Genomic DNA, 57,671 nt, shown 5'->3' with positions numbered 1-57,671 from the left:
GGGAGCTGCTGGTCTACCGTCCCGACGGGATGTTGCTGCAGCGTCGCGTGTTCCGCGGATGGAGCACGATGCCACCCCCTCTCCCCCCGTTCGCCGTGCTCGACCATCTTTTCCTGGTGATGCGCGCCATCGTCATGGCCAAGGGCGACTCCACGGTCGCGCTGATCGGCACCGCCTGCTCACCCGGTGCCGCCGTGGCGACCGCGCTGGCCAGGCGGTCCTGGCGGCCGGTGTCGGGACAGCTCCTCGTGATCGACCGGGCCACCGGCCAGACGCTCCCCTTCCACGTACCGCTCGACCTGCGCGGCAGCGCCCTGGAGTCGGCGAGGACCGGCGGCCTGTTCGGCCCGGAGACCGACCCCGGCACCTGGCGCCGGGCCGAGCCCACACCGGCCGGGGAATCCGTTCTGGTCCGCCCGGAACTACTCGGCCCGATCGTCCCCGTCACCGCCAGGCTCGCCCCGCCCACCCTGGTCAGGATCTGCCAGGAGGACGGTGACCGCTGCGAGCTGGCGCCCTGGGCCTTCCAGCCGCACGTCTGGCCGCCGAACACCTCGGACCTGGCCGACGCGCCCCGCTACCGGCTGCTCATGCCGGAGTTCGGCGGCGCGGAGGAGGCCGCGACACTCATCGACGACATGCTCCAGGAGACGCCATGCCCCGGCGGACCGCGTACGGCCCGGGAACACCTTGCTGGGTCGACCACATCACCGTCGACCTGACCGGCGCGAAACAGTTCTACGGCGGCCTGTTCGGCTGGGAGTTCACCAGGGAGAACGACCGCGGCTACCACCTGATCACGTTGCGAGGGGAGATCATCGGCGGCCTCGGCCCCAGCCCGATGGGCATGGCGCCCGGCTCGTCGTGGAACGTCTACCTGGCGTCCAAGGACCTCGACCACACCCGGACGGAGGTCGGACTCCTGGGCGGCCGTGTCGTGATGGGTCCCGTGCCGGCGGGCGAGACCGGCCGCCTCTGCCTGGCCGTTGACCCGTCGGGGGCGGCGGTCGGCTTCTGGGAGGGCGGCAGGGACGAGGGCGTGGTCCTGGTGGACGAGCCCGGCGCCCTGTGCGCCTGCGAGCTGCACACCGCCCGCCCCGACTCGGCGGAGGAGTTCTACCGGGGCCTGTACGGTGACGTGCCCGCGGTGATCCGCTCCTCGTCCAAGACCGGCTGGGTGCCGTTCTTCGGTATTCAGGACGCCGAGAACACCGAAAGCTCCGGAAGCGACGAGGGCAGCGCGGCGGAGGTGTCCACCGGGAACGCCGGAGGCGACGAAACCGGCCAGGGCACCGGAAACAGCGGAAGCACCACGACGGAGACGGCCCCAGGGAACACCGAAGGCTCCGGGGGCACGGGAATCACCGGGATCACCGTCGCGGCGGCGCTCGCCGCCGGGGCCCGTCGGCTGGATTCCGGCCTGTTCGCCGACCCCTTGGGCGGGGTCTTCGGCCTCACCGGCGGGAATTACTGACGACCAAAGCGCACGTCACACAAAGGCCACCCGTCGCCGCAGGTCAGGGGCGTGAGCACGTGTCAAGCCGAGCTTTCCGCGCCAACAGTCGGAAAATGCGTATCATGATGAGCATAAATACGTATTAACAAGTTTCCCTCACCCTTGCGATGATTCTGAAGTTGGTAATTCTCGCAGGGGAAAGGCATTTCATGGCGCCTGACGTGACGGTGATAGGCGGAGGCCCTGCTGGAGCGATCTCGTCGGCGCTGCTGGCTCGGGCGGGCGCCCGGGTCCGCCTGCTGGAACGGGATTTCTTCCCCAGGTATCACATCGGCGAGTCGATCTCCTCTTCCTGCCGGGCCATCATCGACCTCGTCGGCGCCAGGGAGAAGATCGAGGCCCGCGGCTACCAGGTCAAGGAAGGGCTGCTGCTCCGCTGGGGCGCGGAGCGCGACTGGGCGATCAACTGGCCGGACCTCTTCGGCGACCAGGTGCGCTCCTGGCAGGTGGACCGCGCCGACTTCGACGACGTCCTGCTCAGGCACGCCGCCGACGAGGGCGTCGAGGTGGTCCAGGGCGCCCAGGTGAAGAAGGTCCGCTTCGACGGAGACCGCGCGGTGGGCGTGGAGTGGACGCACGACGGGCGTCTCCTGGAGGCTCCCGCCGAGTTCGTGGTGGACGCCTCGGGCCGCGCCGGCGTGCTCTCCTCCCAGCACTTCCGCAACCGGCGGCCGCACGACGTCTTCCGCAACGTCGCCATCTGGGGCTACTACCGGGGCGGCACGCTGCTGCCCCGTACTCCCCGGGGCGGCATCAACGTGATCTCCTCCCCCAACGGCTGGTACTGGGTCATCCCGCTCAGCGGTGACGTCTACAGCGTGGGCTTCGTCACCCACCGGGACCAGTTCCTCGCCCGCAGGCCGGAGTTCCCCTCGCAGCACGCGATGTTCCTCGCCCTGGTCGCGGAGTCGCAGACGGTGGCGGAGCTGGTGGCGGACGGTCGTCTCGAAGGTGAGATCCGCGTCGAGCGGGACTTCTCCTACTCGGCCGACAGCTTCTGCGGGCCCGGCTACTTCCTCGCGGGTGACTCCGCCTGCTTCCTCGACCCGCTGCTCTCCACCGGCGTGCACCTGGCCATGTACAGCGGCATGCTCGCCGCCGCGAGCATCCTGTCCGCCCACGCGGGGGAGGTCACCGAACGCGAGGCGCTGGCGTTCCACGAGTCCCACTACCGCAACGCCTACGGCCGAATGTTCTCCATGGTCGCCGGGTTCTACGAGCAGTACCGGGGCAGGAACAGCTACTTCTGGCTGGCCCAGCGCCTGGCCAGGGGGCAGTACCCGGAGCTGATGAGAAAGCGCGGCGGCGACGCCCCGGCTCCCTCCGACGGCGCCTTCGCCTCGATCACCTCCGGCCTGACCGACCTGGACGACGCCACCCGCGTCGGCGGCGCGGCCCCGCTGGACGCGATGGTGCTCGCCGGCGAGCTGGTCGCGGGGAAGACCGGCGACCGGAGCGCGGACCTCGGCGGCCCCGGCGACGCGTCCGGGCTCTACCTGGTCACCGAGCCGAGACTGGGCATCGGCAGGGCCGTCGAACCGGTGGCGCCACGCTGACCGAAGGTCCACTGACCGGCGTACCCGCCGAACCGGAGGCATCGCGCTGACCGGAGGCCGACCGATCGGCGTACCAGCCGGACCGGAGGCCGACCGGGTGGCGGCCGTGCGCGAGGCGGCTCGGCGAATCGAAACGACGGAGCCCCAGCGGGAGCAGGTCAGAGGTCGAGGGCGGTGGCCAGCTGGTGCCGTCCTCGGATGCCCAGCTTGCGGTAGATGCGGCCCAGGTGGGTGTCGATGGTGCGCTTGCTCAGGCAGAGCCGCTCGGCGACCTCCATGCTGCTCATGCCCTGCCGTACCAGCTCGACGACCCGCTGCTCGGCGGGGGTGAGCACGATCCTGGCGTGCGAAGGGCGGGCCTCCGGCGTGTGGTCCCGGCTCCCCGGCTCGCCGGCGGCGATCGTACGGGCCGCGGAGTGCTCGCCCAGCGCGGTGTACGCCCGGGCGGCGTGCGCGCGCCAGGGCAGGCAGGCGGGGTTGGTGATGCCCCGGGCGGAGAGCCGGTGCCCGCAGTCGAGGAAGAGGCCGAGCGCGGTGGCGTGGTCGTCCGCCGCCGCCGCGATCAGCCCCTGCACTTCCAGGACCATGCTCTTGACCAGGGGGTGGGCGTCGGCGGGGATCGTCATCTCGCGTACCAGTGCCTCGGCGTCGTCCACCCGCTCCATCCGGATCAGGGCCCGCGCGCCGCAGGCGCGGGCCGCCGTGGCCAGCACCCGCGCGCCGATCAGTTCGGCTCCCTCCCGCGCGTCGAGCGCGTCCCGCAGGCTGTCGGCGGACTCGCCCCTGCGGTAGTCGACGTCCGAGCGCAGCAGCAGCCCGAGCGCGTGCAGGTCCGGCTGGTCCCAGGTGCGGGCGTCCCGCAGGATCCTGGTGCACACGTCCAGCGCGTCCTCCGGCCGGCCCGTCCAGCCGAACGCGAGCGCGGCACCCACCAGGCCGGTGCCGACCGGCCGGTCCCTGGGGGATCGGTCTCTGGTGGCTCGCGTCGCCAGCCGCCTGGCGGTGTCCGGGTATCGCCCGCCCGCCGCGACCATCGCCGCGAGCGCCCCGGAGAACTCCTTCGCCGCCGCGTCCGGCGTGCCCGCCGCGGCCATCCGCAGCGACCTGCGCAACCCCGCACGGTATCCCGACAGCACTCCCTGCGCGGTGAGCCGCAGCAGCGGCTCCCTGGGCGGGTCCGCCATCGTCGCCAGTTCGTGGGCCGCGGTGACGAACGGCCTGACACCCACCGTGCCGGCGGCGAGCGCGGGGCTGGCCAGGTTCAGCAGCGACCTGGCCCGCCGGGCGGGATCCGGCGCGGTGGTGGCCAGCGCCTCGGCATGCCGGACGCAGGCGTCCAGGTCGTGGCGCAGCTCGACCATGCCGAGTTGCAAGGTCAGCTCGTGGATGGTCGCGGAGTCGTCGGTGCAGGCCAGCGCGCGGCGCAGGTATCGGGTCGCGTCGTCGTACCGGCGGGCCGCGACCGCCTCGGTGGCCGCCCTGCGCAGCACCGGGATTCCCCAGTCGGAGTCGGTGAGCATCAGGTGCTCGGCGGTCTGTGCGGCCGGCGCGCCCAGCCTGTCGAGCAGCGTGGCCCCGCGTTCGTGCAGGCCGAGCCTGGTCTGGTTGTCGACGCGCGACAGTACGGCGGCGCGGACGAGGGGGTTGCGGAACCGTACGGGCGGCCCCTCCGAGATGAGTCCCGCCTGGACGAGGGCCCGGCGGGCCTGGCGGATCTGCGGCTCGCCCTGGCTCAGCAGGATCGCCGCCACGGTGGTGTCGGTGTCGGGTCCCATCACGGCGAGCTGAGTGAGCAGTTCGGAGACCACGGGGTCGTGCTCGTTCAGCCATTCGAGCACGGTGTCGGACAGTGCCGCCGTACCGATCTCCAGCACCTGGTCGATGTCGGGCTCGCCGGGACTCACCCTCGCCTGCCGCATCCGGCCGGTCAGCTCGCGCAGCACCAGCGGGTTCCCCTGCGACAGCGTGTGGCAGAGCGCGGCCAGCTCCACGTCGGGCGGCGCGCCCATCGCCTCCGCGACGAAGTCGGCCGTGCAGGTGGCGCAGAACGGTCTGAGCTGCACGGACCGTGCGTACGGCAGATTGCCCAGGTCCGCGCCGAGCGCGGCCGGGGTGCTGCCCGGCAGCGTGGCGACCATCATCACCGGCAGGTCGTCCAGGCGGCGCGCGATGTAGGAGAACCATCTCAGCGAGGGGGTGTCGGCGAAGGACAGGTCGTCGATCGCGATCACCACGGGGTGGTCGGCGACGAGTTCGCGGGTGATGTGGAACAGGTTGAGCAGCAGGTCGTGGGTGGCGGCGCCGTCGCCGTCGGAGGCCCGGTCGAACTGCTTGCGGGTCCGCTCCCCCGAGGAGAGCACCGGGTCGAAGAGCTGCCTCACCATGCCGTAGGCGAAATGACTCTCGCTGGGATGGCAGCGGGCCCGTAACACCCTGCTGCGCTGGGGAAGCATTTCGGTGACGGCGCCGAGCAGGGAGCTCTTGCCCATCCCGTTCTCCCCGAGGATCGACGCGACGACCGGCCTTCCTGACCGGAGCCCGTCAATGGCCTCCCGGAAGACAGTCAATTCTCTGTCCCGGTGAAGAAGTGATGCCATACCTCATGGTCCCATTCTCCCGATACAGATCTCAACGGGCGCCCCGCCCGTCTTTCCCGGCGACCCCATGTGCGCTCCCACCACCGCCGATACGGCGATACTGAGGCGTCCGCCTCCGAAACCTAAGTATCCGCCGCGCGATGCGTACATTTTTTTGCGCATTCACCATAGCGGTCATCTCGTGTTTGAATCCGCATTGAAGAGGGTTTCGAGAGCTTGATATAAAAAAGGCGGTTGGCAATGGAGAGTCCACGGCTGAAGGCTCATTTCCATGTCGAGGTCGTGGACGGATCCCGGGTCTTCCTGTACGCGGAGGGAAAGGACTTCCTCGTGCCGGGGCAGGCCGCCGCGGCGGTGCTGCCCTACCTCGACGGTCGCAGGACCGTGAGTGAGATCGTCCAGGAGCTGTCCGGGCGCGTTCCGTTCACCACGGTGCTGACCACGCTGCGCCGCTACGAGGCGGCCGGACACCTCGCCGAGGGCAGGCCGGACCTGCCGGAGAGGGTGCTCGCCTACTGGGACGCGCTGGGCATCGACCCGGCGGCCGTCACCAGGGGCACACCGGTCACCGTCTCGGCCGCCGAGAGGGTGGACGCCGCACCGGTGGTGAACGCCCTCACCGAGCTGGGGCTGAACGTGAGCACCGGCGCGATCGGCGAGGTGCCCGCCGAAGGGGTGTCGGTCGTGCTCGTCGACGACTACCTCGACCCGGCCCTGGAGCACCGCAACGCGCTGCAGCTCGCCTCCGGGCTGCCCTGGCTGCTCGCCAAGCCCGGTGGCGTCAGCCCGTGGCTCGGCCCCTACCTCGACCCCGACCACACCGGCTGCTGGTCGTGCCTGGCGCAGCGGCTCGGCGGCAACCGCCAGCTGGAGCGCTACCTCGCCGGCAAGCGGGGCGAGCGGACGCCGCTGCACCCGGTGCGCGCGCAGATCGCGGCCGGACCGCTCGCGCTGGCCGGGATGCTCGCGGCCGAGGTCGCCAGGATCGTGGCGACCGGTGAGCCGGGCGCGCTCTGCGGCCGGATGGTCACCCTCGACCTGGCGACCATGGAGACCGGCGGGCACATCCTGATCCGCCAGCCGCAGTGCCCCTCGTGCGGCACGCCACCCGACGGCGACCCCAAGATCGTGCTCACCCCGAGCCTGGCGAACCACGTCACCGACGGCGGCTACCGGGTCAACCAGCCGCAGGAGACGTTCGAGCGACTGGAGCGGCACATCAGCCCGCACCTCGGCGCGATCACCAAGCTGATCTCGATCGGCGCCGACTCCAGCGGCCTGACCTTCAGCTACGCCGCGGGACACAACTTCGCCATGGTCAACGACAGCATGGACCTGCTCCGCCGCAACCTGCGCGGCCAGAGCGGCGGCAAGGGACGCTCGGAGATCCAGGCGAAGGTGAGCGCGGTCTGCGAGGCGATCGAACGGTACTCGGGGGTCTGGCGGGGGGACGAGCCGGTCATCCGGGCCGCGTACGCCGACCTGGACCCGGCCACCGCCGTGCACCCGGACCGGATGCTGCTCTTCTCCGACGAGCAGCGGGCCGGTCGCAAGGAGTGGAACGCCGACCCGGCGCACCGGCTGCAGCAGGTGCCCGACCCGTTCGAGGAGAACGTGCCGTTCGACTGGTCGCGAGCCTGGTCGCTCACCAGGGACGAGGAACGGCTCGTCCCCGCCGCCTACGCCTGGTACGGCCACCCCGACCTCTACGGCCACTTCTTCTGCATCGCCGACTCCAACGGCAGCGCCGCGGGCAACACCCTGGAGGAGGCGATCCTGCAGGGCATCTGCGAGCTGGTCGAACGCGACTCGGTGGCGCTGTGGTGGTACAACCGGCTGCGCCGCCCCGGCTTCGACCTCGACTCGCTGAACGACCCCTACGTGGACGAGCTGCGGGACTTCTACGGAAACATGGACCGCGACCTGTGGATGCTCGACCTCACCACCGACGTGAACATACCGGTGTACGCGGCCGTCTCCCGGCGCCGCCACGAGGTCGAGGACATCATGGTCGGCTTCGGCAGCCACCCCGACCCGCGCATCGCGGCGTTCCGCGCGCTCACCGAGCTCAACCAGTTCCTGCCCAGCGTGGACCGGCGTGACGAGGAGGGCAACACGCTCTACCGGGTGGACGACCCGGAGATGCTGGCCTGGTGCAAGGGTGCGGTGATCGACCGCGAACCCTGGCTGCTGCCGGATCCGGACCGGCCGCTCACCACCGTCGGCCCGCCCGCCCCCACCGACCTGGCCGAGTGCGTACGCCGGTGCGTGGACTCGATCGAGGCGGCCGGCTCCGAGGTGATCGTCCTGGACCAGACCCGCCCCGACCTGGACCTGAACGTCGTCAAGGTGATGGCGCCCGGCCTGCGGCACTTCTGGCGCCGGCTGGCACCCGGCCGCCTCTACGACGCGCCGGTACGGCTCGGCTGGCTCGACCGCCCGACCCCCCAGGAGGAGATCAACTCCTGGAACGTGTTCTTCTGAGACGGACGGTGCCCATGAACCCCATCATCGTCTCCCGGCTCCGCCGGGACGCGTCGTTCTCCGGCGAGCACATCCGGTTCGCCGCCACGGTCCTCGAACTGAAGAACCTGACACAGGGACAGGGCACCGCGCTGAAACTGCTCGCCGAGGGCGACCACGACGACACCGCCCTCGCCGCCGCGGTGACCACCGCAGACGGCGAGGCGGGACTGCTGCGCTGGCACCTGCTGTTTCGCAGGCTCAACACCTCCGGACTGATCGAACACGCCGTACAGGTGGACGGCGACGTCACGGCGAGGCTCTATCCGGTCGGCCGTGGCTCGACGCTGCCGGCGGCGGCCCCCGCGGGACCGGTGCGGCTGTCGCGGTTCGCCGAGGCGCGGGTGGTGGACGGCACGCTCACCCTGCGGGCCCCCGGCCGTCACCTCGCCGTCGAGCTGATGCCCCAGGCCGCGGGACTGCTCGGCGAACTCGCGACCTGGAACACCGGGACACCCGCCCCGCTGCTGCGGCTGCTCGCCACCGCCGGCCTGCTCGCGCCCGGCGGCCCGGACGAGGACCTGGAGACGACCGAGCGTTCCTACGCGCAGTGGCACCCCGCCGACCTGGCCTTCCACTCCCGTACCCGCTTCCCCGCCACGGTCGGCGGGTACGGCGGGACCTACCCCCTCGGTGACCGCTTCCCGCCCGAACCGGTCTCCCCGCCGCCCTCCGGCCTGCGTGCGGTCGCGCTGCCGGTGCCCGACCTGGACCGGATAGCGGCGACGGAGCCGTCGTTCACCGAGATCCTCGAACGGCGCGGCTCGACCCGCGCCCACGACGAGGAGACGCCGATCACCCTCGCCCAGCTCGGCGAGCTGCTCTACCGGAGCCTGCGCAGGCGGGGCACGATGACGGGCAGCGACGGCCAGCGGCTCGCCAACCGGCCGTATCCGAGCGGCGGGGCCGTGCACGAGCTGGAGGTCTACCCGCTCGTCACCGCGTGTGAGGGCCTGCCCGCAGGACTGTGGCACTACGCGACCGACCGGCACGAGCTGGAACTCGTCGCCGAACCCGGCAAGGCCACCGACGTGCTGGTCAAGGAGTCGCGAAACGCCGCGATGATGGAGACGGACCCGCAGGTCGTGCTGCTGGTGACGGCGAGGTTCGGCCGGGTGATGTGGAAGTACGAGACCGTCGCCTACCCGCTGGTGCTCAAGCACGTGGGCGTGCTCTACCAGACCCTCTACCTGGTGGCCACCGCGATGGACCTCGCCGTGTGCGGCCTGGGCGGCGGGGACGCCGCGGCCTTCGCCACCGCCTCGGGACGCGACCCGCTCCTGGAGGGCACCGTCGGGGAACTCGTCCTCGGCTCCCGGCCACGGACGGAAGGGTAGGCCCCGATGAGTTCTCGCCACCGGCCCCGGACGAAGGGGCGGAGCGCGATGACGTTCCGCCACCGGCCCCGAACAGAGGGGTGGAACGCGATGGCATTCCGCCACCGGCCCCGGACGAAACGGGATTCCGCACCCGGCCCCGGCCCCGACCTCGGCCCCGGCCCCGGCCCCGGACGAAGGGGTGGAGCGCGATGAGATTCCGCTACCAGGCGCTGCAACGAATGCGCGAACCCGACGAGCTGGACTCCCCCACCCTGCTCGCCACCCCCCGGGGCTGGATCGCGGTCTTCGTCGTGATGATCGTGATGGCGGGCGGGCTGGTCTGGGCGTTCGCCGCCGAGCTGCGCATCTCGGTCGCCGCCCCGGGCGTCCTCACCCACCCGGGCGGTACGGCCCGCATCCAGAGTCACTACTCGGGCCTGGCCCGCCGCGTGCTGGTCAGGCCGGGCGACCGGGTGATCGTCGGCCAGTCCGTCGCGGAGCTGCAGGACGCCGACGGCAAGATCCAGCAGGTGGCGAGCCCGTTCACCGGCCAGGTGGTCGGCACCACGGTCAACGACGGCCAGGTCGTCGCCGTCGGCACCACGATCGCCACCGTCGAACGGACCGACCTGCCCGACGACCGCCTGGTCGCGATGGTGTTCGTACCCGCCGACCGGGCCGCGTGGATCGCCCCCGGCCGCCCGGTCGACCTGGAGGTGTCCACCGCACCCGCCGCGGCCTTCGGGCTGCTGCGCGGCCAGGTCACCTCGGTGAGCCGCTACCCCCTCACCGGCGAGGCACTGGCCGGACTGGTGGGCGGCGAGCTCGCCGCCAAGAGGTACGCGGCCGTCCAGGCACCCCTGATGATCATCGTGGACCTGATCCCCAAACCGGGCACGCACTCGGGATACACCTGGTCGACCGCGCAGGGGCCACCCGTGCAACTCGACTCCCAGGTGACCGTTTCGGCCTCCATCCACCTGGGCGAGCAGACGCCGTTCGACCTGGTGCTCGGGCGCTGAGCGGAGGAGGCACCGATGACGGACATGACGACGAGGCCCGCGAAAGCCGCCCCCGCGAAGCGGGGAAGGCGCCGATGACGAACACGACGACGAAGCCCGCCAAGCCCGCGGTCACGAAGCGGAGGAGGCACCGATGACGAACACCACACTCGACCCCGCGAAACCCGCCAAGCCCGCGCCGAAGAAACAGCCGCAGCCCCCGCGTCCCCGCAGGAAGAACCGCCACCGGGTGCCGACCGTGATCCAGATGGAGGCGGTCGAGTGCGGTGCGGCCGCGCTCGCGATGGTCCTGGGCCACTACGGCAAGCACGTCCCGCTGGAGGACCTGCGCGGTCGCTGCGGGGTGTCCAGGGACGGGTCCAAGGCCTCCTCGATGCTCGCGGCGGCCCGCTCCTACGGGATGATCGCGAAAGGCTTCCAGGTCGAGGCCGAACTGCTCCGCGACCAGACCGGTCCGGTGATCATTTTCTGGGCGTTCCAGCACTTCATCGTGGTCGAAGGGCTCGTGACCAGGTTCGGCCGCACCATGGTCGCGGTGAACGACCCTTCGTCGGGCCCGCGGCTGATGGAGTGGTCGGAGTTCGACTCCGGCTTCACCGGGATCATGCTCACCTTCGAGCCGGGTCCGGACTTCAAGCCGGGCGGCGAACGCGCCAAGCTCAGCAAGGCGCTGCTGCAGTGGCGGCTGCCGTCAGGACGCGCCCTGCCGCTGGTGCTGCTCGCCAGCGCGCTGCTGCTCCTGCCCGGCATCGCGGGCCCCGCCTACTACCGGGTGTTCATCGACCGGGTGCTGACCGGCAACTCCCCCGGCATCCTGCCGCCACTGCTGATCGTGATGGCGTTCACCGCGGTGGCGATCTTCGTGCTCACCTCGGTGCAGCAGTACTACCTGCTGCGACTGGAGATCAGGGTCGGGCTGGTCGGCTCGGCCCGCTTCTTCCGGCACCTGCTCCGGCTGCCCATCGAGTTCTTCCTGCAACGCCGCCCGGCCGAGGTCGCCAAGCGGATCTCCACCAACGACACCGTCGCCGAGATCCTTTCTCGCGACCTCGCGCTGACCGTGATCAACATGGTGCTGGTGGTGTTCTACGCCGCGCTGCTGGTCCGCTACGACCCACTGCTCGGCGTGATCGGCGTCGGCATGGCGGCGCTGAACATCCTGGTCCTGCGCTGGGTCGCGCGGGCGCGCAAGGACGCGGTCACCGCGCTGCGCACCGACCGGGGCAACCTCACCGGCACCACCTTCGCCACGCTCAGCATGATCGAGACGGTGAAGGCCACCGGTGCCGAACCCGACGCCTTCACCCGCTGGGCGGGCTTCCTCGCCAAGGTAGTCTCCGCGCAGCAGCGGCTCGGCGTGCCCACCGCGGTGCTCGTCGTCGTACCACCGCTGCTCGCCACGGTGAACACCGGTCTGATGCTGCTGATCGGCGGGCTGCGGGTGGTGGAGGGCGTGCTCAGCGTCGGCATCCTCATCTCCTTCCAGACCCTGCTCGCCGCGCTCAGCAGGCCGGTCACCCAGCTCACCAACCTCGGCGGCCGTCTGCAGGACCTCAGCGCCGACGCCAAGCGCATCCACGACGTGGAACGGCACCCGATCGCCCGCTGTTTCGAGCGCAGCGGCGACGCGGCGGAGATCGGCACCCGCCTGGAGGGCCGCCTCGAACTGCGGAACGTCACCTTCGGGTACGGCCCGCTGACCGACCCCATCATCACCGACCTCTCGCTGAGCATGACACCGGGCAGCCGGGTCGCGATCGTGGGCGGCTCCGGCAGCGGGAAGTCCACCCTGGGCCGCCTGCTGACCGGCCTGTACGAACCGCGCTCCGGGCAGATCCTGCTCGACGGCCACCCGCTGGACCAGATCCCGCGTACCGTGCTCGCCGGCTCGATGGCCTACGTCGACCAGGAGATCGTGCTGTTCGCCGGGACCGTCCGCGACAACCTCACCCTGTGGGACGAGGCCGTCCCCGACGAGGTGGTGCTCGCCGCGCTCCGCGACGCCGCCGTCTACGACGCCGTGCTCGCCCGCCCCGGCGGGATCAACTCGTTCGTCCGCGAGGACGGCCGCAACTTCAGCGGCGGCCAGCGGCAGCGGCTCGAACTCGCCCGCGCGCTCGCCTCGGAGCCGACCCTGCTCATCCTCGACGAGGCCACCAGCGCCCTGGACCCGGAGACGGAACACGTCATCATGGACAACCTGCGCCGCCGCGGCTGCGCCTGCCTGCTGATGGCCCACCGGCTGTCGACCATCCGCGACGCCGACGAGATCATCGTCCTGGACGGCGGCCGGGTCGCCGAGCGCGGCACCCACGAGGAGCTGCTCGCCGCCGACGGCATCTACACGCGGCTGTTCAACACCGGAGGAGGACTGTGAGCCCCCGCCAGGATCGTCCCGCTGCCCGGCACCGGAGGGGCACCGTGAGCCCCGCCAGGATCACCGTCCCGTTGCTCGACATCGGAGAAGCATCGTGAGCCCCGCCGCGCTCGCCGGGATCGCCATCCCACTGGACCTCGGCACCGACCGGTTCACGGTCCTCGACAACCCCGGGCGGATGCTGCTCGTCGAGTCGGGCCTGGTGGACCTGTTCGCGGTCAGGACCGTCGACGGCGAACTGAACGGACGCTGGAACTTCCTCGGCCGGGCCGAGGCGGGCATGGTGCTCGCCTGCGGAGCGCCTTCCGGTCCGCGCCACGTGATCGTGGCCCGCCCGGTGCCCGGCACCGTACTGGCCGACGTCCCGGTCGCGGTGCTGCACGACCTGCCCACCGAGGCCGCCGCCTGGCTGGTCAAGGGGCTCGGCCGAGGCATCGAACTGCTCGCCGAGGCGCTGCCCGCCACCCTGCCGCCCAGGCAGTTCGTCCCGCTGCCCGTCGAGGGGACCGCCGAACTGGAGGCGGGCCGCGCCCTGCGGTCGGTCGACGGCGTGCGCTGCGTGCGCGTCGAGGAGGGCGAGGTGGGCATCGGCAACAGCGACGGCCTGGTGTTCGGCGCGGACAGCGACATCTGCCTGACCGAGCGGGACTGGCTCCTCGCCCACACCAGGATCCGGCTGCGGACCCGCTCGCTGCACTCGGTCTTCGACGAGGGCGTACTGTGCGAGTTCCTCGCCGCCCACGCCATCCGGCTGCTCGACACCGTCGACGACCGCCTGGAGCGGCAGCGCGAGGAGGAACGCGCCGCGCTCGCCGAACTGCGCGAACGCGAGAGCACCGTGCTCACGCAGGCCGTACGCAGCTTCGACGCCGTACTGCGCGACACCGAGGTCCAGGTCAAGCTGGCCGACGTGGCCAACGACCCGCCCGCCCTCGCCGCGGCCCGGCTGGTCGCGGCGCACCAGGGGTTCGAGGTACGGCCGCCGGTACGACGCGGGGGCCAGGACCGGCCGATGGGCGACCTGCAGGCGATAGCGCTCGCCTCCGGCGTCCGTACCAGGATGGTCCGGCTGGACGGCCCGTGGTGGACCCAGGACCTGGGCCCCATGGTGGGCAGCACCTCCACCGGCCGTCCCGTGGCGCTGCTCACCATGGGCCATGGCTACGTCATGGTGGACGACGGCGTGCTCACCCCGGTCACCGCGACCGTCGCCCGCGGCCTGGAGAAGCGGGCCCACGTGCTGTACCGGCCGCTGCCCGCCTCGGTCAAGACCGTCGGCGCGCTGCTGCGCCTGGGGCTCCTCGACGGCGGCAACCATCGTGACCTGCTGCGGTTCGCCGCCATGGGGGTGCTCGTCTCCCTGCTCGGACTGCTCGTCCCGATCATGACGGGCAAGGTGCTCGGCGTGTTCACCGTACGGGCCGAGCTCGACCTCATCGTCCAGGGCTCCCTGCTGGTGATCGGCTCCGGATTCGTGATCGCCGCCCTGTCGGTGGTGCAGAACATCGCGGTGCTGCGGGTCGAGAGCCGCACCACCTCCGCCCTGCAGTCGGGCCTGTGGACCCGGCTGCTCTCCCTGCCCGCCGGCTTCTTCGCCCGCTACTCGACCGGCGAGCTGGGCACCACGGTGCTGGGTATCAGCTCGGCGCAGGAGATGCTCTCCGGGATGCTCACCACGGCCACGCTGGGGCTGCTCACCGGATCGGCGAACCTCGTCCTGGTCTACTTCTACGACGTGCGCCTCGCCCTGGTCGCCACCGCGCTCATGCTGTTCGGCCTCGGGTTCGCCTTCGTCGCGGGACGGATGCAGCTCCGCTGGCAGCGACAGGCCTACGAGCACGAGCGGACCATGTCGGCCAGGGTCTTCCAGATGCTCACCGCGATGCCGAAGCTGCGGGCCGCCGCCGCCGAGGAACGGGCGTTCGCCGAATGGACGCGTGAGGCCACCAAGGGCCGCTCGCTCACCGCCTCGGCCCGCCGCATCCAGAACGCGGTGACCACGTTCAACGCCGGGTTCCCGCTGGTCTGCACGGGGATCGTGTTCGCGGTGGTCGCCGGGCCGATGGCGGGCCAGGTCTCCGTCGCCACGTTCCTGCCGTTCTTCACCGCGCTCAGCCTGCTGCTCGCCTCCAGCCTCCAGTTCACCGCCGCCGCCGTCACCGCGATGGGCGTCGTGCCGATGCTGGAGAACATCAGGCCGATCCTGGAGGCCCGCCCGGAGACCGACGGCACCAAGGCCGACCCCGGCGACCTGTCGGGGCGGCTCGGGCTCAGCAAGGTGTCGTTCCGCTACGGCCAGGACGGCCCGCTCACCCTCGACGGGGTCGCCCTCTCCATCGAGCCCGGCGAGTTCGTGGCCCTCGTCGGTCCCTCGGGCAGCGGCAAGTCCACGGTGCTGCGGCTGCTGCTCGGCTTCGAGACCCCGCTCTCGGGCACCGTGCTCTACGACGGCCAGGACCTCGCGGAACTCGACGTCTCCGCGGTCCGCCGCCAGTGCGGGGTGGTGCTCCAGAACGGCGCGCTGCAGGCGGGCAGCATCCAGGCCAACATCGTCGGCAGCGGCGTCCACACCGTGGACGACGCCTGGGCGGCGGCCGAGATGGCCGGGCTCGCCGCCGACATCAGGGCGATGCCGATGGGCATGCACACGGTGCTCTCCGAGGGCACCAGCACACTGTCGGGCGGTCAGCGACAGCGCCTCATGATCGCTCGCGCACTGGTCGCCCGGCCCCGCATCGTGTTCTTCGACGAGGCGACCAGCGCGCTGGACAACCCCTCCCAGAGCCGGGTCGCCGAGAGCACCCGCCGCCTCAACGCCACCCGGGTGGTGATCGCCCACCGGCTCTCCACGGTGGTGGCCGCCGACCGCATCGTGGTGATGGACGAGGGGCGGATCGTCCAGCAGGGCACCTACGACGACCTCCTCGCCGACCGGGACGGGCTCTTCGCCCGCCTCGCCACCCGCCAGCTCTCCTGACCGGCTTGTCGGCTGCTCCCGGACCGGACACGACACCTCGCCGAACGGCGGCCCCGCCCGGAGGCGGGGCCGCCGTCGGCTCCTACCGGTTTCCACCGGGCTCTACCGGGGCGGCGTCCCGTTGGGGAGCGCGCTCGGCGCCGGAGCGTACCCGGTGGCCCGGGTGGTGAAGGTCCCCCGGCCCTGGGTCCGGCTCCGCAGTCTGGTCGCGTACCCGAACAGCTCGGCGAGCGGCACGGTCGCGGTGATCACCACCGTTCCCGCCCGCGCGGTCGAGCCGGAGACCCGGCCGCGTCGCGCCGACAGGTCGCCCAGCACCCCGCCCGCGGCGTCGTCGGGCACGGTGACCGCGACCTCGACCACCGGTTCCAGCAGCACCATCGCACTGGCCCGCAGTGCCTCCCGCAGCGCGAACCGGCCGGCCGCACGGAACGCCATCTCCGAGGAGTCCTTGGGGTGGGTGGCCCCGTCGGTCAGCGTGACCAGAAGACCGGTCACAGGATGACCTCCGAGAGGACCTTCGGCGAGCGCGTCCCGGCATCCGGCCTCCACCGCCCGGACGTACTCCCTCGGCACCCGCCCGCCGACGACGGTCGAGCGGAACACGAAGCCCGCCGTACCACCGTCACCGCTGCCGGTGCCGGTGTCCGCGAGGTCCTCCAGCGGCTCCACGTCGAGGACGACGTGGGCGAACTGCCCGGCGCCGCCGTCCTGCTTGACGTGCCGGTACAGCAACCCCGACACCCCGCGCCCGACCGTCTCCCGGTAGGCCACCTGCGGCCGGCCGACCCCCACGTCCAGCCCCTGGGTACGACGGATCTTCTCCACCGCGACCTCCAGATGCAGCTCGCCCATCCCGGAAAGCAGCGTCTGACCGGTCTCGGGGTCGGTCCGCACCACCAGCGAGGGATCCTCCTCGACCAGCCGTGCCAGTGCCGACGCCAACCGTCCGGTGTCGACGCCCCTGCGTGCCTCGACCGCGACGGAGACCACCGGATCGGCCGCCGTCGGCGGTTCGAGGACGATCGGCGCCTCGGGCGCGCACAGGGTGGCGCCGGTACAGGCCGACTTCAGCCCGACCACCGCGACGATGTCCCCGGCCACCGCCAGGTCCACCTCCGTGTTCCGGTCGGCCTGCACATGCAGGATCCGGCCGATCCGCTCGGTACGCCGCGCACCCGCGTCCAGCACCGTGTCCCCCTTCCGGATCGTCCCCGAGTAGACGCGCAGGTAGGACAATCGTCCGGTCGCCGTCGAGTTCACCTTGAACACCAGCGCGGCGAACGGCGCCGCCGGGTCTGCGGCCCGCTCCAGCACCGCACCGTCCCGGGAACCGTCCGAGAGACCGTTCCGGGCATCGTCCGGAGCACCGTTCCGCGAGCCGCCCAGGCTGCCGCCCCGGGTGCCGCGTACGGGCGGCACGTCCAGCGGCGAGGGCAGGTAGGCGACGACGGCGTCCAGCAGCGGCTCGATCCCCCGGTCGCGGTAGGCCGATCCGCACAGCACCACCACGCCCTCCCCGGTACGGGTCAGGTCGCGCAGTGCGGCGTCGAGAGTCGGCGCGGAGATCTCCGACTCGGCGCAGAACTCCTCGAACGCGACCGGATGCAGTTCGGCCACCGCCTCCTCAAGCAGGCGGCGGCGCCGACCCGCCTCCTCGCGCAGCACGTCCGGCACCGGCCCCTCCTCGAACGTGTCACGACCGCCGGCCCAGACCAGCGAACGCATGCGCACCAGGTCCACCACGCCGGTGAACCCGTCCTCCCGACCGATCGGCAACTGGACCACGAGCGGTACCACCCGCAACCGCTCGCGGATCGACGCGACCGCCGCGTCGAGGTCGGCACCCGCGCGGTCGAGCTTGTTGACGAAGGCGATCCGCGGCACCCCGTGCCGGTCGGCCTGCCGCCACACCGACTCGCTCTGCGGTTCGACGCCCGCGACGGCGTCGAACACCGCGATCGCGCCGTCGAGCACCCGCAGTGAGCGCTCCACCTCGTCGGAGAAGTCGACGTGGCCGGGGGTGTCGATGAGATGGATTCGATGGTCGTTCCAGACGCAGCTCACCGCCGCGGCGAAGATGGTTATTCCACGGTCGCGCTCCTGGGAGTCGAAGTCGGTGACGGTCGTCCCCTCGTGCACCTCGCCACGCTTGTAGGTGGCGCCGGTGACGTACAGGATCCGTTCGGTGACGGTGGTCTTGCCCGCGTCGACGTGGGCGAGGATGCCCAGGTTGCGGACGCCGGTCAGCGAGTCGGTGATACGACGGTGCGGGTTGGTGCGCACGGCCCATGGCCTTTCGGCAGGATTCCGGACAGGACTGCGCGATTCCCGGACGTTCTCGGACGGGACGACCTGGGTTCAGTTCGTCAGGTAGACCCCGGCACGGCGTGGCCGCACGGGGACATGTCCCGTGGGCCGACTCGGCGGTAGGCGGTCGAAGGTCAGAGGTTCGTCACGGGTGGTCGACGTCGGCCGCGCGGCCGGCGTCGGGCACCAACGAAGACACCAGGATCACGTCGAAGCGTGACGGGGGAACGACCACGGCGGTGCGATGACGCACGGCATGCTCCCCTCACTGGTCAGGACGCGCACACCACGGTGTCGCGGCGGCGCATGATCAGTGGCGAGTGTACTGAGACCGGCATGAGCCGGTAAAACGGTTTTCTCCCCGACGGAGACCCGGCGAAGAGGAGTCCGCCGGGAAGCGACCTCGGCCGTTGGAAAGCCGACAGGCGGGGGCGGGGCCGAATCCACACCGCCCGCCCGCCGGGAAGACCGTCGGCGTCGCGCCGTCGGCCCGATCATCTCTAGGACCGGCTGGTCTCCATGTTGCAGATCGGGTCGGTGTTGTTGTTGCGGTCGAAGGTGAACTTGAACTTGCCGTAGAGCTTCCAGCTCGACGGCACCGACACGGTCGAGCTGGGCGTGTGCGAACCGTAGCCGTTCTTCGCGCTCTCGGTGGACCACGTGTAGTGCGCGGTGTCGGTGCTCAGGCTGACATCGCGCATCAGGACGGCCTTGACGTTGTTCTTGGTCGATCCCGACTCGCCGTAGATCGTCCAGGTGAACCTGTCGAGCGTGGTCTTCCCGGAGACGGTGTTGGTGGTGTAGTGGATCGCCCCCTCACCGATCATGCCGGAGGCGCTGCAGCTCCCGGAGCGGGAGGCGGCGTTCGCCGCGCCCGCGGTGCCGACGACGGTGAGCATCGCCAGTCCGGCGACCATGAGAGCCCCGGTGGAAAACTTCTTCAACATCTCTGCTCCTGTTTTGAACACCCTGTAGTGAATGTGACCGCTGCGGTAGTCGAAGGGCGAAAACCCCTCGGGGGGACCACGAGCGGCACCGGGGGTGCGCCTGCTCGACATCTCTCTCCTCACCTGAGCTCGGGCCGTACAGGAAAATCAGCAGGGAAAAGGGAAACCGGATATCCGGCCGTGCACAGGCAGCCGTACAGCGACATCCGCGACGGGACGGAAAAGCACCGTCGTGGAGAATTCAGCAGCTATTGGGCCAGGTCGGCGGGCTCGGCCGGCATCCATTTCGCGTCCCCGTCCGAGGTGACGACGACAAGCAGCCCGTCCGTGACGAACCTCGCCGTGGCGACCCCGTCCGTACTCCGCGCCACCTCGCCCTCGGCGTCCAGCAGCGTGAAGGTCCTGCCGTCGGAGACCCCGATGTAAGGCCGGGTCGGGTGCGCCGTCACACCGGCCTCGGTGGCGAGCTCCCGTTTCCATGTCGAACGGCCGTCAGGTCCCAAACCATGCACGACCGTCCGGAACCCCCCTCGCATGTCCATCGAGCGCATCACCAGCGCCGCCGCACTCGTTCCGAGCGCGCACTCGGCGGCATGGGCGAGCGCGGGTTCCAGCGGGTGCCGTTCGGACATCCCCCGTACCAGAGCCGCCTGCGCCCCGGTCACCAGGGCCGTCTCCCCCTGACCGGCCAGGCAGACGTCGCTCACGGTGCCCCATTCGAGACCGGCGCCGTCCGGCTTCCAGCCGTCGGGGTCACGGGTGAACCGCAGCAGCCGTCCCTGCTTCGGATCCCGCTGCGTGGTGAAGGCGAGTGCCGCCTTCCCGTCCGGCGACATGACCCATCCGTAGTCGGAGTACGGCACCGCGACGCGTTCCGACCCGGCCGGGCGGACGATCCTCAGGTGGGTCCGGCCGTCGGGGTCGCGCTCCTCGACCACCGCGTCCTCGGGCGAGACGGCGGTCAGCACCCGTACCTCTCGCGAGCCGGAGAGCGGGAAGGAGGATCGTCCCCGCTCGGTGAACCGGTACGGAGCGCCATCCGGCTCATCCGGCACCGACGACGTTCCCTCCGCCTGCCCGGCCCCGCCCCCGGCGGCGGTCGAGATGACGGCCGCCGGGCACCTGTCCAGGCAGACGACACCGCTCACCGTCTCGGCGAGCTCCCGGTCCTGCCACACTCGTCCCCGCACCCGGTCGAACCCGGTGATGGTCATCGTCACGGGATCGAACACCACGGCCCCGCTCGCATCCGCCTGCATTATCCGCGGCGGACGCGTCACCGTGGACGACCCGGCACCGGCTTCCCCACTACAACCGGTAGCGACCAAAAAACACCCGGCGACCGACATGGCGATTCCCCGTAATCGCATTACTACCTCTCGCCCCGTTTTTATGCACGTCGAAATCCGCCCGGGAGGCCCCTATCCCGGCGAATAGTGCAGTCCAAAATATATAGACCGAAACCCCCAAGCGAAAGCCTCCGGATGACGCTCTCGGTCAACGTGCAGCGCAACGATCCGGCGGTCGGGCGCATGCTGCTCGCCGCCGTCGACGCGCTCAACCGCTACTTCTGCGGCGAGCCGTACAGACTGCCCGGCGGAGGGGCGAAGTCGCCGGCTTGAGCGCGGGCGGGTTCGAAGAGTTCAACGAGGTTGCCCGCGGGGTCGGTGAGCAGGATCTGCCGTCCGCCCGGGCCGGCGACCACGTTGCCGTGGAAGGACAGGCCGGCGTCGCGGAGCCGGTCGATCTCGGTGTCGAGGTCGTCGACGATGAGGTGAATGCGGTTGCGGCCCGCGGGGGTGCCCGGGGGTGTGGCGCGGGCACCGGAGCTGGCAGGCCCGGACAGCAGGAGCCGCAGCGGTCCGCGTACCACCTCGGCGAAAGCGGGCGCGGCGTCCAGTCCCAAGGTGAAGCCGAGGTGGGCGGTGTAGAAGTCAACGGCCGAGGTCACGTCGTCGACGAGGTAGCGGACGGCGGCGAGCTGGTCGGGTGCGGTCATGGCTGGGCCTTTCACGGTGTGAGGACCGGTAGCAGGTAACGGACACGGGTGTCGATCTCCGCCACGATGCGTACGAAGGCGGGGTATCCGGCCTGTTCGGCGGCGGGGTCGGGGATGCTCCAGTGGATGCGCCGGGAGCGGTCGCCGAAGTCGGGGCAGACCTCGCGGACCTTGTCGCACAGGCTGATGACGTGGTCGAAGTGGCGCCCGGCGAGGGTGTCCAGGTGCCGGGGGCGCCGGCCCTCAAGGTCGATGCCGTAGCCCTCGCGCAGCGCGCGGACGGCGTCGTGGTGCAGGTGCGGCCGGGGATGGCTGCCCGCGCTCACGACCTCCAGGTGGTCGCCGCCGTGGTGGCGCAGCAGGGCTTCGGCGATCGGCGAGCGGGCGCTGTTACCGGTGCAGGTGAACAGGATGGCGGGCGGGCGCGCGGGCGCCGTGGACGGCCGAGGTGGGACCGGGGCGAACTGGAGCGCGGGGTGCAGCGCGAGGCCGCTGGCGGCCAGAGCGTTGGCGCAGCGGTCCAGGGCGAGGTGGTAGTAGCTGTCGCGGGCGTCGGCGCTACTGCGTCGCGTGGTGACGAGACCGCCGTCGCGCAGCAGCCGCAGATGGTAGGAGACCAGGTTCTGCGGGTGATCCACCAGGTCCACCAGCTCGCGTACCCGGTAGTCGCTCGTGGCCAGCTCGCTCAGCAGCCGCCATCGCAGCGGATGAGAGGCCAGCCGCACAAAGGCCGGGACGGGTTGAACCGGGGTGACCATGTGGCGATAATACATCAAATCCATTTGATGTATCTGTCCACGAGCGTGCCCGAGCTGCTCACGGACGGTGCCGATGTCACCTACGCGACGTCGGGCCGGGTCATCAGCGGCGAGCGCAGGTGCACCGCCAGATCGGAGTTGGCCAGGGGCACGATGTTCCACGTCGCGACCGCTGTGCCCGCTTCGGCGTCGACCACCAGCCGGACCCGGTGCGGGTTGGTGATGACGTAAAGGTCGGCGACGAAGGTGTCGTCCTGCCAGGCGCCGGCCGCGACGACAGGTCGGCCGAGCGGTGCGCTCTCCCGCCAATCGCCGTGGCCGACCTCGATATTGAGGGACGGCCCCAGTCCCACGATCCACCCACCGTCCACGGGATCGACGGTCACCGTGGTTCCTTCGGGCAGCGCCGAACCCTCGGCACAGGCGTCGAGCCTCGCCTTGGCCGAACGCTTCGGCTCTGCCGAACCCGGCACCGGCGCGAGTGACAGCCGCCGCAGCCGATCGGCGAGGATCTCGTCGTCCCGGGTGCTTCCCTCCTGGTCCAGGCCGGGCAGCAGACACTCCCACAGCGGGTCGAGTATCGCCTCACCCTGCGTCACCGCGGCGGTCACCGCGACCACGAGATCGTGCGACGGAACGACCAGGCAAAACTGGCCGAAGGCGCCGTCGGCGCGGTAACCGTGACGCGACATCCAGAACTGGTAGCCGTACCCGCGAAGCGCGTCGAGGTTTTCCGACCAGCCCTCGATCTGCAGGGTCTCGATGTGCCGTCTGGTCGCGAGCTCCACCCATTCGCGCGGGATGAGCTGCCGGTCGCCCCACAGGCCGCCGCGCAGCAGCAGCTCGCCGAAGGCGGCGACCGCCTCGGTCGTGAGGTGCAGCCCCTGGAACCCGAAGGCGGCACCGCTTGCCACCCGGTCCCATTCGGCGTGCTCCACGCCCATCGGCCGGAAAAGACGCTCGTCGAGAAATTCCGGGAGGCCCTGGCCCGTGACCCGTTCCACCATCCGGGCCAGGATGAAGGTGGTCGGATTGTCGTAGGCGTGCCGTGTCCCCTCGGCTTCGGGAAACGGTACGCGCAGGAAGCCCTTCACCAGGTCGCCCGGTTCCAGTCGCCATGCGTCGGCGAGGCTGTCCGTACGGTGTCCGGCCGTCATCGACAGTAGGTGGTGAACGGTGACGCGGCGTCCCTGCTCCGAGATATCGGCCGGAACGTGGTCGGGCAACACGTCCACCACCCGATCGTCGAGCGAGAGCAGCCCGTCGGCGATCGCGAGCCCCACGGCGACCGAGGTGAACGACTTGGTCACCGAGTAGAGCAGGTGCGTGCGCTCGGCCGAGTACGGGGCCCACCAGCCTTCGGCGACGACGTGACCGTGGCGTACGACCATGATCGAGTGACACTCGACCGACTGTGCTTCGAACCGGTCCAGCAGCGTGATGATCGAGCGGGACGACATCCCCGAGGCGGCCGGTGTCGACCGTGGCAGCAGGGCAGGATGAGAGGGCATCCAGGCACCGTAACAAACCCGCCAAATCCACTCAATGGAGTTACGGGACGTCGTTTGCTCGTTTTCTCCACGAAACCGCGCTTCACGCGCGAGTCCGGATCCACCGCAACCACCGCGCCGACTCCTCCGAATCATCACCCTTATCTCACGTCGGCGAAAAAAGGAAATTAACCCCGCGAATCCAGCGTGCGGACCGAAATTCGCCGAACGGGAGACCGGAAATATTATTGAGGGATTTCCAAGGTCGTCGCACTGTCGGTAGCCGGGATGCGCCGTCCTGAATCGAGTCGCGCCGAGGAGAGCCGATAACCGTACGGTGACGACGTATGACGCCTGAAGTCAGGTCATCGGAGCCTTGGGCGCCCTGTTCCTCCAGATGAAAATCACTCAGCCTGGAACTAGAGTGAAAAAATTAAAACAGGCCGAGGAGATGGTGGAGTCGATGTCGCCGGAAATGGGGCCAACGTCGCCGGACTTCAGCGGAATCGACCCCGATCTGATGCGAGGCTTCATCACCGCGCTGGAGCGCGGTCGCGATGTGATCGGCGAGCAGTCCGAGCGGATCCGGCAGCTGTTCGTGGCGGCGGAGGTGTCGGCGGTGGGGCTGCGGCCGATCGGGGAGATCGGCGGCTGGATCGGCGACGAGCTGCCGAAACTGCGCCAACGCCTGGAGACGATCGACCAGGATCTCCCCCTGATGGTGGGAGACGCCCCCCACATCCCCAAACAGGGCTCGGCGTGGACCGGCGGCCAGGTCCAGGACCCGTTCCAGTGGGGGCTGCTGCCCTACGACGAGAAGACGGGAAAGTCCCCGGCGGGCAACGCCAAGAAGGGCACCGAACTCGCCGACAAGTTCAGGCACCTCCCCGAACCGTCCCCCAGCATGCCCGACGCCGCCTACGACCGGATCCTCGACAAGCTCGCCGACGAACAAAAGGACGGCTACTTCACCGCCGGGTTCTTCCGGTCCCTCGGCCCCAAGGGCATGATCGACATGATCAATCGCCTGGAGAGGTACGACAAGAAGGCGGCCGACAAACACCGGAAGGTCATGAGCGACGCCCTCACCACGGCGATCGGCGCGCAACCAGCCGTCCTCGGCTCCGCCTGGCAGGCCGACAAGCTCAAGGAGGCACCGACCCACGAGCTGGCGTCCCTGCTCAGGCACGGCATGTTCCCCACCGCGTGGCTCACCGAGATAGCGCGCAGCAGGGTGGGCAAGCCGGTCGGCGACGGTGACGGCTCCCGCCCCCGACGCTGGGAGACCGACCTCGGCCCACTGCTGCCCGCCCTGGCCAACAACCCTGACGCGGCGAGGGGCCTGTTCAACGCGATGTCCCGTGAAGACCTCCGAGACGTCTTCACCGAGCTCAACCGTTTGGGGGCCACCAAGGTCGTCGTTTTCCCCTGGCTGCAGATAGAAAAATCACAATCTCCCTGGCAGGTGCCGAGGAGCATGAATTTCGACGTCGGTGCGGAGTTCGGCCGGATGCTCGCCGCCGCAGGCGGAGCCTACGACAAGGGACCGCACAGTCCTGAGGCCGTGAAGTTCGCCTTCAACGTCATGACCATCATGGGAGATCTTAAGGACACCGACGGCACTGCGGACTCTCCGGCCACCCCGATGGAGGTCGCGCCGCATGCCAGGATCTTCATGTCGACGCTGGCCGGCGCCTACGCCGCCGAGATCACCGAGGGCGCGAACATCGGCGATACCAACATGACCGAGGAGAGCGCGCTGAAGCCCTTCACCTCGGCCTTCGGCATGACGTCCGCGTTCACCCTGAGCCCGAAGGACACCTACCGCTTCCTCAAGACCTTCGCCGATTCCCCGGCGAACCTTCTCCCGTTCGACCGGGCGATGGGCGGCCTCTCCCAGAAGCTCATCGCCGACGCCTCGGAGAAGACCCGCCGCACCGGAGACGTCGACCACCTGGACCGGGTCTTCACTGCCTTAGGCAACGTACGCGGCTTCGAGCTCGCCGCCGTCGAGAAGGTCCAGGGAAATCTGGACGCGATCGACGAGCAGGCGAAGGACACGTTCAACTTCTTCCGCGACACCACCATCGGAATCGCGAGCATGTACATCGGAAGCGGCGCGGTCTGGGCCTATGGCTGGTACGCGCTGAGCACCGGCCTCTCGGGCTACGGCGCCTTCATCGAAGATGACCCCGAGACCCGGATGGACCGGACCAACGCGGCGGAGAGGGTGGCGACTCTCGGCCGTCAGCACATGTACGCGCAAATACTCATGGCCAACGGCTTCGTCCCCAAGGTGACACCCGCCGAGTTCCAGGTCGGCCGCGCGTCCATCACCGACGCCAAGGGCAACCTCAAACCGTTCTCCGAGTTGATCAAGCCTCCGGACGTCCCCCTCACCGACGCCAAGGGCAACCTCAGACCGTCGTCCGAGTTGGTCGCCAAGGGGGACGAAGGACTCAAGGCATTCGAACGGTGGATGATTGCCAACGGGATGGGGAAGGACGAGACACTCTCGCTCGGAGAGCTATCCAACAGAACGGCAAATCGATTTGACGGCGGCGCCAAGCGTGGTCGGGAGCGTACATCTGTCTTCGATAGCTGACTCAGGAGGTCGGAAGGCACTCGGTCTCGCCCCTAACCGCGTACTGACCATTAGCCGGAGACTCCAAGATGATCACTGTCTTGTACTCGTCATTGGCGAGCCGGATTGGGGCGTTACCTCGATCTTCGATGATCCGATAAGGAGCAACCGAGGAGAGCGCTCCTACCATGAAGGTGTTAAGTCCATCGGGATTGCTAGTCGACGCGGAGTCTCTGGCTGCAGCAGCAAAGGTTCTCTTGGCCTTTCCCTCTCCACACGGAATATCGCGCCCACCGGAATCCGTAATACGGACATCCAAAACATGGCTTTCCCTCATCAACTCCGTGATGTGCGACTTAAGCGTCTCCCCCGCTTCGGCCGCCGTAGGGCCACTATCTCCACATCCGGACACCGCCAGCACCATAAACATGCTGACCAAAACACCGCGCCATACAAAACGTGTCACACATTCCTCCAGAGCTGGCCCAGGTGCTGTAGATCCAATAATGTCCAATAGTCCGCCCGATGTATCGGCATCCGAAGAGGGATATATGAATCCTGGCCCGGACGGTCTGGCGCCCAACCCGCGGCGTCAGGTGCTGGAACAGACATTGGTGGAGCTCAAGGCGAGAGTCGCCCTTCTTGAGGCCGCGCTCGACCCGGCCCACGGCCAGCTCACCGGCAAGTCGGTGTGGGTCGGGCCGAAGGCCCGGACCTTCACCGAAGATCTCACCGCCCGTAACACTCGACTGCGTCAAGCTGCCAGGGCGCTCGTCGACACGATCGAAGAAGAACTCCGGTCGGCTCCGGCGAAGGTTCCGCCCTCCGCCACGCGACAGTGACGCATCGGGCCGAAATCCGGCCGGGAGCCGACGCCACCGACTCACGTCATGTTTCGTGACGCGCGGCCAGGTTGTCGAAGCCGTCACTCTTGATGCCGGCGAGGAAGGCGTCCCATTCGGCCGAGGTGAAGGCCAGCACGGGACCCTCGGGGTCCTTGGAGTCACGGACCAGGACGAGCAGGTCAGCATCCGGGCCAGAGTCGGCCTGGGAGGTCTCGGAGAGGGCGACTTCGACGCAGTCGGGACCGTTACCGCTCAGAGTGCTCTTGCTCCAGACACCCACCTCGACGCAGTCTTGACCGTTCCCGCTCAGTGAACTTTTGTTCCAGACGCCAACTTCGACGCAATTAGGTCCGTCGCCGCTGAGACTGCTCTTGTGCCAGAGGCCGACCTCGATGCAGTTTTGTCCGGCTCCACTACGGGAGCTCTTCTGCCACACAACATGAGATAGATCTATCTCTGACATTCCCCATCCCTTCCACAAGGGCTAACCGAGCTGAGCCGCTATCTCTGTGATGAGACGCCGGGAATCGTCTGGATCCAGCGCCTTGGCTCGAAGGTGGTCAAACGCCACCGTATAACGGTATACATCCGAATCCCGCTCTACATAGAGGCTGTCTGTCAGATTCTCCAGGAACACCACGTCTGGGTCCGCGCGCTCGGGAAACTGGAGAATTTCAAACGCGCCACCTGTACCTGGATGGGCTCCAGCCGTGAAAGGCAGGACCTGGATGGTGACGTTGGGCAGCTCGGCCAGATCAAGGAGCCGGTCGAGCTGGGAGCGCATCGTAACCGGTCCACCAATAACGCGACGGATGACGGCTTCGTCCAACACGGTCCAGAGACATAACGGCTCTGCCTGCGAGAGCAGCGCCTGCCGAGCCATACGTACTTCGATGCGGTGCTCAACTTCGCCGGGAGGCGCAAGGACCAGGCCGGCACGGACAACGGCACGCACATAATCCTCTGTTTGAAGAAGACCCGGAAGGACGGCGGAGGCGAAGCTACGCATCGAGGCGGCTTCGGCCTCAAGGCCGATATAGGCGGTGTACTCGCTGGAAAGATCGTCATAGGCGTGCCACCAGCCCCTCTTCCTGGCGTCGCGTGCGAGCTTGAGTAGCTCCTCCCGCCTGGAGTCGCCGACCTTGTAGAGGTCGAGGAGAAGACCCACGTCCTTGGGGACAACGCCTACACGAGAGGTCTCGATCCTCGAGATCTTCGAGGTGGACCACCCGAGCTTTTGACTGACCTCCTCGAGCGTTAGCTGAGTGCGCTCACGCAGATGGCGAAGCTCTGAGGCCAGGCGACGCCTGCGCACTGTAGGGCTTCCTGTTTGCCGCATATCCAGCCTCCCTCGGATTGGAGCCCACAGTAGCGGCTCACCCACACAGAGTGTCGAAGCTTTCCCGATGGCAAGTTTGCATTTCTGTTGGCGCGTTGAGCCATATCGCTGCATGCTCTACGTGTGCACCCGATGACCCTGAGTACACATCGGGCGTATGCGACAAACACCAGAGAGCAACGGGAGTCACGTACGAAGGGCGGCGAGGGATGAGGATTCGTGATCTTCAGGGGTGGGGTGGCGAGTTGCTGGAGTTGGCCTGGGAGTTGAACGATCTCGGGTTCGACTCCGTGGTCAGGCTCTCGCCCGGTCGGCGGCCGAGCGTGGAGATCTTCGTCCCCCCGGGGCGATCGAGGGTCGCCACCGCTCAGCGGGGCCGTACGTCGGTGTTCACCTGGCGGCGGCGAGACGACGGCCGCGTCCGGCAGGGCCGCGACGGGCAGGGGCGCAGCAGCATGCGGGAGGCGGCCGAGCGGCTGGTCGAGGTGGCGCGGTGAGGGCGCTGGGGCTGCTGGGCCAGGTCGAGGTGCCCGCGCAGATCGCCGCCGTCCCCCGGGCCCGCCGCTACGTCCGCGACCTGCTCAAAGGGCTCGACCACCCGCACACCGACGACGCGCTTCTCCTGCTCACCGAACTCGTCACCAACTCCGTACGCCACTCCGACTCCGGCCGCTGCGCCGGCGGACGGATCACCATCGCCGTCGCCCACCATGATGGAACGCTCCACATCGACGTGGTCGACGCCGGATCGGCGACCGGACACCGGCCCCTGCTGCGCGCGAACGTCTCCCCCGACAGCGGGGGAGGACGCGGACTCTGGCTGGTCAGAGAACTGTCATCGGCCTGGGGCTGGTACGAGATCCTCGCCGGCCGCGTGGTGTGGTTCCAGCTGAACGACCGGTGACCCCGTGATCCGCTGGGACCACCCACCCCGCTGCGCGCTCCCCCCACCTCCTCGGCCGAAGCCCTCCTGACCGGCGGCACGCCTGAGGTTCGAGCGGCTCGCCGACCAGGAGGGCGGGGCCGTGACCGTCACGGTGAGGGTGTGGGATGACGGTCACGCGGGAGATCAGTCCTTCGGAAGCTCGCCGAGCCTGTCGGTGAAGCCCATGTCGGCCAGCGCCACGCGCAGTAGCGGCACATCCTTCTGCACCACGTCGTACTCGAGCAGTTCGGCCGTACCCGGGTCGATGACCAGGCGGAAGGTAAGCGCGTCGGCCGCCGAGGAGGAAAGGGCGACCCCTGTACGCCCCAACACGTCCTTCGCCTCACCCTGCGAGGTGATGCCCGGCTGGTCGGCGAGCACCTTGAACAGGGCGGACCGGGTGCCCGGCGTGATCGGCGCGGTCATCAGGTCCACGCCCGTCTGCCAGAGGTAGACGGCCTTGCCGGAGCCCGCGGAGTTGGGGCTGCGCTTCCAGAGGTCGTCCAGGTGGCGCTTGAGCTCGTCCTTGCCGGTGGGCAGCTTGGTGACGTTCCGCAGGTTCAGGCTCGGGTTGTCGATCGACAGGATCGGCTCGAAGGTGTCGTCGGTGGTCCTGGGCTTGTCGTCCGCCAGTATGGGCGACCCCGCCGCCTTCCAGGCGGCCTCGTCCTGCGGGGAGCCGAACGTGACCTTCACGTCCTGGTTGCTCGCCCTCCGGCCGACCTCGCCCGCCTTCATGGCACGCCAGGTCTCGCGGGTGTCGGCCAGGTATGCCTCGTACGGCAACTCGGCCGGCTCCGCCTTGGTCTTGGCGGTGGACTCGCCGGGGGCGTTGTCCACCTTCTGCAGGGTGCGCTCGTTGACGTACCAGTAGCGGCCGGAGTGCGCCGGTTCCCGGCGCGCGGTCGAGGCCGCGGCCAGCAGGAACGTGCGGGCGTCGGCCACGCGTTCTGGCGCGCCCTGCGTCGTGGAGGCGACCACGGCGCCGCTCGGGCCCGTACCGGTCGGGTCCGTACCGGAGCCGCCGGTCGTGACGACGACGGCCGTGGCCGCGAGCCCGGCGGCCACCGTGCCGGCCATGAGGAAGTGCGGCCACCGCAGGCGCGGCCGGGCAGGGCGGGCGGGTCCGGCCTGTTCGGTACGCGGAGTGGCGAAGGCGCGGGCCAGGTCGCCCGCCCGGCGGCGCCGGTAGCCGTCTTCGGTCAACTCGTCCAGCTCACTGGGCCTGAGCCGGGCGAACGTACGGTCATCCATGAAAGGGGTCTCCAAAGGGGTGCGGATCAGGATTCGAGACTGCGAACGCGGCGTGGGCCGCCGACGTGCATCGCCTGGGTGAGGCGCTTGCGCGCCCGGTGGAGCCGGACGTTGTACGTGCGGACCGAACACCCCATGACGGTGGCGGCCTGCTCCGGTGGCAGGCCGTACCAGGTGGCGAACACCATCGCCTCCACGTCCTGCTCGGGCAGGGCCGACAGCGCGGCCAGGGCGTTCTCCCTGTCGATGACGTGCTCGGCCACGTCCCACGCCACCTGGTCGCGTGCGGTGGTGAGGGCGGCTATCCGATCGACCAGGGCTTGGCGGCGGGTGCGCGAGTCGCGCTGCTTGGCCAGCAGGTTGCGGGCCACACCGAGCAGCCAGGGCAACGCCGGCTCGGGGAGTTCCGCGAGCCGCCTCCACGCCACGAGGAACGTCTCGCTGCAGACGTCCTCGGCCACGTCGCGCTCGGCCCGCAGCAGGGCGTAGCCGAGCACGCTGCGGTAGTGCCGGTCATACAGGTCGGTGAATCGTTCTTCGGGATCGTCCACACCAAGTAGTCCCTCCGAACGCGTCCGGATTACCGCGTCCCGTCGATTCGTCCCTCATGCTCGCGGCACCATATGGGCTGACGGCGACCACCGACGCACGCCGCAAGGCCACCACCTGCGCGATGACCCGCCTACGGCGAAGCAGACCATGTGGATCGCCCTACTTCACGAACTGGCGCGATAGCCGGACTCACCCTGTCCCTTGATCACACCATCCGGCTTGACGACTGAGGGGAAGCAGGCGGATACCGACCGTGTCGTGTCCTCTGGGGCACGGAAGTGGCGCCGGGAACCCCCGATGGAATCGGGAGCCCGGCGCTTGCGCTTTCTCCCCTCACGTCTCCGACGCTTCCAGGAATGTGACACGGTCTTCAAACAGCGGCCACCATCGCTGATCTCCCCCAGCCATCCGGTCACGATCCCCGCGACGACATCGGCCGTCCACAGCGCGGCATCCGAGCTGGCTCGTTCCCAGCCGACCGACATCTCAGTGGCGATACGCCCACTGAGCTTCCACGGCCGGGTTGGCTCCACGGTGAACTGAGTCAACGGATAGGCTGCCAAAATGACCTTCTGGAAAGCCGGGGCCGCCTACCTGGGCACATGCCGTCATCGTGCTTTCCTGCCGGGTCGTCACCTTTCTGGCCCTCACCCGGAGACACGATGCCTCCTTCTGCCGACCCCACCGTCTCCGTCACTCTGGCGGAGATAGCCAGGATCGCCGGTGTCGGGCGCGCGGCCGTCAGCAACTGGCGCCGCCGTCACGACAGTTTTCCCACGCCGGTCGGCGGTACGGACACCAGCCCGCAGTTCGCGCTGTCGCAGGTGGAGGAGTGGCTGAGGCGGCAGGGCAAGCTCGACGAGGTCGGCAGCCGGGAACGGCTGTGGCCGGAGTTCGAGGCGCTCGGTGACCGCGACGCGATGGGGAGGGCGATCGCCGTCGCCGGTGCCCGGCTCGCGAGGCTCACCGGTGAGGAGGCGGGCCTCGATGACACCGCCGAATGGCTTCCGGGCGGCGCCGACCTCTCCGACGCCCAGCGGTCCCTGGTGGAACGCGCGGTCGGCCTGGCGAAGAAGCACGGGGCCCGGGACACCTTCGACTTCCTGCTCGGCCGCTGGCTCGACACCCACGTACGGCAAATCAATGTCACGCCGCCCCCGCTGGCGGCGTTGATGGCCGAGGTCGCCGGGTTGTCGCGCGACGGCGAGGCCGGTGACGTCGGCACCGTGCTCGACCCCGCGTGCGGCACGGGCGGTCTCCTGCTCGCCGCCGCCCGGCAGTGGGCCGGTACGGCGGACGCGCCTGCCTCGGGTGCCCCGCTGAGACTGCTCGGCCAGGACGTGGACGCGACCCAGGCGGCGCTCGCCGCCGTACGGCTCCTGCTCGCCGGCCGTTCCCCGGAGCGTGACAGCGCCTGGGAGGTCGACGTACGGGCGGGGAACACGTTGCGCGCCGACCCCCAACCCGATGTCCGCGCCGACGTGGTGCTGTGCAACCCGCCGTTCAACGAACGCGACTGGGGATACGAGGAACTCGCCACCGACGCCCGCTGGACGTACGGCCTGCCTCCCCGCACCGAGCCGGAGCTCGCCTGGACGCAGCACGCGCTGAGCCGCCTGGCACCCGGCGGGACGGCCGTGCTGCTGCTGCCGCCCGGTGTCGCCTCCCGCAGGGCGGGGCGCCGGGTCCGGGCGGGGCTGCTCCGCAGCGGTGTGCTGCGCGCGGTGGTCGCCCTGCCTCCGGGGTCCGCGCCCCCGCACAGCGTCGCGCTGCACCTGTGGGTCCTGCGGGCACCGGCCGAGGGCGGAACGGACGCGGGGGCCGGGGTGCTCCTGGTCGACGCGGCCGACGTCCAGCAGGAGCCGTCGGGGGGAACGCAGCGAGCGGGCAGGGCGGCGATCGACTGGCCCCTCCTGCACAGGCGCGTGGTGTCGGCCGTCCAGGAGCTCCGGACGATCCAGGCGGCCTGGACGGGCCAGGCACCCCAGGCGGCCCGGACGACGCCGGCGGCTCCGGTGGGAGACGCCGACGGGGAGCGGTCGGCCGATCACGCCGTGGTCCCGGTGATCGACCTGCTGGACGAGGAGGTGGACCTCACCCCCGCGCGGCACGTCCCGAAGAAGGCGACCTCCGCGAACCTGGGCCTGCGGCGCTCGTGGAACCGGTTCGGCACCCTCCTGCACGAGCTGCGCGATCTGACCGCGACCCTGTCCGCCCTCGAACTGAGCGGTGAGGAGCTCGCGGGCCAGGGCACGGTGACCGTGGGCGACCTGCTGCGGGCGGGTGCGCTCACGATGCGGGCCGGGCAGCAACCGGCCGACGGCCTGGTGCGCACCGGCGACGCCCCCGACGACGCCGTACGCGTGCTGACCGTCGCCGACATGCCGGCCGGAGGCAGATCGTCCGGCTGGCTGACCGCGTCCGACGCCTCCGCGGGAGAGAACGCGGGCGGCCTCACGCTGACCGCACCGCAGGAGGTGGTGGTCGTCGGCGCCCACCGGGCGTTCGGCGCCTGGGTCGACACCGACGCCCCCACGGTGCTGGGCTCCCAGTTGTACGCCCTCCGTGCCGATCCGGCACTCCTCGATCCCTGGTTCCTCGCCGGTTGCCTGCGCGCCCCGGCCAACGCGAGGCAGGCGGGCACCCACGCCTCGACGTCCTCCCGCATCGACGTCCGCAGGCTGCAGGTGCTGCGGCTCCCTCTCGACGAGCAGCGTCGCTACGGCGAGGCCTTCCGGCGGCTCACCGCCTTCGAGCGATCACTGCGGGAGGCGGGGACGATCGGCGGGAAGCTGGTCGACGGTCTGACCGACGGCATCGCCGCCGGGAGGCTTCCGGGAAACCGGCCGTGATCTCCACCGAATAACACCTCGAACCGGACGCCACCTCACACCGGACGCAATCTTCACCGGGCACCCCCCGGAACCGGCCGCGCCCCCCTCCGGACAACACCCCAGACCGGACGTGATCTCCACCGGACACCCCCGGAGCCGGTCACGATCCCCTCCGGACAACACCCCAGACCGGACGCGGGCGATCGCCTGGGCGTTCGCGACATCGCGGCCGGACACGGCGAGCCTCCATGCCCTGGCGACATTTCATGATTTATCTGGGCATCGGACCCGGTTTGCCGACTGGGGGTAAACGATGTTCGATGTACCCCAGTTCGCGTTCCTGTCACAGTGGTCCGCACCTGCTGTGCCAACCGTAAGAAGGCGGTAGGCATGGATTTTCGGGTTCTCGGCCCGCTGGAGGTTCATCATGACGAGGCTCGCCTGGGGCTGGGCGGTCCACGTCAGCGGGCGGTGCTGGCGCGGCTGCTCGTCGCGGGTGGCGCGCTCGTCCCCACCGATACCCTGATCGACGACCTGTACGGTGACGCCCCGCCGCCGAGCGTGGTGGCCACCGTCCAGGCGTACGTGTCCAACCTGCGCCGGATCATCGAGCCGGAACGCCCGCCGCGCACCCCGCCTCGACTGCTCGTCGGGCGGCCACCCGGTTACCTGCTCGCCGCGACCGACGTCGACGCGGCCCGGTTCACCGAGCTGGTGTCCGGGACGGAGTCACGTCCCGCCGCCGAGACACTCACCCGCGTGGAGGAGGCGTTGCGGCTCTGGCGCGGCCTGCCGTACGGCGAGTTCCACGGTGAGCTGTGGGCGGCCCCCGAGGTCAACCGCCTGCGCGAACTGCGCCTGGTCGCGGTCGAGCGGTGCGCCCAGGCCCGGCTGGATCTCGGCCGTCCGCAGACCGTCATCACCGGCCTGGAGGCCGAGGCGGACGCGAACCCGTTGCGCGAGCGGCTCTGGCATCTGCTGGCCCTGGCTCTGTACCGCACCGGGCGGCAGGCCGACGCGCTGGCCGTGCTGCGCCGGGTCAGGGACCTGTTCGCCGAACGGCTCGGCCTTGATCCCGGTCCCGGGCTGCGTGCCCTGGAGGCGGACATCCTGCGGCAGTCCGACCGGCTCCTGCTCCCCTCCGCCCCCGAGGTTCCCGTCCCGATCTCCCCTGCCCGCCGGGTCCCGCACGGCAGGGACCGGCAGCTCGCCGACCTGGAGAGCCTGCCGGCGCGGGGCGGCGGACTCGCGATCGCCACGGTGGGCGGTGAGCCCGGCATCGGTAAGACGTGGCTGCTCGAAGCCTTCAGGGACCGGTGCGTCGAGTCCGGCCGTCTGGTGCTGTGGGGGCGCTGTCCCGAGACCGAGGGCGCTCCTCCGCTCTGGCCGTGGTTGCAGATCCTGCGGGCACTCGCCCGGGTCTACCCCCCGCCGGACCCCGATGCCCTCGCCGGGCTGATGGACGACGAGACGCCCACGGGCTCGGCGGAGGCCGCCCGGCTCCGCCGCCACCAAGCCGTCGCCGACTGGGTGAGGCAGACCGCGCGGACCCGGCCCACGGTGATCGTCCTGGACGATCTGCAGTGGGCCGACGCGGCCTCACTCGGCCTGCTCGGCGACCTGGTCGCGCTCATCGGTGACGCGGAGAACGACGAGGGGAACGGCATGGGGAACGACGCGGGGAGAGGTGCCGCCGTCACGGTGGTCACCGCGTTCCGCGAGGGCGCGGACCTGCTCCCCCTCGACGGCGTGCTGGGCCGGCTCGCCCGCCACAACCCGCTCCGCCTGCGGCTGACCGGTGTCGGCTCCGACACCGTACGGGCCATCGCCGCGGAGATCGGTGTCGAGATCGACGGGGGCGCCGCCCGCGCGCTGACCGAACGCACCGGCGGCAACCCCTTCTTCGTCAGGGAGACCGTGCGGATGCTCGCCCAGGGCGGCACCCTGGACGCGGTACCCGGCGCGGTCGCCGACCTGATCCGGCGGCGGGTGGCCGCGCTCGGCCCGCAGGTCGGCACGGTGCTCAGGAGGGCGGCGGTGATCGGCCGGGACTTCGATCCCGACGTCGTCGCCCAGGCGTGCCGGGGGGAGGTGTACGACCCGCTGGACAGGGCCGCGCACGCCGGGCTGCTGCTGGCCCGCGACCGTCGCATGGCCTTCGCGCACGACCTGGTCAGAGAGACCCTCCTGGAGGACATCCCTCCGCTGCGCAGGGCGAGGATCCACCGGGAGGTGATGGCGGCCCTCGCCGCCCGCCCCGCCGTGGACGTGGCCGTCATCGCCCATCACGCGATCGAGGCCGGTCCCGCCGCGTACGGCGAGGCGACGAGGTGGGCCCGCGCCGTGGCGGAGCAGGCGTCCCTCCGGCTCGCGTACGAGGAGGCGGCCCTGTGGTGGGGCCGGGCGGTGGAGGCCCACGGCTCCTCCGCCGGCGACCCGCTCGACCACGTCGAACTCCTGTTGCGGCAGATCCAGGCACTGCTGAAGGCCGGGGACCCGCTCGGCGCCCGCGAGGCGCGGGCACGGGCCATCCGCGTCGCCGACCGCGTCGCCGATCGGGGCGGCCCCACGCTGATCGCCCGCGTACTGACCTCGCTGGACGCCCCGTCGGCCTGGACCCTGCGCAACCCGTACGAGGAGGTGGAGCTTCGGCTGGTGCACCGCTTCGAGGTGGCCCTGCGGTCGCTGCCTGAGGAGGACGGTCCCGAGCGGGCGAGGCTGCTCGGCGGGCTCGCGCAGGAGCTCTACGACGGAAGCGACGACCCGCGCTGTGATTCCTTCTCCGCCGAGGCCGTCGAGATGGCGCGCAGGCTGGGGGATCCGCACCTGCTCATGCGGATGCTCAACGCCCGTCAGCTCTCGCTGCCCCAGGCGGCCCACCCACACGAGCTGGTCGAGATCGCCACCGAGCTGGTCGAACTGGCGTCGCGGACCCGGATGCCGGAGTACGAGCTGCTCGGGTGGATCCTGCTGACCCATCACAGGCTGCAGCTGTTCGACGTGGCCGGCGCGGACGAGGCCGCCCTCCGCTGCGACGCGATGCTGGAACGGCTGCCGCTGCCCTGGCCACGATTCCAGCACACCATGTGGCGCGCCAACCGGCTGGTCCTGGCCGAGTGTTTCGACGACGCCGAGGCGCTGTATCGCGAGGCGGAGCGGCAGGCCGGACGGCTCGGCATGTGGTACGCGGGCGCGGTGGTGGCCACCGGGCGCATCCTGCTGCATCACCGGCGCGGTTCCATGACCGACACCGAGACGCTGATCGACTCGATCACTGGCATCCACACCACCATGGACCACGACGCCGGGATTCTACGGCTGTGCGCCCAGGGCCGCGTCGAGGAGGCCGCTCGAACGGTCGAGAACGGTTGGCCCAGGCCGCCGGGCGACTGGTCCTGGCTCACCATGACCTGCCTGCAGGGCGAGGCCCAAGCCGTGGTCGGCGACCTCCCGGCCTGCCGGGAGAGCTACGCGGCGCTACTGCCGCACAGCGGGAGCATCGCGGTGGGCTCGGCCATCGCCCTGGCGGGCCCGGTGGACTGGTTCCTCGCCCTGCTCGCCTCGACGCTGGGCGAGCACGAGAGCGCCGCCGGGCATCTCCTGAGCCTGGCCGGGCAGGCCGACAGGAACGGGCTCACCGCCTGGCGGGACCGGGCGACGGCTGCGCTGTCCCGAGGGAACGGCGAGGCGGGAACGGCCCCGGGCCCGCTGGGCGCTGCCCGGCGGGTGGGGCCGTCGTTCGGTCGATGAGCCGCTCAGATGGTGAACCACTCAGGCCACAAGCCACTCAAGCCGTGAACCGCTCAGGCCACAAGCCGCCCAGACCGTGAAACTCCCAGACCGTGAACCGCTCAAGCCGTGAACCGCTCAGGCAGGCCCGCAGGGCGAGTCACGCGGCGACAAGAGGACGAGGGGACGAAGGGCACGCCGCTCAGGCGGTGAGCCGTGCGGCGACGAGATCCACGAAACGCTCGTGCTGCAACCGGGCCATGTCCGGGTCCAGCACGAGCGCGTTCCCCTCCTGCCCGGCGGTGTCGCCGAACTCCCGGACCATGTTGAGAACCTTGTACACGTTGACGACCTGGTTGACGGTGACGACCTCGTAGACGTAGCCCGCCATCGGGGCGATCTGATAGGTCACCAGGCCGTTCGCCCGATCGGCGGCCGTGGCATCGGCCTTGACGCCGAACCGTTCCGCCAGCACGTCCCTGGTGAGGTTCCGCGCCATCGTGAGCGCCCGGTCGATCCTGACCCGGTCGCCGCTGGTCATCTCCCTGCCGAACGATTCGAGGAACGCCGGATCCTTCTTCGAGATCGCCGCCACCACCGCGGAGGCGAACTCCTCCTGCTTCTCCGTCACCCCACCGGCCGGACGCACGATCTCGGGGAACCTCTCGGCCACCGGCCCGATCCCCAGGATCAGACCCCGATAGACACTCTCACCGTCATACGCCGAAACCACGGCCCCAGCACCGGCCACGACCGCACCGGCACTGGCACCGGCCGCGTGCACCGGCACCACCACCGCACCGGCCACCAACCCCGCGGCCAACGCCGCCAGAACCGTCTTCGATACCCGCATCGAACTCCTTCCACATACGTGAACGATGGATGAAACCCGGTCGTGAGACCGGAGCGGTCCCCGGCGGTGGGCGCACCTCGCGCCGCGCCCGGGGCCCGCCGGGCTCAGCCTGGAACCCACTCGTGTCCCGGCCGGTACGACCGGCCGGAACAGGGCTCCTTCGAGCTCGGGCCGGCGACGCCCGGCCCGGTCATGACCGTCACGACCGTCCTTCGCGGCGCGAGGGGCGCTCTGACGCCGATCTCGCCGACAGACCGGCCCGCCATTCCGGGCTCTCGCCGCGTACCGAGCACAGGGGGGTGCCACCGGGCAGGCGGTGCCGCGTCCTGGCCACCACCGCGTAGACCAGGTGTGCCGCCCAGGACACCGGAGGGACCGACATGAGCCTCCCGAGTACGCGCCATCCGCGCGAGCGCTGCCAGACGAGCAGCGCGGCGAAGGCCCGCGCGCCACCGGCCGGCGCCTTCCCCTGCTCGATCCACCAGGCGGCTCCGGCCACCTGTTCCGGCGAGAGCCCGTGATGTGCGAGGTCGAGGGCCTGCCAGGCGAAGGTGTCCGGCCAGTCGGGGAGCACACGGCGCAGGGTGCGCAGCGCGTTCGCGCAGAATCCGCAGTCGCCGTCGTAGACCAGGAAGCGCGCGGGCGTTCCCACCGGGATCACGGCCGCCCCTCGGGAGCCGGGCCCGCATGGGCCGGAGCGGGGACGGCGGGGACGGGAGACGTCCGCCCGGCCTCGTCCTCGGGGTCGGGGGCGGTGATCGCCTCCGGAGACGCGGCGCCGACCACCACCTCCTGCGGTGCGACCGACGCCTCCTGCGGTGCGGGAACGGCCGTCACCTCGTCAGGAACGGCGGAGGCGGCCCCCGAGGTCGCGTCCGTACGGCGCGTGAGGACCGGCCAGGTCGCCCGTACGCGGTCGAGCCGGGCGAGAACCCGCAGGCGGCTGGGCAGCCGGAACGGCACGTCGACCGGGCGCAAATGGAGCACCAGGCAGGCGAGCATCGCGAACATGAAGCTTCCGAGGCCCATGAGCACACCGATCGAGATGTGGAAGGCGACACCCGCGGCGAGCAGGTACGGCCGGACCGGTCGGCGAGCGATCATTCCGAGTGCGATCGCGAACTCGATGACGAGTGGCCCCCACGTCATCAGGGTGACGCCGATCGGGTTGACCAGGATCGGGGTGAGCAACGGCTTGATCCAGCTCGGCATGCCGAAGAACGGGTCGGTGAGCCAGTACCACAGTCCCGTGCCGTCGGCCCACTCCGCGTGGCTCAGCTTGGCCACCGACGCCTGGAAGTAGAGTCCCGCGACCTGCAGGCGGATCACGAAGAAGGTCGTCCAGGCGAAGAACGACAGGACCGGGCGTCCGCTCACGTCGGCGGGCGGGCCCCAGTGCCACCTGCGCCCGTCCATCAGCGCGACGGGAAGCAGCAGCAGGGTGACGACCGCGCTGATCTGGTCGCCCCCGTCGGGGATGGTGGCCGACGCCATCAGGCTCACCGTGACCCACCAGTGCCCCAGGGCGGTGAACCTCGGACGCCAGCCGATGACCACGAGCAGCAGCAGGCTGACCGAGAGGAAGCGGGCGATCTCCAGTTGGTCGCTCGGGACCACGCAGAAGACGCTGACCTGGGCGATGCCCGAGCAGTTGGGGAAGTCGGGCATTCCCTGCGCGGGGCGGAAGAGCGAGGTGCTGTGACTGAACAGCAGTGTGCCCAGCGTGCCGAGCGCCATCAGGGTACGGGCCAGGCCGTAGACGTTCGTCCACGGCGAGACCCGCGCGAGGCGCGCGACGGCGAGACCGGCTCTGGTCAGCATGTGACCTCCAATCGGGCGACCGTGGCGGGCATGGCCGTGTCGCTCCCGGCCCACGCCCACGGCAGCGGCTCGCGCTGGACCAGGCCCACCGAACCGCAGTGAATGGGGTTGGGCGCGATGTTGCTTATCGTCACGGCGCTGGTGGCTCGGTCGAGGCATGAGGCGACGTCGCCGCCGTCACACGCCGTCCATCCGTCGGCGGGAACCGAGGTCTGCATGATGCCGAGTTCCAGCCCCTGGGCCCGGGAGCGCCGGTTGAAGCCCAGCACGTTGCGCGGTTCCGAGTGCGGGCCGAGTCGCGCGTCCTGCCAGCCGCCGGTGTTCGCGGGCTGCCACACGCCGATCTGCGGTTCGCGCGGCGACTTGGTGAAGAACGCCCACCCCTGCGGGGTGAGGGTGGTGATGGTCAGCCTCAGCTGCTCCTGCCCGGGAAGCGAGATGGCGTTGCTCGGCAGCTGGGTGTGCACCACGTAGAAGATCACTGATCCCCAGAAGGCGACAATGCCGACGAGCGCCCACCCGAGGCGCCTGGCCATGGCGGTTTCGGTCAACGGAATCTCCGTGGATTCTCAAGGCCCGGTTCCGCGCCGGACGCGGCGCGGAACCGGGCGTGGGGGCCGGAGATCAGGCGGCGAGCCGCTTGGCGACGAGGTCGACGAAACGCTCGCGGTCGAGCCTGGCCAGGTCCTTGCTCACCAGGGACTCGGTCCAGTTCTCGATCTCGTAGACATTGGACTCGCGGACGGCGTTGGCCATCTTGTACACGTTGACGATCTCGTAGACGTTGCCGAGATAGACCATGTACACGAAGAACGCCAGGCCGGCCGCCTGGTCGACGGCCGTGGAGTCGGCCTTGAAGCCGAACCGTTCGGCCAGCACGTCGCGGGTGAGGTTCTGCGCCCTGGTGAAGGCCCGGTCGATCCTGACCCGGTCGCCGCTGGTCATCTCCCTGCCGAACGAGGCGAGGAACGCCGGATCCTTCTTCGAGATCGCCGCCACCACCGCGGAGGCGAACTCCTCCTGCTTCTCCGTCACCCCACCGGCCGGACGCACGATCTCGGGGAACCTCTCGGCCACCGGCCCGATCCCCAGGATCAGACCCCGATAGACACTCTCACCGTCATACGCCGAAACCACGGCCCCAGCACCGGCCACGACCGCACCGGCACTGGCACCGGCCGCGTGCACCGGCACCACCACCGCACCGGCCACCAACCCCGCGGCCAACGCCGCCAGAACCGTCTTCGATACCCGCATCGAACTCCTTCCACGAACGTGAGACGGCGCCCGGAATCCCGATGTGAGCTCGTTGGCCGGCGACAGGAGCCTTTTCCTACGGTCCGCGACATTCCGGCGCAAAAGAGGCTGGATTCCGGCCATTGTCTCCACGGACTTTTCGCCGCTTCGACGGAGGGTGTCACAGGCGATTTGGCGTGCGCTTGGAACGGCGCCGCCCTCGCCAGTGAATCACTTGGAACCCAGCCCAGCCCGGTCGGACCAGCCCAAACCACACCGGCCCGCTCCGGTCCGCGGCTCGGCGGGTTTCCATACCGTCGTCAACGACGGTGTCCGTTTCGGATTCTTCTCGACCGGGAAAAGGCCCCGCGCGGGCGGCCGTTCCGGATGGTCGCTCAGCTGCGACCTCGGGAAAGACCGCGACACCGCGTCAGGATGTCGTCACACTGAGGTGTGACAAAGTCGGTTGATTGTGGCAGCACACGAAGCCCTTGAACCCGATTTACGTCATATACAGCCTAATTCCGCATTAAAACAGCATTTACGGCGCACTTTGCCCCCGCTGGAACCTGCGGAGCCCGGCTGACATCCAACCCCGTACGACTGACGTCCTTTTACCGGAAGTGAGCCGTACATCCCCCAGGTTGATGACATATGAGGTGTCGTGACTATGGCGTCGAATGTAACGCGGTTATACCAGGCGGTGCTGCGCGACCCGGTCGCCCCGATCTCGATCCGGCTGCGCCGCACCTTCTCGGAGTGGGTCGAGCAGAAGGGGTTCCCGCCCCCGGGTGCCGCGCGGGCGATGGTCGAGGCCGAGGCCGGCCGGGCACGGCTCACGATGGAACGGCGCGGCGACTGCGGCCGGTACACGCTGGACGAGCCGTACGGGAAAGGGCACCTGAAGACCAGGGTGACCTACACCGAGTCGGTCGCGGGCATGACCGGCTGGGTGATCGTCACCGTGGACCGGCACGAGGGACACGACCCGGAAGGGCACCGGCCGGCGCCGTACCAGAACGGAAAGCACGAAACGGAACGACACCAACCGGTGTCTCAGCAGAATGGAAAACCAGAAAAAGGACGACATGCACCAGGGTCGTACCGGAACGGAAAGCACGAGCCGGGGCGAGCGGAAAGGCGAGAACCGCCCACAGCGAGCGCGCCCGGGTTCCTCCCCGCATACCTGCGCACCGCGCGGATCAGCGACGGCGGCATCCACCTGGAGGACGGCCCGCTGGTTCTCCACGAGGATGACCTGGACCGGTTCGTCCCGGTGATGACCGAGCCTCTCCGGAGGGTGCCGATCCTCGTCCTCTCCGTGGATCCGCAGAACCCGGAGGGCGTGCGGACCCATGCCGACTATCTGGCCGGTGCGGTCACCGGTGCGAGCCTGGTCGTACGGCTCGCCGACCTGCGCACCCAGAACCGGTTCAACAAGGCGATGGGCAAGGAGCTGGGGGTGTTCGGCGGCGGGATCCGCACCTATCTCGCCCCCTTCGACCCCGCTGGGGAGCCCTACCCCCGCAGGCATCCGCCGATGGGCGCCGCCATGATCCGGGAACAGGGTGTCGCCGCCCTAGACCTGATCGCCACCGGAGCGGTCGGTGCGACCGTCCATCGCGAGCTTCCCGACGACGTCCGGCGGACGCTCGGCGTCGTCTACCGCGTGCTCGCCGGACGCGCCGAACTGAGTGAGATCTCCGAGGCCGCCGCGCCCCGGCCCGCCAAGACCGATGCCGCTCGTGAGGAGCTACGGCGGCGGATGATGGCGATGACCCGGCGTCCCGCGCCCGTCGCGCTCCCCGCTCCCACCACCCCCGCCTCGGTCACCGGGACCGCCGAGGACTCCGAACCCGCTCCCGGCTCGGAGGAACCCACCGCCACCCTGGAACCCGTAAAGCCCACGGAGACAGGAACGACCACCTCGGCGGGCGTCCCGGCGTCGAGTACGGAGGAGATCGCCCAGGTGGTCGCGGACATGGTGGTCAAGGAACTGCGCGGGGAGCTGGAGACGGCACTGGGGCTCGCCACGTCGTCACAGGCCGCCGGCGGTGATTCCGACGGTGACTCCGAGCGGGTGCTGCGCGAGATCCGCACGCTCGGCGCGCACCTTTCCGGCCTGCGCGACATCGTCGCGGAACAGCGTGACATCGTCGCCGGGCGGCATGGCGACCTCACGCACCTCCGGAGCGACGGCACGGGAGGGCATGGCGACGTCGTCGAATCCCGGGGGCACGGCAACGGACGTCACATCGACGGATCCGTCACGGAGGAGGGGAGCGAGCGGTCGGCCACGCGGACCAGGAGCCTGCGCGAGGAGCATCGGCTGCTCACCGAGGAGTACGCCGAGGCCGTCACGAACGCGAGGAAGCTCACCGAGCGGGTCCGCTGGCTGGAGGCGAGGCTCGCGGAGGCGGGCCAGCCCGTGTACGGCGTGAACGAGGAGGTGCCCGTCTTCGAACCCGCCAGCCTGATCGAGGTCCTGATCGAGGCCCGCCAGAGCCTGCGCCACATCGTCGTCGGCGACACCGACGGTCCCGCCGCCCGGCTGGACCTGGACCATCCGGCCCAGTCGCGGACCTGGGCGGCGAAGGCCTGGGACTCCCTGCGCGCCCTGGAGGACTTCGCGAGGGCCCGGTCCGGAGGGGAGTTCGCGGGCGGCTTCTACGACTGGTGCGCCCAGGGCTCCCCCGGGCGCCGCACCATCCCCACCGGGATGCTGTCCATGCGCGAGTCGAAGAGCGTGGTCACCCGCGCCAAGTTCAGCGATCGCCGGACCTTCGCCGTCCCGCCCGAGGTGAGCCCCGGCGGGCAGGTCCTGATGGAGTCCCACGTCAAGCTGCGGCCGGTGGGCTATCCCGCGCCCCGGATGTACTTCCACGACGACTCCGGCGGCGCCACCGGCAAGATCTGGATCGGCTACCTGGGCGGGCACCTCCCCAATACCCGTACCAACTGACCGCCCCGTGGCCTTCGAGGGGTCGTGGACTCCCGGACGAGCGCTCCCGCGGCCGTAAAACCGATCAGCCGCGGGAGGTTATCTGCTGCACGGCCCAGCCGTTGCCGTCCGGGTCCTTGAAGAAGACGAATCCCACGTTGTTCAGGTCGTCGCCCTCACGGCTCGGGCGGGCGCCCGACGGGCCCAGCACCTGCACCTCGCTCACCTCCACACCTCGCTCGACGAGGTGCGCGCGGGCCGCGTGGACGTCGGAGACCACCAGTTGCGGCCCCTGGAGCGAGCCCGGCTCCATGGCGACGAACCCCTTCCCCAGGACGATCGAGCAACCGGATCCCGGAGGGGTGAGCTGGACGAACTGGGGGCCGCCGTCGATCCGGGTGTCGTGGTCCACCGTGAAGCCGAGCTTCTCCGCGTAGAAGTCCTTGGCACGGTCGATGTCACTGACCGGGACCACGACCACTTCCAGGGTCCAGTTCACGAGTTCGCTCCTTCTGTCGGCGGCCCCTGCTGCGAAGGGGGCCGGTCGGCTCACAGCGGCGACGGCACGACCGGCCCCGTCACCGCGACCTCGCCCGCCTCCTCAGACCGGCGAGTCCCGCGAACGTGGGTCGAGCCGGTCGGCGTCCACCATTCGACAACCTGTTCGATTTATGGTCATTCGGCTTTCTACAGGCCCGCGTGGCGGCTGTCAACCGCCGCCGACCTCGGAGCCCACGCCGGGAACGCCCGCTCAGGTGTCCGCGCCGATCACCCGCGCGGCGGCGAGGTAGGCGGCGAGCAGGCTCTCGGCGACCGCCGTCACGGTCTCGTCTCCCGGCAGGAAGTACGGGCTGTGCAGCCCCGAGGTCGTGTCGGTGCCCACGAACAGCATCAGCGACGGCACGACCGACGCGAAGTGGGCGAAGTCGTCGGCGCCGCAGGAGCGCAGCGTCGCGGGCATGTGGTGGGCCACCTCGACGAGGATGCGGCCGGTCTCCTCGGCGAGCCGGGCGTGGTTGACGAGCACCGGCTCCCCGTTCGCGATCCGTACCTCCGCCTCGCAGCCGTGGACGCGGGCGACCCCCTCGACGACCTCGCGGAAGCGGTGGTGCAGCTGCCGGCGCCAGGGCTCCGACATCGTACGGAGGGTGCCGCGCGCCGCGGCCTGTCCCGGGATCGCGTTGGGGGCGTTGCCCGCCGACACGGTCCCGAAGGTGACCACGGTCGGCGTCATCGGGTCGGCGTCGCGGCTCACGAGCTGCTGCGCGGCCACGATGATCTGGGCGAGCGCGAGAACCGGATCACTGGACAGGTGAGGGTAGGCCGCGTGCCCGCCCTGCCCGCGGACGACGACGGCGAACTCGTCGGAGGAGGCGTTGACCGCGCCGGGGGTGCAGGCCGTCTCACCCGCGCCGAGCACCGGCTGGACGTGTGCCGCGATCATCGCGCCGACCTGGTTCCTGCGCAGCGCGCCCGACTCGACGATGTCCCTGGCACCGGAGGGAGGGGTCTCCTCACGCGGCTGCAGCACCGCGACCATCGGCGCCGGCGCCCGTACCCGGTCGACCGCCCTGGTCAGCGCGACCAGGGCCGCGAGGTGCACGTCGTGGCCGCAGGCGTGCATCGCGCCGTTGCGCGAGGCCCAGGGAACGTTCGTCTCCTCGGGGATCGGCAGGGCGTCCAGCTCTCCGCGTACCCCGACGGCGAGCCCTTCGCCGCCGACCCGCAGGAGCGCGCCGGTCACGGCCACCCGCTCCATCGCGTTGCCCTCGGGCAGCGCGTCCAGCACACGCTTGAGGGTCGGCTCCTCCTTTCCCGAGACGCAGGGCTCGGCATGCAGTTCTCGCCGTAGCTGGAAGGCGGCGGGCAGTTCGGCGTGCAGGGCGGCGCGGAGCCGCTCACGAACCTCGTTCATCGCCCCTCCCCGGACCGGGGTGCGTCGTGGCCGACCCTCACGCGCCCTCCTGTGCGAGCGCGCGGACGTGGGTGCCGATCATGGATCTCCCTCTGCTGTGCGTGGTGCCGTTCTCATGGTGCATGGGTGAGGCGGGGCCGTTCCCAAGGAAATGTCATGCCCGAATATCCCCGCCGGCTCACCCGCCGATCGGCCGCTCCACCTCACCGGGCGCCTCGCCCGTCGCCGTGCCCGCTACTGTGCCCGCGTTCCTCCCCCGGACGGCGTACGCGAGGGTGAGGGCGACGACGGTGATCGGGAAGACGGCGGCGACGAGGATGCCGGTGCGCAGACCGGAGCCGCCGTCGTCGGGGAGCGCGGCCGACAGGGTGGCGAGAAACCCGCCGGCGGCGGCGGAGGCGTCCGCGGCGGCCCCGGCGATCCAGGGGCCGGCCGCGCCACCGGCGTCCCCGAAGACGGCGAGCACGCCGAACATCGCCGCGCCGCCGAGGGGGAAGCGGGCCGCGGCGAGGCTGAAGGTACCCGGCCACAGGAGGCTGACGGCGAGGCCGCACACCGCGCAGCCGATGAGGCTGACCACCGGGTTGGAGGACAGGCAGACGACGAGATAGCAGACGGTCGCCAGCGCGCCGCACGAGGCCATAGCGGGCACCAGCGGGATCTTCTCACCCCACAGGCCGTAGACGATGCGGCCGATGCCCATCAGGACCGCGAACAGGCACGGACCCGCCAGGTCGCCCCACACCTTGGAGACTCCCAGCCCCTCCTCGGCGAAGAGGGAGGACCACTGCGACATGGTCAGCTCGGCCGCGCCCGCGCTGAGCATCAGCACGAGGGCGGCGGCGAAGGCGGGAGCCCCGAAGAGCGCCCGCAGGGAGGTGCGGTGCTCGTCGGGCACGGTCGCGGGCAGCGGCACCCTCAGGAACGCCACCATGTTGACCAGCGGGACCAGCGCCCAGGCGACGGGCAGGACCTGCCAGGCGTCCTGGCCGATCCAGGCCAGCAGCAGCGTGCTGCCCGCCACCACCGCGACCTGTCCCCAGCAGTAGAAGGAGTGCAGCAGGCTCATCGCCGCGGCCTTGCCCTCCTGCGGGCTGGGCAGCGCGTCCACGACCGGGCTGACGAGCACCTCCAGCAGGCCGCCGCCGACGGCGTAGACGACGATCGCGACGCACAGTCCCAGGTACGGGGAGGGCGACACGGCCGGGGCCACCGCGAGCAGCATCAGTCCCAGCGCCGACAGGACGTGGGCCAGCACCAGCGGGACGCGGTAACCGGTCCGGTCCACGAACTTCACGGCCACGATGTCGGTGACCAGCTGGGTGGCGAAGTTGAGCAGCACCAGGCGCCCGAGCATCTCCAGCGGCAACTGGTAGCGGGTCTGGAACACGATGAACAGCAGGGGGGCCAGGTTGTTGACGATGGCCTGGGTGACATATCCGGTGTAGCAGGCGCGGCGGGTGTGGTCGTACGTCGTCATGGGTGATGCGTTTCTCTCCCTGGGGGGCCGATCGCCCTGGGGGGCGATCGTCCGCACACTACGGGGCGCGCCGACACCGCGGGACACCCACCCCCGGCGCGCGAAAACACCAGGTCATCGGGAGGGTCGGACGGCCGTGCGACCTTGGGCGGCGGATCTCACACCTGGCGGACGGCTGTCTTGGGCCGCGGGCCTCTCACCCCCGGCGGACGATCGTGCTCCTGGGCCGCGCGTTCCCCGGGCGGCCGGGCGGTTCGGGGCGCGTGGCGCCTACTTGAGCTGCAGGACCGGGGCGACGGCGGAATGCGAGCGGGGGGAGGCGGGCAGGCCGAGCACGAACCAGACGATCTTTCCTCCGGTGGCGGGATGGGCGACGCCCCAGTCGTCGGCGAGGGAGTCGACGATCTGGAGGCCCCGGCCGCTGGTGGCGTCCATGTCGCGGGCACACATGCGGGGAACTCCCGCCCCGGGGTCGAAGAGCTCACCGCGGACGAGGTTCTCGCCGCCTCGGATGCGCAGCGCGCACGCGGCGCCGCCGTACCTGACGGCGTTGGTGACCAGCTCGCTCACGATCAGCATGCAGTCGTCTATGAGATCGTCAGCGCCCCACAGGGAGAGCTCCCGGCGAACCAGCGAGCGGGCGTCGCGCACGCTCGCGGGGACGGCGGGCAGCAGGCACTCGCCTACGTACTCGTGGGCGACCTCGAGGGCCGCCGCGGATGAGTTGTGCTGGAGAGACACTGCGCCTCCTTCTGATGGGAGCGCTCCCATGACAAATGTAGAACATCCGGTCACGTCTGGGAATTGATTCCCTCCTAATTGTTTCTATTAGATGTCGTAAGAGTGACGATAAGTCAGTGCGTTTCGTGACGTTTGGGGAGAATGGGGCCACAGACCCCAGCAGGAGTCATCACCACCCCTTACCGGACACCACGCCACACCACCTGGGCGGGTTCCCCTCCGTCCGTGAACCCGCCCGCGCCCCGCCCCTCCCTCCGTGAACCCGTCCGTGAACCCGTCCGTGCCCTTGTCTCCCGCCCTCCCGGACCAACGCGCCTGGAAGGGCCGCGACCACGTCAGCGCAGCTGGGGAAGGACCTTCGCGCCGAACGCGTCGATGAAGGGGGCCTGCTCCTGGCCCACATGGTGCAGATAGATCTCCTCGAAGCCCAGGTCGGCGTACTCGTTGATCCTGGCGGCGTGCCAGCCCAGGTCGGACGAGACGTTGACGACCTCGGCGATCTGCTCGGACGAGACGTCCGCGGAGACCACGTCGAAGAGTTCGGGGGTGTCGAGATCCCAGCTGACCGGCGGGGAGAAGACATTGCTTCGCCACTGGTGGTGGGCGATGGCCATCGCCTCGTCGTCACTCTCGGCCCAGCTGAGGTGAACCTGGAGCGCCACCTTCCCCTTACCTCCGGCGTCCCGGTAGGCGCCGATGACCTCGCGCAGGTGGTCGACCGGTCCTCCCACGGTGATCAGGCCGTCGGCCCACTCCGCGCACCAGCGGGCCGTGTCGACGCTCACCGCCGCGCCGACCAACTTCGGCGGGACCTCGGGCCGGGTCCACAACCGGGCGCGGTCGACGGTCACCAGGCCGTCGTGGCTCACCTCCTCCCCCGCCAGCATCGCCCTGATGATGTCGACACACTCCCGCAGACGCCGCGTGCGAAGCTCCTTGCGCGGCCAGCGGTCACCGGTGATGTGCTCGTTGCTCGCCTCGCCCGTGCCGAGGGCGGCCCAGAAGCGCTCGGGGAACATCGCCCCGAGGGTGCCGATCGCCTGGGCGATGATCGCGGGGTGGTAGCGCTGGCCGGGGGCGTTCACAACGCCGAACGGCAGGTTCGTGGCCTGGAGCGCCGCGCCCAGCCAGGACCAGGCGAACCCCGACTGCCCCTGTCGCTCGCTCCACGGGGAGAAGTGGTCCGACGACATCGCCGCCCCGAACCCCGCCTGCTCGGCCTGGGTGACGGCTTTCAGAAGCTCTGCCGGGTGGATCTGCTCGTGTGAGGAATGGAAGCCATAAGTCGTCATCGCCTCCGGCTACCCGGGAGAAGGCCGTCCATTCGGGCACACGCCCCCGACCTGGCCGTACGGATGAGCCTCTCACGTGAGCGGCCGGGCCGGATCCTGACGGGTGACCGGCTCGGACGGATGGCCGGGCCGGAGGCGTACGGGGGAACGGGCCGGACGGGAAGCGCGGTACCGCCCGAGGTCACGGACGGTACCGCGCTCGGCCTCACCCGGACATCACCCGGGCCTCAGAAGGCCGACGTGTAGGTGACGAACGAGAGCCGGTCGACGCGGGTGGCCGCGTCGTAGCAGGCGACGTTGCGCACGATGGCATTGCCGGCGTTGGTGTTCCACAGGCTCTGCAGGTTGCAGAACTCGGGGCCCGGCCCGTACGCGGTGACCTGGACCTGGTCCTGCAGGAGCCCGACCTTCGGGAAGGTGACCAGACGCAGACCGAGTCCCGCGCTCTGGATCGTGTTCGTGGCCCCCTGGGAGTTGTAGTTCAGACCCGCGGGCGTCGGCGCGTACGGGCCGGGGTTGGCCGGGTTGGTGTCGAAGGTGTAGGCGAAGTTCTTCGGCGGGATCGCCGCACCGGTGATGGCGCGCTCACGCTGGTAGGTGAGGGTCCATCCGGTGTTGAGCGGCACGTTCGTCGCGTTGTGGCAGCGCACCTGGACCGCCTGCGCGCCCACGCCCGGAGACCAGGCGCCGACCTTGCAGCGGGCGGGCTGGTTGGGGTTCACCGCGGTGACCTGGAGGTTTCCCGCGGCACTCGCCGAGCCGAGGCCCGGCAGGGTGACCGTCCAGACGCCCACCCCACCGGGGACGGCGGTGTTCACGCCCCCGGCCGAGTTGAACTGGTCGGCGATGCCGGCACCGTTGTGGTGCACGTAACCGAACGCCTGCGGTGCGGGCAGGGTGCCGGTGCTCTGCTCGAAGACGATGCTGTACGGGGTGAAGACCTGAGCCCCTCCGTACCGGTAGCACTGCACCGCCACCAGCAGGTCGGATCCCGAGGGGCCCCATTTCTGCACCTGGCACCAGTAGGCGTTCTGGGAGATCGCCGTGACGTGGACGACGCCGCCGTTGATCGCGAGCTGCGGGAACCTCACGTACGTCTGCCCGACCACGCCGGGGGTGACCGTGACGTTGAAGCCCGGCGCCCAGCTGCCCGCCTGGTGGTTGATGTCGGGGACGCCGGAGGTCACGTCGACCACCGCGAAACCCCACCGGTTGGGAACGGCGGCCTGCGCGCCCGTTGCCGCCGCGGTGACGCTCGCGGCAAGCATCGCGATGACACACAGAATTTGAATCATGACTCTTCGTAACTGCGGCATGCCGTACTCCATCGGCTTGGGGGGTTGGGCGATCGGACGCGACCGAGGAACCAGCGAAGTGAGCGGAAATGTCTGGAATCACAGTTCGTCCTGAGCTCTTGATAACCCGCCCGTCCCCCCTTGAAAAGACCCAACCTGACGGGTGAGATGACTTCGTCTTCCCAGATCAGGTCAGGGTTCCGACCAGATGGCGGTCTTCTCCCCCAGAGATCACCCGGTCGTTCCTGCGAGTACCGTATGAACAACGCACAGCCGATCCGCCAGGATCCCTAGACGGGGTGTGAGACCGTGCCGGAGCTCGAACCGAACGTTCCGCGTGTCATGTGGCAGTTACTTGAGCCCCTGCACGCCGTCACCTACTTCGCCCCCGAGGCGTTGGCGGCGTCCGACGCGGTCGGCATGCGCGGTTTCTGGATGGGTTACTTCGCGTCCAGGGCGGCGCCCCTCGGGCCGGTCGGCCCCGGCGTCGTCACGGCGGCCTTCCACGGTTTCCCCCCGGCGAGGGTCGCCAGGGCGCTCCCCGACGCGTGGACGTTCGCCACCCCCGGCGACGTGCTGCGCGCCAGGCTCGACGGGGCGGGAGCGGCGCTGCGGAACGTGCTCACCGACAAGGTGATCGGATCGGACGACATGCGCGCGGCGGCCGACCTCGCCTGGGAGGCCGCGCGGCTCGCCGACACCGCCGGCCGGGTGCTCGGCGCGGCCAACCAGGCGCTGCCCGCGCCCGACGAGCCGCACCTGCTGCTCTGGCAGGCCGCGACCACGCTGCGCGAGCACCGGGGCGACGGGCACGTGGCCGCCCTCGTCGCCCACGGCGTCTCCCCCGTCCAGGCCCACCTGCTCAAGGTCGCGGCGGGCGAGACGGATCTGGAGCAGCTGCGCCTGGGACGGCACTGGGACGATGAGGAGTGGGAGGCCGGTGCCGCCGCCCTGCGCGAGCGCGGGTGGGTCGACGACTCCGGCGCGCTGACGGCCGAGGGTGCGCGGGAGCGCGGGCGGATCGAGCGGCTCACCGACGAGGCGGCGGCCGCCCCGTGGCGTGCCCTGGGAGACGAGCGCACCTCCGAGCTCGCCCTGCTGCTCCACCCGCTGACCACGGCCGTCCTGGAGTCGGGCGTCATTCCGCCCTCGAACGCGATCGGCCTGCCGCGCTCACTCGCGGAAAGCGAGGACGGCCGGGGGCTCACGCTCCCGGCCGTCCCTTCGCGGATCGGCTGAGGGGGATCAGCCGAACGGCAGCCGTACGAAGGACCGGTTACCGACACCGAGGCTGACGGTGTTGGTGCCGATGGCGTTCCAGACCTCGACCCTCACCCGGCCGTTCGACAGGTTGCCGAGCGTGCCCGAGGAGGACTGCGGGCCGGCCCCCTGCGTGTAGTGCTCCCAGCCGGTCACCGGGTCGGTCGCGAAGTAGGCGTAGGTCTCCACCCTGTCCCAGCTCCCGTCGCCGGTCAGGTCGTAGGAGACCCTGACCTGGGTGCCGTTCGCGACCGCGGTGCCCGAGTCCAGGAAGAGGTCGAACGCGGTGGTGCCGCCGTTGCGGTTGGCGGTGAGACCGGTCGCCGTGAAGACCTGGGCGTTGGTCGGGACGCCGTCGTGGTTGCCGTTCGCGGCGGCCAGCGTGACGCTGCCCGCCGTGCCGGTCGTGCCCGTCAGCCCTCCGCCGCTCTGCAGGTAGCGCGTCGCGGCGAAGACACCCGGGGTCGGGGTGGGGGTCGGCGTCGGGGTGGGGGTCGGCGTGGGGGTCGGGTCGGGGTTCGTGGTGCCGCCCCCCGCGTTGCCGCCGCTCCAGGTGAAGGCGCCGGAGGTGGCCGTCTTGCCCGCCGGCACGTTGAGCACGGTGCCGTTGGAGAAGGTCACCGTGAGCGGGCTGCCGGTGATGTTGGACGCGACGTAGGTGCGTGCCCCGTTCTTGCTGAACACCTTCGCCAGCGGGTGGTTGGCGGTGACGGAGTTGTCCACCGTGCCGAGGGCGGCCAGGTTGCGGATCCAGTGGAAGGTGTGCGCCCTGCTCTCCCCCTCCTCCGGGGTGTAGCCTCCGGCGGCGCGCAGGTTCGCCAGGGCCGCGTCACCGTTGCCCAGCGCCTGGAACTGCCAGATGATGTCCTGCCACACCGTGGGTGGCCCGCCGTTGTTGCGTACCAGTTCGGCGTAGTTGGTGTTCACGTAGGCGGGGTTGTCGCCCAGGTAGAAGTGCCCGCCGGTGATCGGGAGCATGTTGATGCCCTGGATCATCTCCGGTTCGGCGCTGAACCAGGTGGCGTACGCGCCGCCGCTGCCCCAGACCATGCCGACCGTGCTGTGGCCGAAGGCGGCGGGGAAGTTCTGGTCGCGCACGTCGAACCAGTACTCCTGGATCGCCGCGGCCTGGGTCGTGTAGATGAAGATGCCCGCGTCGCGGACGGCGGTGTTGCCGGTGGCCTGTCCCCACTGGATGAGGGCGTTGGCGAAGTTCTGGCCCTCCGACGACGACTCCTGGTTGTTGCCCGAGCCGAACGCGCCGTGGCCCGACGCCCAGTCGTGGCCCGCGTAGATGTCGAAGTCGCGCAGGTACGGGAAGCGGGTGTCGGACCGGTCGTAGTTGTTGGCGTCGCGGATCAGCAGGTCCACCATGCCGCCGTACTGGCTCGCCTTCGCCCAGTTGGGGTCGAACTTGGCGAGGGTCGCGGCGGCGGCGATGTAGTAGCCGTAGTGGAAGTGGTGGTCGTTGAGCTCCAGGTCGGAGCCGTAGGAGGCCGGGTAGCCGAGCAGGGTCCCCCAGTTCTGGTTGTAGTAGAAGACCCTGGTCGTCTTGCCCGGTGAGGCGGTGAACCAGTCGTTGAGGCGGGTGCGGATCGCGTTCAGCGCGGCGGTGCGCACCGACGTCAGGTTGAGCTGGTCGGCGATCTCCGCGATGCGGGCGGCCCGGCCCAGGCCCTTGCCCGTCCAGTAGGTGTCGTCGCCCCGGATGTCCATCGGGTTGCCGAGTTCGGCGTTGAGCTGGTTGGTGACCGTGGTGAGGTCCGCCCCCGAACTGTCGGCCACCGCGGGGACCTCGGGCAGGACGCCGGTGTACTTCATCGTCGTCCTGAACTGCGTACCGGTGACGATCTTCATCTGCCCGCGCGCCGACACGTACGTCTGCGCCAGCGGCGTCGAGCCGGTCAGGTAGTTCCACTGGTGCGGGTAGAGCGCGATGACCGTGCCGGTCTGGCTGCCCTGCCTCGCCGTGGTGGTGAAGGCGTACGTCGTGGTCAGCGTGCTCGCGGACTGGTTGTAGGCGTACGAGACACGGGTGCCGGTGACGTGCGCGTGCGCGTACTGGCCGTAGGTGCTCGCCAGCGCCGCGCGGTCGCCGCCCGCGGGAAGCGCCGCCACCGAGAAGAAGTCCTTGCCCGCGAGGGAGGAGCTGATCGTGGTGCCGCTCACCGACCAGGTCGCTCCGGTCGGCGCGTAGGCGACGTAGTCACGGCCGCCGACGGTGAAGCCGATGGTGGCGCCGCTGTTGGACCACACCGTGGGGGTGCCCGCGGCGGTGATCTGCGCGTTGCCGCCGGTGATCTGGAAGTACGCGAACGGCAGGCCGTGGCCGATGGTGGCCTTCATCGTCCGGCCCCCGCCGCTCCAGTACGGGGTGACGGTCCAGTCGCTCCAGCCGTCGACCTTGACGTCCGGCGAGTTCAGGCCCGCGACGCCGACGCGGATGTTCTCGACGTAGGGGTAGTGGTACTCGCCGACGCCGGTCGCGGTGCCGCTGATGGCGGGGGTGGTGTTGTAGGAGAAGCCGAGCCCGTTGCCGAAGGTGTCGTACGAGATCGGGTGCGCGTGGAGCGGCTCACCGTACGCACAGTCGGTCTTCTTGTAGAGGATCGACGACCACCAGTCGTTGGTGGGCACGGCCCCCGCGGGGGCGTTGGACGTCACCCACTGGCGGGGGTTGGTGGAGATGGAGCCGCAGCCGGTCGGCAGCGAGCGTCCTGCGGGGAGGGTGTCCGCGTAGCTGCCGGCGCCGACCGTGGCGGCTTCCGCGGAGCGGGCGGCGCCGAGGCCGAGCAGCCCGGCCACCATCGCGACGACCACACCGGCGGCGAGGCGGCGACGGCGGGCCCTGAGGCGGGCCGCCGACCGGGCGAGTCGTCCTTCGCGGGGGTGCGCACTGTCCGGACCCGTGGTCCGGATCGAGGGATCCATAGGGGGTGCCTCCGGGGAGAGGAATCGGGCTCTGAAGCTGACCGATACGAGAGAGCGCTCTCTCACCGAAAAGTAACGGGATGCGTCACGTCAGTCAATGTTTCGCGTTGGTAACGAGTAGGTAAAGGACGGAGGTGCAGGCGAGAGGGCGTAAGCCCAGAAAAATAGGGCGTTCTACCGCGCGGCGCCATCTTTTCGTCCGCCCACCTATCACATCGCCCGCCTGGCCGACGATCAAGAAATGGCCCTACCCTGATCTGAGAGCGCTCTCATAGTCGGTCGACGTTCAACGCCGGTCGACCTCTTGACGGCGCCCGCTCCCTCCCGCCCGTCGTCGGCCGGGCCCCGAGGGCACCCCTCCCCGTTCACCGTCGACCACCCCCTCGACGACGTGAACCCCCACCTGGAGCACCTCCTCGGCGGCGCGAACCCTTCACCCGGAACACCCTCCCCCCACACCCGCGCATGCCCGATCACCAGGGCGGACGCAACTGGCGAGACGGCGACAAAAACAGGGCTGGACACTGAGAGTGATGAAGAATTACTCTCTGTGAACACACAGGCACCCTCTGCCACAGGAGACATCATGCGAAGCAGGAAGCTCATGACCGCCGTGCTGAGCGCCGCCGCCGTCGCGGGTTTGACCACGATGACCGCCGCCGCTCCGGCCACGGCCTCCGTGCCCACCGTCCCCGATGCTCCCGCCGCCGCCGACTTCACCGGCTACCAGATCGTCAAGCTGCCGAACGCCAACGTGCCCAACTTCCAGCGCCGCGTGGTCTACTGCCCCGGCGGGAAGAAGGTCATCGGCGGCGGCGCCGAGGCGCAGGGCAACGGGGCCATCCTGGTGGGCTCCTTCCCCACAGACGACGGCAACGGCTGGATCGGGCTCGGTCGCCAGATCGGCTACAACGACGTGGGCATCAGCGTCTACGCGATCTGTGCCAACGTCGGCTGATCACCGCTCCGCGACACCTGCCGTCCCCCCTGGCCCCCTGCGACACCTTCCCCTTGCGACACAGCACCCGGGCCACCACGGTGACCACCGTCCTCGCCGTCACCACCACCCCGCCCATCTCCCCCCGGTGATCGCCGTCCCCCGCGATCACCACCGTCTGATCACCTTCCCCTGATCAGCGTCCCCAGGGAAACACCGGCTCCGGCCAGACCATAAAAGGTCCGACCGGAGCCGTTCCGCACGTTCCCCCAGAACCACCCCGCGAAGAACCCCGCCCCAAGGGTCGCCCTGGCTCCGAACCAGTAGAGACACGGCCGTCGGCCGCGTTCGCTCAGGGGCGCGAGAGCACCTCGTCGAGCTTGGCGGCGAACTCCTCGTGCAGGCTACCGAAGGCCCCGTGGTCGCCGGGGAACATCACGTGCGTCCCCTCGATCTGCTCGGCGACGACGAAGGAGGCCCGGTAAGGTGGCTGCCCCTCCGAGGCTTCGCCCGCCACCATCACGACGCGTGCCGAGGAGGCCCGCAGCGCGTCGGCGTCGGGGACGTATCTCACGAACGGCGGCACCTCGTAGCCGATGAAGAACTCCATGTTCTTCTCCATCCGCGCCATCGTCTCCGCCGCCTCGGGAGTGAGCTCCTCCTGCTCTCCCTGGGTGGCCGCCTCCTCGTGCTCCCTGCCGGTCCTGTCGAACCCGGTGGCGAAGGCCTGCATCGCGGCTCCGGTCCCCTCCTTGGCGAACGCCTCCTCCACGTCCCGGATGACATCGCGCCAGCGGTCGCGGTCGGGCAGCAGCTCGAACAGCGGCGGCTCGTGGGATACGAGGGTGCGCACCTGCTCGGGGTGGCGGGTGGCCAGCTCCAGGCCGATGATCGCGCCGGAGCTGTTGCCGAAGACGTACGCGGGCTCGTCGGCGGTGACGCCCACCTCCACCAGCAGGCGGTGCGCGTCGTCGGCGTGCGTCTCGATGCTCTGCGACTCGGGCGGCCCGTCCAGCGGGCTGCGCGAGTTGCCGCGCCGATCGTAGGTCACCACCGTGTAGCGGTCGGCGAGCCGCTGGGCCAGACCCGCGTATCCGGCGGCGTCGTAAACCCCGCCGCAGATCAGCAGCAGGGTCGGCCCCGAGCCGCGGATCTCGTAGTGAAGGGTCGCGCCGGGAACCTTCAGGGTGTTCGTCTTGACGGGCTGCATGGTCGCTTCTCCTCGAAAGTCGTCGGCCGTCTCGCTTCTCTGATCACAGAGAATCGGAGCCACGGATGCGTTCTCGACATCCCCACCCGCACAGTCGCGGCGAAAGAGCGTCTCCTCCTGTGGCGGGCCACCCCGGGTCGGCGGTGCGTGCCGGACCGCACCACCGCCACCGTCCTGCCCACTTCCCCTCAGGGGGGACACCACGCGTCGTGGGGGGGGGGGGAGGGGGGAGGCCCCACCCCCCCCCCAGCGGTGTGGTAGTTGGGGACAACCCGAAATTAAATAAAGCGCCCCCCCCCGAACACT

General features: G+C 70.1%; 42 protein-coding genes (1 of these 42 running past the window's edge). 17 read left to right on the top strand and 25 right to left on the bottom strand.

All coding sequences use genetic code 11. The features are described from left to right. The 3 genes from AB0B96_RS22940 to AB0B96_RS22930 all read left to right on the top strand — a co-directional run. Positions 1–722, top strand: the 3' portion of a protein-coding gene (locus AB0B96_RS22940) for a hypothetical protein (RefSeq protein WP_362901605.1). Its footprint begins 124 nt before the window's first position; the window shows 722 of its 846 coding nt (coding positions 125–846); the start codon falls outside the window, past its left edge; the stop codon is at positions 720–722. Then, positions 656–1,474 carry a VOC family protein gene (locus AB0B96_RS22935; RefSeq protein ID WP_362901603.1) on the top strand — a complete coding sequence of 273 codons (819 nt, stop codon included), beginning with the start codon at positions 656–658 and terminating at the stop codon, positions 1,472–1,474. Before AB0B96_RS22940 ends, AB0B96_RS22935 begins: the two co-directional genes overlap by 67 nt. 191 nt (positions 1,475–1,665) lie before the next feature. Beyond that, entirely contained in the window at positions 1,666–3,072 is a 1,407-nt protein-coding gene (locus AB0B96_RS22930; protein ID WP_362901601.1) for an NAD(P)/FAD-dependent oxidoreductase, read from the top strand. A gap of 158 nt (positions 3,073–3,230) precedes the next feature. Here AB0B96_RS22930 and AB0B96_RS22925 read toward each other — a convergent pair whose 3' ends face one another. Beyond that, entirely contained in the window at positions 3,231–5,669 is a 2,439-nt protein-coding gene (locus tag AB0B96_RS22925; protein WP_362901599.1) for an AAA family ATPase, read from the bottom strand. Positions 5,670–5,909: 240 nt separating this feature from the next. Here AB0B96_RS22925 and AB0B96_RS22920 point away from each other — a divergent pair, with 240 nt between their 5' ends. From AB0B96_RS22920 to AB0B96_RS22900, 5 genes are all read left to right on the top strand, one after another. After that, positions 5,910–8,153: a TOMM precursor leader peptide-binding protein gene (locus tag AB0B96_RS22920; RefSeq protein WP_362901597.1), complete on the top strand. Its 2,244-nt coding sequence runs from the start codon at positions 5,910–5,912 to the stop codon at positions 8,151–8,153. 14 nt (positions 8,154–8,167) lie between these two features. Beyond that, positions 8,168–9,529, top strand: a complete 1,362-nt coding sequence (locus AB0B96_RS22915; protein ID WP_362901595.1) for a SagB family peptide dehydrogenase — start codon at positions 8,168–8,170, stop codon at positions 9,527–9,529. Positions 9,530–9,720: 191 nt separating this feature from the next. Next, entirely contained in the window at positions 9,721–10,533 is an 813-nt protein-coding gene (locus AB0B96_RS22910; protein ID WP_350944999.1) for an HlyD family efflux transporter periplasmic adaptor subunit, read from the top strand. Between the two features lie 133 nt (positions 10,534–10,666). Beyond that, on the top strand, positions 10,667–12,910 hold the full coding sequence (locus tag AB0B96_RS22905; protein WP_362901592.1) for an NHLP family bacteriocin export ABC transporter peptidase/permease/ATPase subunit: 2,244 nt from the start codon (positions 10,667–10,669) through the stop codon (positions 12,908–12,910). Between the two features lie 94 nt (positions 12,911–13,004). Continuing rightward, positions 13,005–15,887 (top strand): NHLP bacteriocin export ABC transporter permease/ATPase subunit, encoded by a 2,883-nt coding sequence (locus tag AB0B96_RS22900; RefSeq protein WP_362901590.1) that lies wholly within the window; start codon positions 13,005–13,007, stop codon positions 15,885–15,887. Positions 15,888–15,989: 102 nt separating this feature from the next. Here the strand turns inward: AB0B96_RS22900 and fusA are convergent, their stop codons facing one another. The 6 genes from fusA to AB0B96_RS22870 all read right to left on the bottom strand — a co-directional run bounded on the left by fusA (position 15,990) and on the right by AB0B96_RS22870 (position 23,412). Then, positions 15,990–18,173: an elongation factor G gene (fusA, locus tag AB0B96_RS22895; protein ID WP_362901588.1), complete on the bottom strand. Its 2,184-nt coding sequence runs from the start codon at positions 18,171–18,173 to the stop codon at positions 15,990–15,992. A 524-nt stretch (positions 18,174–18,697) separates the two neighbouring features. Next, positions 18,698–19,144: a hypothetical protein gene (locus AB0B96_RS22890; RefSeq protein ID WP_362901586.1), complete on the bottom strand. Its 447-nt coding sequence runs from the start codon at positions 19,142–19,144 to the stop codon at positions 18,698–18,700. 248 nt (positions 19,145–19,392) lie between these two features. Continuing rightward, positions 19,393–20,364 carry a hypothetical protein gene (locus AB0B96_RS22885; RefSeq protein WP_362901584.1) on the bottom strand — a complete coding sequence of 324 codons (972 nt, stop codon included), beginning with the start codon at positions 20,362–20,364 and terminating at the stop codon, positions 19,393–19,395. Between the two features lie 344 nt (positions 20,365–20,708). Further along, on the bottom strand, positions 20,709–21,143 hold the full coding sequence (locus tag AB0B96_RS22880; RefSeq protein ID WP_362901582.1) for a VOC family protein: 435 nt from the start codon (positions 21,141–21,143) through the stop codon (positions 20,709–20,711). Between the two features lie 11 nt (positions 21,144–21,154). After that, complete coding sequence (locus AB0B96_RS22875; protein WP_362901580.1) at positions 21,155–21,901, bottom strand: ArsR family transcriptional regulator; 747 nt, start codon at positions 21,899–21,901, stop codon at positions 21,155–21,157. A gap of 80 nt (positions 21,902–21,981) precedes the next feature. Beyond that, a complete protein-coding gene (locus AB0B96_RS22870; RefSeq protein ID WP_362901578.1) occupies positions 21,982–23,412 on the bottom strand; it encodes a serine hydrolase domain-containing protein in 1,431 nt (476 codons plus the stop codon). A 355-nt stretch (positions 23,413–23,767) separates the two neighbouring features. Here AB0B96_RS22870 and AB0B96_RS22865 point away from each other — a divergent pair, with 355 nt between their 5' ends. Continuing rightward, complete coding sequence (locus AB0B96_RS22865; protein WP_362901576.1) at positions 23,768–25,996, top strand: hypothetical protein; 2,229 nt, start codon at positions 23,768–23,770, stop codon at positions 25,994–25,996. 1 nt (position 25,997) lies between these two features. Here the strand turns inward: AB0B96_RS22865 and AB0B96_RS22860 are convergent, their stop codons facing one another. Then, positions 25,998–26,441: a hypothetical protein gene (locus AB0B96_RS22860; RefSeq protein ID WP_362901574.1), complete on the bottom strand. Its 444-nt coding sequence runs from the start codon at positions 26,439–26,441 to the stop codon at positions 25,998–26,000. Between the two features lie 85 nt (positions 26,442–26,526). Between AB0B96_RS22860 and AB0B96_RS22855 the strand changes: the two genes are divergently transcribed. Beyond that, positions 26,527–26,817: a hypothetical protein gene (locus tag AB0B96_RS22855; protein ID WP_350944979.1), complete on the top strand. Its 291-nt coding sequence runs from the start codon at positions 26,527–26,529 to the stop codon at positions 26,815–26,817. A 46-nt stretch (positions 26,818–26,863) separates the two neighbouring features. On the opposite strand, the gene AB0B96_RS22850 is transcribed toward AB0B96_RS22855, so the two are convergent. Next, on the bottom strand, positions 26,864–27,100 hold the full coding sequence (locus tag AB0B96_RS22850) for a DUF397 domain-containing protein (protein WP_362901571.1): 237 nt from the start codon (positions 27,098–27,100) through the stop codon (positions 26,864–26,866). Between the two features lie 204 nt (positions 27,101–27,304). Beyond that, a complete protein-coding gene (locus AB0B96_RS22845) occupies positions 27,305–28,135 on the bottom strand; it encodes a helix-turn-helix transcriptional regulator (RefSeq protein ID WP_362901569.1) in 831 nt (276 codons plus the stop codon). A 233-nt stretch (positions 28,136–28,368) separates the two neighbouring features. On the opposite strand from AB0B96_RS22845, the gene AB0B96_RS22840 reads away from it, so the two are divergent. Both AB0B96_RS22840 and AB0B96_RS22835 read left to right on the top strand, forming a co-directional pair. Further along, positions 28,369–28,656 (top strand): hypothetical protein, encoded by a 288-nt coding sequence (locus tag AB0B96_RS22840; RefSeq protein WP_362901567.1) that lies wholly within the window; start codon positions 28,369–28,371, stop codon positions 28,654–28,656. Further along, on the top strand, positions 28,653–29,063 hold the full coding sequence (locus AB0B96_RS22835; protein WP_362901565.1) for an ATP-binding protein: 411 nt from the start codon (positions 28,653–28,655) through the stop codon (positions 29,061–29,063). Before AB0B96_RS22840 ends, AB0B96_RS22835 begins: the two co-directional genes overlap by 4 nt. Before the next feature lie 165 nt (positions 29,064–29,228). Here the strand turns inward: AB0B96_RS22835 and AB0B96_RS22830 are convergent, their stop codons facing one another. Both AB0B96_RS22830 and AB0B96_RS22825 read right to left on the bottom strand, forming a co-directional pair. Then, positions 29,229–30,338 carry a CU044_5270 family protein gene (locus AB0B96_RS22830; protein ID WP_362901563.1) on the bottom strand — a complete coding sequence of 370 codons (1,110 nt, stop codon included), beginning with the start codon at positions 30,336–30,338 and terminating at the stop codon, positions 29,229–29,231. A 26-nt stretch (positions 30,339–30,364) separates the two neighbouring features. After that, positions 30,365–30,889 carry a sigma-70 family RNA polymerase sigma factor gene (locus AB0B96_RS22825; RefSeq protein ID WP_362901561.1) on the bottom strand — a complete coding sequence of 175 codons (525 nt, stop codon included), beginning with the start codon at positions 30,887–30,889 and terminating at the stop codon, positions 30,365–30,367. Positions 30,890–31,552: 663 nt separating this feature from the next. Here AB0B96_RS22825 and AB0B96_RS22820 point away from each other — a divergent pair. Both AB0B96_RS22820 and AB0B96_RS22815 read left to right on the top strand, forming a co-directional pair. Continuing rightward, entirely contained in the window at positions 31,553–33,742 is a 2,190-nt protein-coding gene (locus tag AB0B96_RS22820) for an N-6 DNA methylase (RefSeq protein WP_362901559.1), read from the top strand. Positions 33,743–34,114: 372 nt separating this feature from the next. Further along, complete coding sequence (locus tag AB0B96_RS22815; RefSeq protein ID WP_362901557.1) at positions 34,115–37,474, top strand: BTAD domain-containing putative transcriptional regulator; 3,360 nt, start codon at positions 34,115–34,117, stop codon at positions 37,472–37,474. Between the two features lie 181 nt (positions 37,475–37,655). Here the strand turns inward: AB0B96_RS22815 and AB0B96_RS22810 are convergent, their stop codons facing one another. The 5 genes from AB0B96_RS22810 to AB0B96_RS22790 all read right to left on the bottom strand — a co-directional run bounded on the left by AB0B96_RS22810 (position 37,656) and on the right by AB0B96_RS22790 (position 41,384). Next, positions 37,656–38,306 carry a hypothetical protein gene (locus AB0B96_RS22810; protein ID WP_362901555.1) on the bottom strand — a complete coding sequence of 217 codons (651 nt, stop codon included), beginning with the start codon at positions 38,304–38,306 and terminating at the stop codon, positions 37,656–37,658. 199 nt (positions 38,307–38,505) lie between these two features. Continuing rightward, positions 38,506–38,967, bottom strand: coding sequence for a DUF393 domain-containing protein (locus AB0B96_RS22805; RefSeq protein ID WP_362901553.1), 462 nt, complete (start codon positions 38,965–38,967; stop codon positions 38,506–38,508). Then, the gene (locus AB0B96_RS22800; RefSeq protein WP_362901551.1) at positions 38,964–40,127 is read right to left on the bottom strand and encodes a sporulation-delaying protein SdpB family protein; all 1,164 of its coding nucleotides are present in this window, start codon (positions 40,125–40,127) and stop codon (positions 38,964–38,966) included. The genes AB0B96_RS22805 and AB0B96_RS22800 overlap by 4 nt, the downstream gene beginning before the upstream one ends. After that, a complete protein-coding gene (locus tag AB0B96_RS22795) occupies positions 40,121–40,678 on the bottom strand; it encodes an SdpA family antimicrobial peptide system protein (RefSeq protein ID WP_362901549.1) in 558 nt (185 codons plus the stop codon). The genes AB0B96_RS22800 and AB0B96_RS22795 overlap by 7 nt, the downstream gene beginning before the upstream one ends. A gap of 73 nt (positions 40,679–40,751) precedes the next feature. Next, positions 40,752–41,384, bottom strand: coding sequence for a hypothetical protein (locus AB0B96_RS22790; protein ID WP_362901547.1), 633 nt, complete (start codon positions 41,382–41,384; stop codon positions 40,752–40,754). A 649-nt stretch (positions 41,385–42,033) separates the two neighbouring features. Here AB0B96_RS22790 and AB0B96_RS22785 point away from each other — a divergent pair. Further along, positions 42,034–44,325: a hypothetical protein gene (locus tag AB0B96_RS22785; RefSeq protein WP_362901545.1), complete on the top strand. Its 2,292-nt coding sequence runs from the start codon at positions 42,034–42,036 to the stop codon at positions 44,323–44,325. 64 nt (positions 44,326–44,389) lie between these two features. Here the strand turns inward: AB0B96_RS22785 and AB0B96_RS22780 are convergent, their stop codons facing one another. The 6 genes from AB0B96_RS22780 to AB0B96_RS22755 all read right to left on the bottom strand — a co-directional run bounded on the left by AB0B96_RS22780 (position 44,390) and on the right by AB0B96_RS22755 (position 51,027). Further along, complete coding sequence (locus AB0B96_RS22780) at positions 44,390–44,803, bottom strand: VOC family protein (protein ID WP_350944954.1); 414 nt, start codon at positions 44,801–44,803, stop codon at positions 44,390–44,392. A gap of 252 nt (positions 44,804–45,055) precedes the next feature. After that, on the bottom strand, positions 45,056–46,219 hold the full coding sequence (locus tag AB0B96_RS22775; protein WP_350944953.1) for a M20 family metallopeptidase: 1,164 nt from the start codon (positions 46,217–46,219) through the stop codon (positions 45,056–45,058). 178 nt (positions 46,220–46,397) lie between these two features. After that, the gene (locus tag AB0B96_RS22770) at positions 46,398–47,699 is read right to left on the bottom strand and encodes an MFS transporter (protein ID WP_362901542.1); all 1,302 of its coding nucleotides are present in this window, start codon (positions 47,697–47,699) and stop codon (positions 46,398–46,400) included. Positions 47,700–47,969: 270 nt separating this feature from the next. Next, a complete protein-coding gene (locus AB0B96_RS22765; RefSeq protein WP_350944949.1) occupies positions 47,970–48,440 on the bottom strand; it encodes an ATP-binding protein in 471 nt (156 codons plus the stop codon). Between the two features lie 335 nt (positions 48,441–48,775). Next, positions 48,776–49,732: a TIGR03885 family FMN-dependent LLM class oxidoreductase gene (locus tag AB0B96_RS22760; RefSeq protein WP_362901539.1), complete on the bottom strand. Its 957-nt coding sequence runs from the start codon at positions 49,730–49,732 to the stop codon at positions 48,776–48,778. 227 nt (positions 49,733–49,959) lie between these two features. Next, positions 49,960–51,027, bottom strand: coding sequence for a hypothetical protein (locus AB0B96_RS22755; protein WP_362901537.1), 1,068 nt, complete (start codon positions 51,025–51,027; stop codon positions 49,960–49,962). A gap of 342 nt (positions 51,028–51,369) precedes the next feature. Between AB0B96_RS22755 and AB0B96_RS22750 the strand changes: the two genes are divergently transcribed. Continuing rightward, on the top strand, positions 51,370–52,266 hold the full coding sequence (locus AB0B96_RS22750) for a hypothetical protein (protein ID WP_362901535.1): 897 nt from the start codon (positions 51,370–51,372) through the stop codon (positions 52,264–52,266). A gap of 6 nt (positions 52,267–52,272) precedes the next feature. Here AB0B96_RS22750 and AB0B96_RS22745 read toward each other — a convergent pair whose 3' ends face one another. After that, entirely contained in the window at positions 52,273–55,218 is a 2,946-nt protein-coding gene (locus AB0B96_RS22745; protein ID WP_362901533.1) for a glycosyl hydrolase, read from the bottom strand. A 586-nt stretch (positions 55,219–55,804) separates the two neighbouring features. On the opposite strand from AB0B96_RS22745, the gene AB0B96_RS22740 reads away from it, so the two are divergent. Continuing rightward, complete coding sequence (locus AB0B96_RS22740) at positions 55,805–56,176, top strand: hypothetical protein (protein WP_362901531.1); 372 nt, start codon at positions 55,805–55,807, stop codon at positions 56,174–56,176. A 331-nt stretch (positions 56,177–56,507) separates the two neighbouring features. Here AB0B96_RS22740 and AB0B96_RS22735 read toward each other — a convergent pair whose 3' ends face one another. After that, entirely contained in the window at positions 56,508–57,365 is an 858-nt protein-coding gene (locus AB0B96_RS22735; protein ID WP_362901529.1) for an alpha/beta hydrolase, read from the bottom strand. Positions 57,366–57,671: the final 306 nt, after the last annotated feature.

Source organism: Streptosporangium sp. NPDC049046, assembly GCF_040649155.1.
In the GTDB taxonomy this organism is placed as follows: domain Bacteria; phylum Actinomycetota; class Actinomycetes; order Streptosporangiales; family Streptosporangiaceae; genus Streptosporangium.
This window is presented reverse-complemented; position numbering and strand designations above follow the sequence as displayed.

What these genes read in the sequence shown, in the direction of transcription:
- AB0B96_RS22935 (WP_362901603.1), top strand. Translation starts at nt 656, where the DNA reads ATGCCCCGGCGGACCGCGTACGGCCCGGGAACACCTTGCTGGGTCGAC.
- AB0B96_RS22930 (WP_362901601.1), top strand. Translation starts at nt 1,666, where the DNA reads ATGGCGCCTGACGTGACGGTGATAGGCGGAGGCCCTGCTGGAGCGATC.
- AB0B96_RS22925 (WP_362901599.1), bottom strand. Translation starts at nt 5,669, where the DNA reads ATGGCATCACTTCTTCACCGGGACAGAGAATTGACTGTCTTCCGGGAG.
- AB0B96_RS22920 (WP_362901597.1), top strand. Translation starts at nt 5,910, where the DNA reads ATGGAGAGTCCACGGCTGAAGGCTCATTTCCATGTCGAGGTCGTGGAC.
- AB0B96_RS22915 (WP_362901595.1), top strand. Translation starts at nt 8,168, where the DNA reads ATGAACCCCATCATCGTCTCCCGGCTCCGCCGGGACGCGTCGTTCTCC.
- AB0B96_RS22910 (WP_350944999.1), top strand. Translation starts at nt 9,721, where the DNA reads ATGAGATTCCGCTACCAGGCGCTGCAACGAATGCGCGAACCCGACGAG.
- AB0B96_RS22905 (WP_362901592.1), top strand. Translation starts at nt 10,667, where the DNA reads ATGACGAACACCACACTCGACCCCGCGAAACCCGCCAAGCCCGCGCCG.
- AB0B96_RS22890 (WP_362901586.1), bottom strand. Translation starts at nt 19,144, where the DNA reads ATGTTGAAGAAGTTTTCCACCGGGGCTCTCATGGTCGCCGGACTGGCG.
- AB0B96_RS22880 (WP_362901582.1), bottom strand. Translation starts at nt 21,143, where the DNA reads ATGACCGCACCCGACCAGCTCGCCGCCGTCCGCTACCTCGTCGACGAC.
- AB0B96_RS22875 (WP_362901580.1), bottom strand. Translation starts at nt 21,901, where the DNA reads ATGGTCACCCCGGTTCAACCCGTCCCGGCCTTTGTGCGGCTGGCCTCT.
- AB0B96_RS22870 (WP_362901578.1), bottom strand. Translation starts at nt 23,412, where the DNA reads ATGCCCTCTCATCCTGCCCTGCTGCCACGGTCGACACCGGCCGCCTCG.
- AB0B96_RS22855 (WP_350944979.1), top strand. Translation starts at nt 26,527, where the DNA reads ATGAATCCTGGCCCGGACGGTCTGGCGCCCAACCCGCGGCGTCAGGTG.
- AB0B96_RS22840 (WP_362901567.1), top strand. Translation starts at nt 28,369, where the DNA reads ATGAGGATTCGTGATCTTCAGGGGTGGGGTGGCGAGTTGCTGGAGTTG.
- AB0B96_RS22830 (WP_362901563.1), bottom strand. Translation starts at nt 30,338, where the DNA reads ATGGATGACCGTACGTTCGCCCGGCTCAGGCCCAGTGAGCTGGACGAG.
- AB0B96_RS22820 (WP_362901559.1), top strand. Translation starts at nt 31,553, where the DNA reads ATGCCTCCTTCTGCCGACCCCACCGTCTCCGTCACTCTGGCGGAGATA.
- AB0B96_RS22815 (WP_362901557.1), top strand. Translation starts at nt 34,115, where the DNA reads ATGGATTTTCGGGTTCTCGGCCCGCTGGAGGTTCATCATGACGAGGCT.
- AB0B96_RS22810 (WP_362901555.1), bottom strand. Translation starts at nt 38,306, where the DNA reads ATGCGGGTATCGAAGACGGTTCTGGCGGCGTTGGCCGCGGGGTTGGTG.
- AB0B96_RS22800 (WP_362901551.1), bottom strand. Translation starts at nt 40,127, where the DNA reads ATGCTGACCAGAGCCGGTCTCGCCGTCGCGCGCCTCGCGCGGGTCTCG.
- AB0B96_RS22790 (WP_362901547.1), bottom strand. Translation starts at nt 41,384, where the DNA reads ATGCGGGTATCGAAGACGGTTCTGGCGGCGTTGGCCGCGGGGTTGGTG.
- AB0B96_RS22785 (WP_362901545.1), top strand. Translation starts at nt 42,034, where the DNA reads ATGGCGTCGAATGTAACGCGGTTATACCAGGCGGTGCTGCGCGACCCG.
- AB0B96_RS22775 (WP_350944953.1), bottom strand. Translation starts at nt 46,219, where the DNA reads ATGAACGAGGTTCGTGAGCGGCTCCGCGCCGCCCTGCACGCCGAACTG.
- AB0B96_RS22770 (WP_362901542.1), bottom strand. Translation starts at nt 47,699, where the DNA reads ATGACGACGTACGACCACACCCGCCGCGCCTGCTACACCGGATATGTC.
- AB0B96_RS22760 (WP_362901539.1), bottom strand. Translation starts at nt 49,732, where the DNA reads ATGACGACTTATGGCTTCCATTCCTCACACGAGCAGATCCACCCGGCA.
- AB0B96_RS22755 (WP_362901537.1), bottom strand. Translation starts at nt 51,027, where the DNA reads ATGATTCAAATTCTGTGTGTCATCGCGATGCTTGCCGCGAGCGTCACC.
- AB0B96_RS22750 (WP_362901535.1), top strand. Translation starts at nt 51,370, where the DNA reads ATGTGGCAGTTACTTGAGCCCCTGCACGCCGTCACCTACTTCGCCCCC.
- AB0B96_RS22745 (WP_362901533.1), bottom strand. Translation starts at nt 55,218, where the DNA reads ATGGATCCCTCGATCCGGACCACGGGTCCGGACAGTGCGCACCCCCGC.
- AB0B96_RS22740 (WP_362901531.1), top strand. Translation starts at nt 55,805, where the DNA reads ATGCGAAGCAGGAAGCTCATGACCGCCGTGCTGAGCGCCGCCGCCGTC.
- AB0B96_RS22735 (WP_362901529.1), bottom strand. Translation starts at nt 57,365, where the DNA reads ATGCAGCCCGTCAAGACGAACACCCTGAAGGTTCCCGGCGCGACCCTT.